Annotated in this window: 56 protein-coding genes (2 of these 56 cut by a window edge); 8 read left to right on the plus strand and 48 right to left on the minus strand. The window is 54.8% G+C overall.

The genetic code is table 11. The annotated features are described in order from the left end of the window. The 7 genes in view from VQ067_RS30980 to VQ067_RS31010 are tightly spaced (at most 45 nt apart) and all read right to left on the minus strand, a layout consistent with a single transcriptional unit that may run on beyond the window. A protein-coding gene (locus VQ067_RS30980; RefSeq protein ID WP_019439017.1) for a type II secretion system protein crosses the window boundary here: on the minus strand, positions 1 to 446 show its 5' portion. 16 nt of this gene lie to the left of the window's left edge; the window shows 446 of its 462 coding nt (coding positions 1-446); the start codon lies at positions 444 to 446; its stop codon lies beyond the left edge, outside the window. 45 nt (positions 447 to 491) lie between these two features. Next, entirely contained in the window at positions 492 to 2,249 is a 1,758-nt protein-coding gene (locus VQ067_RS30985; RefSeq protein ID WP_010792564.1) for a GspE/PulE family protein, read from the minus strand. A 2-nt stretch (positions 2,250 to 2,251) separates the two neighbouring features. After that, positions 2,252 to 2,911 (minus strand): hypothetical protein, encoded by a 660-nt coding sequence (locus VQ067_RS30990; RefSeq protein ID WP_019439018.1) that lies wholly within the window; start codon positions 2,909 to 2,911, stop codon positions 2,252 to 2,254. Positions 2,912 to 2,913: 2 nt separating this feature from the next. After that, positions 2,914 to 3,390 (minus strand): hypothetical protein, encoded by a 477-nt coding sequence (locus tag VQ067_RS30995; RefSeq protein ID WP_010792566.1) that lies wholly within the window; start codon positions 3,388 to 3,390, stop codon positions 2,914 to 2,916. Beyond that, positions 3,387 to 4,322 (minus strand): hypothetical protein, encoded by a 936-nt coding sequence (locus tag VQ067_RS31000; RefSeq protein ID WP_010792567.1) that lies wholly within the window; start codon positions 4,320 to 4,322, stop codon positions 3,387 to 3,389. The genes VQ067_RS30995 and VQ067_RS31000 overlap by 4 nt, the downstream gene beginning before the upstream one ends. After that, positions 4,322 to 5,977, minus strand: a complete 1,656-nt coding sequence (locus VQ067_RS31005) for a type II secretion system protein GspD (RefSeq protein WP_010792568.1) — start codon at positions 5,975 to 5,977, stop codon at positions 4,322 to 4,324. The genes VQ067_RS31000 and VQ067_RS31005 overlap by 1 nt, the downstream gene beginning before the upstream one ends. A gap of 13 nt (positions 5,978 to 5,990) precedes the next feature. Next, positions 5,991 to 6,878: a hypothetical protein gene (locus VQ067_RS31010; RefSeq protein WP_021018427.1), complete on the minus strand. Its 888-nt coding sequence runs from the start codon at positions 6,876 to 6,878 to the stop codon at positions 5,991 to 5,993. Positions 6,879 to 7,005: 127 nt separating this feature from the next. Between VQ067_RS31010 and VQ067_RS31015 the strand changes: the two genes are divergently transcribed. Further along, on the plus strand, positions 7,006 to 8,499 hold the full coding sequence (locus tag VQ067_RS31015; protein WP_019439020.1) for an HD domain-containing protein: 1,494 nt from the start codon (positions 7,006 to 7,008) through the stop codon (positions 8,497 to 8,499). A 42-nt stretch (positions 8,500 to 8,541) separates the two neighbouring features. Here VQ067_RS31015 and VQ067_RS31020 read toward each other — a convergent pair whose 3' ends face one another. From VQ067_RS31020 to VQ067_RS31155, 28 genes are all read right to left on the minus strand, one after another. Continuing rightward, complete coding sequence (locus VQ067_RS31020; RefSeq protein ID WP_010792571.1) at positions 8,542 to 9,015, minus strand: hypothetical protein; 474 nt, start codon at positions 9,013 to 9,015, stop codon at positions 8,542 to 8,544. Between the two features lie 5 nt (positions 9,016 to 9,020). Beyond that, the gene (locus tag VQ067_RS31025) at positions 9,021 to 10,418 is read right to left on the minus strand and encodes a helicase HerA domain-containing protein (RefSeq protein ID WP_010792572.1); all 1,398 of its coding nucleotides are present in this window, start codon (positions 10,416 to 10,418) and stop codon (positions 9,021 to 9,023) included. Continuing rightward, complete coding sequence (locus VQ067_RS31030) at positions 10,382 to 11,071, minus strand: hypothetical protein (protein ID WP_010792573.1); 690 nt, start codon at positions 11,069 to 11,071, stop codon at positions 10,382 to 10,384. The genes VQ067_RS31025 and VQ067_RS31030 overlap by 37 nt, the downstream gene beginning before the upstream one ends. A gap of 47 nt (positions 11,072 to 11,118) precedes the next feature. Next, positions 11,119 to 12,024 (minus strand): hypothetical protein, encoded by a 906-nt coding sequence (locus VQ067_RS31035; protein WP_010792574.1) that lies wholly within the window; start codon positions 12,022 to 12,024, stop codon positions 11,119 to 11,121. Then, the gene (locus VQ067_RS31040; protein WP_010792575.1) at positions 12,018 to 12,818 is read right to left on the minus strand and encodes a hypothetical protein; all 801 of its coding nucleotides are present in this window, start codon (positions 12,816 to 12,818) and stop codon (positions 12,018 to 12,020) included. Before VQ067_RS31040 ends, VQ067_RS31035 begins: the two co-directional genes overlap by 7 nt. 155 nt (positions 12,819 to 12,973) lie before the next feature. Further along, positions 12,974 to 13,354 carry a hypothetical protein gene (locus tag VQ067_RS31045; RefSeq protein ID WP_010792576.1) on the minus strand — a complete coding sequence of 127 codons (381 nt, stop codon included), beginning with the start codon at positions 13,352 to 13,354 and terminating at the stop codon, positions 12,974 to 12,976. Positions 13,355 to 13,467: 113 nt separating this feature from the next. Further along, complete coding sequence (locus tag VQ067_RS31050) at positions 13,468 to 14,061, minus strand: hypothetical protein (protein ID WP_010792577.1); 594 nt, start codon at positions 14,059 to 14,061, stop codon at positions 13,468 to 13,470. Between the two features lie 98 nt (positions 14,062 to 14,159). After that, positions 14,160 to 14,930 carry a hypothetical protein gene (locus VQ067_RS31055; protein ID WP_010792578.1) on the minus strand — a complete coding sequence of 257 codons (771 nt, stop codon included), beginning with the start codon at positions 14,928 to 14,930 and terminating at the stop codon, positions 14,160 to 14,162. A 73-nt stretch (positions 14,931 to 15,003) separates the two neighbouring features. Then, entirely contained in the window at positions 15,004 to 16,269 is a 1,266-nt protein-coding gene (locus tag VQ067_RS31060) for a DUF3150 domain-containing protein (protein ID WP_010792579.1), read from the minus strand. 158 nt (positions 16,270 to 16,427) lie between these two features. After that, the gene (locus tag VQ067_RS31065; protein WP_010792580.1) at positions 16,428 to 16,706 is read right to left on the minus strand and encodes a hypothetical protein; all 279 of its coding nucleotides are present in this window, start codon (positions 16,704 to 16,706) and stop codon (positions 16,428 to 16,430) included. A gap of 116 nt (positions 16,707 to 16,822) precedes the next feature. Beyond that, a complete protein-coding gene (locus VQ067_RS31070) occupies positions 16,823 to 18,877 on the minus strand; it encodes a hypothetical protein (RefSeq protein WP_010792581.1) in 2,055 nt (684 codons plus the stop codon). A 2-nt stretch (positions 18,878 to 18,879) separates the two neighbouring features. After that, positions 18,880 to 19,095 carry a hypothetical protein gene (locus VQ067_RS31075; protein ID WP_010792582.1) on the minus strand — a complete coding sequence of 72 codons (216 nt, stop codon included), beginning with the start codon at positions 19,093 to 19,095 and terminating at the stop codon, positions 18,880 to 18,882. A gap of 167 nt (positions 19,096 to 19,262) precedes the next feature. Beyond that, positions 19,263 to 19,520, minus strand: coding sequence for a hypothetical protein (locus VQ067_RS31080; RefSeq protein ID WP_010792583.1), 258 nt, complete (start codon positions 19,518 to 19,520; stop codon positions 19,263 to 19,265). 131 nt (positions 19,521 to 19,651) lie between these two features. After that, positions 19,652 to 20,473, minus strand: a complete 822-nt coding sequence (locus tag VQ067_RS31085; RefSeq protein ID WP_010792584.1) for a hypothetical protein — start codon at positions 20,471 to 20,473, stop codon at positions 19,652 to 19,654. Between the two features lie 11 nt (positions 20,474 to 20,484). Beyond that, a complete protein-coding gene (locus VQ067_RS31090) occupies positions 20,485 to 21,606 on the minus strand; it encodes an AAA family ATPase (protein ID WP_010792585.1) in 1,122 nt (373 codons plus the stop codon). A 158-nt stretch (positions 21,607 to 21,764) separates the two neighbouring features. Then, the gene (locus VQ067_RS31095; RefSeq protein WP_010792586.1) at positions 21,765 to 22,202 is read right to left on the minus strand and encodes a hypothetical protein; all 438 of its coding nucleotides are present in this window, start codon (positions 22,200 to 22,202) and stop codon (positions 21,765 to 21,767) included. Positions 22,203 to 22,282: 80 nt separating this feature from the next. Further along, positions 22,283 to 22,456 carry a ribosome modulation factor gene (locus VQ067_RS31100; protein ID WP_010792587.1) on the minus strand — a complete coding sequence of 58 codons (174 nt, stop codon included), beginning with the start codon at positions 22,454 to 22,456 and terminating at the stop codon, positions 22,283 to 22,285. A 46-nt stretch (positions 22,457 to 22,502) separates the two neighbouring features. Then, positions 22,503 to 22,799: a hypothetical protein gene (locus VQ067_RS31105; RefSeq protein ID WP_010792588.1), complete on the minus strand. Its 297-nt coding sequence runs from the start codon at positions 22,797 to 22,799 to the stop codon at positions 22,503 to 22,505. Between the two features lie 619 nt (positions 22,800 to 23,418). Then, the gene (locus VQ067_RS31110) at positions 23,419 to 23,916 is read right to left on the minus strand and encodes a hypothetical protein (protein WP_010792590.1); all 498 of its coding nucleotides are present in this window, start codon (positions 23,914 to 23,916) and stop codon (positions 23,419 to 23,421) included. Positions 23,917 to 23,978: 62 nt separating this feature from the next. Continuing rightward, entirely contained in the window at positions 23,979 to 24,929 is a 951-nt protein-coding gene (locus VQ067_RS31115) for a PD-(D/E)XK nuclease family protein (RefSeq protein ID WP_010792591.1), read from the minus strand. A 71-nt stretch (positions 24,930 to 25,000) separates the two neighbouring features. Beyond that, on the minus strand, positions 25,001 to 25,141 hold the full coding sequence (locus VQ067_RS31120) for a hypothetical protein (RefSeq protein ID WP_019439024.1): 141 nt from the start codon (positions 25,139 to 25,141) through the stop codon (positions 25,001 to 25,003). A gap of 469 nt (positions 25,142 to 25,610) precedes the next feature. Further along, positions 25,611 to 26,849, minus strand: a complete 1,239-nt coding sequence (locus VQ067_RS31125) for a DUF7146 domain-containing protein (RefSeq protein WP_010792592.1) — start codon at positions 26,847 to 26,849, stop codon at positions 25,611 to 25,613. A gap of 342 nt (positions 26,850 to 27,191) precedes the next feature. Continuing rightward, on the minus strand, positions 27,192 to 27,329 hold the full coding sequence (locus VQ067_RS31130; RefSeq protein WP_153274579.1) for a hypothetical protein: 138 nt from the start codon (positions 27,327 to 27,329) through the stop codon (positions 27,192 to 27,194). A 611-nt stretch (positions 27,330 to 27,940) separates the two neighbouring features. Continuing rightward, a complete protein-coding gene (locus VQ067_RS31135) occupies positions 27,941 to 29,092 on the minus strand; it encodes a ParB/RepB/Spo0J family partition protein (protein WP_223198331.1) in 1,152 nt (383 codons plus the stop codon). A gap of 47 nt (positions 29,093 to 29,139) precedes the next feature. Continuing rightward, complete coding sequence (locus tag VQ067_RS31140; protein WP_010792594.1) at positions 29,140 to 30,039, minus strand: ParA family protein; 900 nt, start codon at positions 30,037 to 30,039, stop codon at positions 29,140 to 29,142. A gap of 174 nt (positions 30,040 to 30,213) precedes the next feature. Then, positions 30,214 to 31,635 (minus strand): hypothetical protein, encoded by a 1,422-nt coding sequence (locus VQ067_RS31145; protein ID WP_223198330.1) that lies wholly within the window; start codon positions 31,633 to 31,635, stop codon positions 30,214 to 30,216. A gap of 140 nt (positions 31,636 to 31,775) precedes the next feature. Then, complete coding sequence (locus tag VQ067_RS31150; protein WP_010792597.1) at positions 31,776 to 32,636, minus strand: ParB/RepB/Spo0J family partition protein; 861 nt, start codon at positions 32,634 to 32,636, stop codon at positions 31,776 to 31,778. Between the two features lie 61 nt (positions 32,637 to 32,697). After that, positions 32,698 to 33,339: a hypothetical protein gene (locus VQ067_RS31155; protein ID WP_019439026.1), complete on the minus strand. Its 642-nt coding sequence runs from the start codon at positions 33,337 to 33,339 to the stop codon at positions 32,698 to 32,700. A gap of 141 nt (positions 33,340 to 33,480) precedes the next feature. Here VQ067_RS31155 and VQ067_RS31160 point away from each other — a divergent pair, with 141 nt between their 5' ends. The 6 genes from VQ067_RS31160 to VQ067_RS31185 all read left to right on the plus strand — a co-directional run bounded on the left by VQ067_RS31160 (position 33,481) and on the right by VQ067_RS31185 (position 43,851). Beyond that, positions 33,481 to 33,867: a response regulator gene (locus VQ067_RS31160; protein WP_010792598.1), complete on the plus strand. Its 387-nt coding sequence runs from the start codon at positions 33,481 to 33,483 to the stop codon at positions 33,865 to 33,867. After that, complete coding sequence (locus VQ067_RS31165; RefSeq protein WP_019439027.1) at positions 33,857 to 34,345, plus strand: chemotaxis protein CheW; 489 nt, start codon at positions 33,857 to 33,859, stop codon at positions 34,343 to 34,345. Before VQ067_RS31160 ends, VQ067_RS31165 begins: the two co-directional genes overlap by 11 nt. An 11-nt stretch (positions 34,346 to 34,356) precedes the next feature. After that, a complete protein-coding gene (locus VQ067_RS31170) occupies positions 34,357 to 36,366 on the plus strand; it encodes a methyl-accepting chemotaxis protein (protein WP_340080968.1) in 2,010 nt (669 codons plus the stop codon). Next, a complete protein-coding gene (locus VQ067_RS31175) occupies positions 36,363 to 37,154 on the plus strand; it encodes a CheR family methyltransferase (RefSeq protein WP_019439029.1) in 792 nt (263 codons plus the stop codon). Before VQ067_RS31170 ends, VQ067_RS31175 begins: the two co-directional genes overlap by 4 nt. A gap of 2 nt (positions 37,155 to 37,156) precedes the next feature. Next, positions 37,157 to 42,922 (plus strand): response regulator, encoded by a 5,766-nt coding sequence (locus tag VQ067_RS31180; protein WP_010792601.1) that lies wholly within the window; start codon positions 37,157 to 37,159, stop codon positions 42,920 to 42,922. A gap of 89 nt (positions 42,923 to 43,011) precedes the next feature. Next, entirely contained in the window at positions 43,012 to 43,851 is an 840-nt protein-coding gene (locus VQ067_RS31185; protein WP_223198329.1) for a chemotaxis protein CheB, read from the plus strand. Positions 43,852 to 43,896: 45 nt separating this feature from the next. On the opposite strand, the gene recA is transcribed toward VQ067_RS31185, so the two are convergent. The 4 genes from recA to VQ067_RS31205 all read right to left on the minus strand — a co-directional run bounded on the left by recA (position 43,897) and on the right by VQ067_RS31205 (position 46,928). Further along, entirely contained in the window at positions 43,897 to 44,934 is a 1,038-nt protein-coding gene (recA, locus tag VQ067_RS31190) for a recombinase RecA (protein WP_096246657.1), read from the minus strand. 37 nt (positions 44,935 to 44,971) lie between these two features. Beyond that, positions 44,972 to 45,274: a hypothetical protein gene (locus tag VQ067_RS31195; RefSeq protein ID WP_021018432.1), complete on the minus strand. Its 303-nt coding sequence runs from the start codon at positions 45,272 to 45,274 to the stop codon at positions 44,972 to 44,974. Between the two features lie 62 nt (positions 45,275 to 45,336). Further along, positions 45,337 to 46,299: a TraU family protein gene (locus VQ067_RS31200; protein WP_079278433.1), complete on the minus strand. Its 963-nt coding sequence runs from the start codon at positions 46,297 to 46,299 to the stop codon at positions 45,337 to 45,339. Between the two features lie 83 nt (positions 46,300 to 46,382). Beyond that, a complete protein-coding gene (locus tag VQ067_RS31205) occupies positions 46,383 to 46,928 on the minus strand; it encodes a hypothetical protein (RefSeq protein ID WP_010792605.1) in 546 nt (181 codons plus the stop codon). Positions 46,929 to 47,046: 118 nt separating this feature from the next. Here VQ067_RS31205 and VQ067_RS31210 point away from each other — a divergent pair, with 118 nt between their 5' ends. Then, positions 47,047 to 47,508: a hypothetical protein gene (locus VQ067_RS31210; protein WP_021018435.1), complete on the plus strand. Its 462-nt coding sequence runs from the start codon at positions 47,047 to 47,049 to the stop codon at positions 47,506 to 47,508. Here the strand turns inward: VQ067_RS31210 and VQ067_RS31215 are convergent. The 9 genes from VQ067_RS31215 to VQ067_RS31255 all read right to left on the minus strand — a co-directional run. Then, positions 47,475 to 47,828 carry a hypothetical protein gene (locus tag VQ067_RS31215; protein ID WP_019437341.1) on the minus strand — a complete coding sequence of 118 codons (354 nt, stop codon included), beginning with the start codon at positions 47,826 to 47,828 and terminating at the stop codon, positions 47,475 to 47,477. The genes VQ067_RS31210 and VQ067_RS31215 overlap by 34 nt on opposite strands. Next, positions 47,825 to 49,393 carry a sigma factor-like helix-turn-helix DNA-binding protein gene (locus VQ067_RS31220; RefSeq protein WP_010792606.1) on the minus strand — a complete coding sequence of 523 codons (1,569 nt, stop codon included), beginning with the start codon at positions 49,391 to 49,393 and terminating at the stop codon, positions 47,825 to 47,827. The genes VQ067_RS31215 and VQ067_RS31220 overlap by 4 nt, the downstream gene beginning before the upstream one ends. A 24-nt stretch (positions 49,394 to 49,417) precedes the next feature. Further along, positions 49,418 to 50,524, minus strand: coding sequence for a DNA polymerase III subunit beta (dnaN, locus tag VQ067_RS31225; protein ID WP_043312592.1), 1,107 nt, complete (start codon positions 50,522 to 50,524; stop codon positions 49,418 to 49,420). Positions 50,525 to 50,694: 170 nt separating this feature from the next. Further along, on the minus strand, positions 50,695 to 51,495 hold the full coding sequence (locus tag VQ067_RS31230; RefSeq protein ID WP_038405152.1) for a hypothetical protein: 801 nt from the start codon (positions 51,493 to 51,495) through the stop codon (positions 50,695 to 50,697). 185 nt (positions 51,496 to 51,680) lie between these two features. Then, complete coding sequence (locus VQ067_RS31235; protein ID WP_010792609.1) at positions 51,681 to 52,433, minus strand: hypothetical protein; 753 nt, start codon at positions 52,431 to 52,433, stop codon at positions 51,681 to 51,683. After that, a complete protein-coding gene (locus tag VQ067_RS31240) occupies positions 52,420 to 53,832 on the minus strand; it encodes a hypothetical protein (RefSeq protein WP_010792610.1) in 1,413 nt (470 codons plus the stop codon). Before VQ067_RS31240 ends, VQ067_RS31235 begins: the two co-directional genes overlap by 14 nt. A gap of 468 nt (positions 53,833 to 54,300) precedes the next feature. Continuing rightward, the gene (locus VQ067_RS31245; RefSeq protein WP_010792611.1) at positions 54,301 to 55,122 is read right to left on the minus strand and encodes a PRTRC system ThiF family protein; all 822 of its coding nucleotides are present in this window, start codon (positions 55,120 to 55,122) and stop codon (positions 54,301 to 54,303) included. Between the two features lie 3 nt (positions 55,123 to 55,125). After that, the gene (locus VQ067_RS31250; RefSeq protein ID WP_010792612.1) at positions 55,126 to 55,818 is read right to left on the minus strand and encodes a PRTRC system protein B; all 693 of its coding nucleotides are present in this window, start codon (positions 55,816 to 55,818) and stop codon (positions 55,126 to 55,128) included. 9 nt (positions 55,819 to 55,827) lie between these two features. Beyond that, positions 55,828 to 56,808, minus strand: the 3' portion of a protein-coding gene (locus VQ067_RS31255; protein WP_010792613.1) for a hypothetical protein. It continues 396 nt past the right edge of the window; the window shows 981 of its 1,377 coding nt (coding positions 397-1,377); the start codon falls outside the window, past its right edge — the gene reads right to left on this strand; the stop codon is at positions 55,828 to 55,830.

The raw sequence follows: 56,808 nt of genomic DNA on the forward strand, positions 1-56,808 counted from the left end.
GCCACTGTCACCTTGGTGTTGCCCGTCGCTGTTGCGGAGTTCTTCACGATGTTGTTGCTTTGGTTCAATGCTGTTGCGAGGTCCGCAGCAGCATTGGTGTCAGTGCTGTCGATGGTGTAGCTGATGGTCACCTGGTTGCTGGTGACAGCATCAACGGTCCAGGCTGTGTTCCAGACAGTCAGATCGGGCAGACCGCGTTCCTTCAGCTTGGCTGCAGTGATGGTGGTCGTGCTGCAGGTGTTGGTGCGGCTCACCTGCCGGGCGATTGCACCGGGGAAGTCTTTCTGCAACTGAGTGATCGCAGTGCTCAGCTTGGAGTCTTCACGCGCCTTGAGCATGCCCGGCAGGAAGAAAGCAGTCAGGATCGCGATGACCCCCAGCACGATGGCCAGCTCGATCAGGGTGAAGCCCTTCTGGCGCACACGCTTGGTATTACGTTCGATCATTGATCTATTCCTTTCTCTGTGTTTTTCCTGGGATGGACCTGGCGGTTACAGCTGTGGCACCAACGATGAAGTGCTCGCTTCGCGGATGGGGCGAATACCCGCTTTCTCATGTCGATTCTTCGGTGCGCCAACTCGATCCGAGAGGTAGGGCCGTAGCTCTTTTTCGAGCTGCTCGAACCCGATCACACCTTCGAACACTAGGCGCAAACCATCGTCCCAGAGGTCCTTGAAGGTCCCTTCTGCGATTTGGGAGCGTCTCAGCAAACTGGGGGAGATTCCATTCAAAATGGCCTCCTGAATTTCCGGCGTAAGCTCGAGTACCTCGATGACACCGCGCCGCCCTTTCAATCCGCCAGATTGGTGCGATCCGTTGTTACACACCTGACAGCCTTTGGGGTTTGCTCGATAGAGCTTGAGATCGCCGTTGCTGCCAAACACCGGGTTCGAGCCATACAAGGCGAATCGCTTCTCATCAGACCGGAAGAGGTATTCGACTTTGCAGCTTTTGCAGAGGCTGCGGACCAAACGCTGGGCCATGATGGCTTGCGTGTTGGTTGCGATAATGTCTGTCGGAATATCCATCCTGCCGAGGCGATCCAGCGACTCGTGGGCATTGTTTGTGTGCAAGGTGGTCAAGACCAGGTGACCAGTTTGGCCGGCTTTGAAAGCGTACTCGGCGGTTTCGTTGTCGCGGATCTCGCCAAGTAAGATCACGTCGGGGTCTTGTCGTAGCAACGCTCGGAGAGCGGTAGCAAACGACAAGTGCTTACCGCATTCGGTATGCGACATGCCCTCATGCTGGATCTCCACCGGCTCTTCGATGGTGTGGTAGTTCCGGTTCGGGTCCTGGCCATAGATGTCCAGAAGCATCGCATTGAGAGTTGTGGTCTTACCTGAGCCAGTAGGGCCTGTAACGATGATCAAGCCATTGGGGGCCTCACCCAACCGACGGAGCAGCGCCTTGTTTTCGGCTGACATGCCCAGTCTGTCCAGGTTGGCCAAACTCGTGTCGTTGCCCAATAGACGAACCACGACCTTGGGGGTACTCTCCGAGCCCTTGGTGACAGGAAGCGTGCTAACCCGCAGGTTGATTTTCTTATGGGTCGAGACCGCGAAATCAAACTTCCCATCCTGGGCTGCGTTCAGTTCCAGGGTAAGGCCGCAGTTGTTCTCGATGATCACTCGGCAAATGGCCTCGTGAATTTTGGACGTGTAGAGCTTGCGAGTCAGAAGTTCGCCGTCGATTCGCAACCGGACTTGAACCTGATCACCTTGTGTAGGCTGAAGGTGGATATCCGAGGCATTGAGTTTTGCCGCCTCGCGCACCAGGTCTTCAACTCGCTGTGTCGCGCGGGCCTTTAGCTGCTCGCTGTCATGGACCGCGCTATCGTCATCTTCAGTTTCGATCGCCTTGATCGCTTCCAAGCGGGTCAGGCTCACCACACCAACCTTCGGCTGGTGGATGTTGTTGGTCCTGGCGAACCCTGTGGCACGCTCGTGCATCCGTTTGTGGAACGGATTGGCCATGAAGATGGTGTTACCGTAAATGAACCATGGCTCCCCTTCAGGGCCCTGAGTAATCGAGAGCCCTTCCTCCAGCTCGAAGAACACTTCACGGCCGAGCGCCTTGCCGATCGCATGGGCAACTGCTTCGTCGTCCTTGCAGACGCGGAGGATGTCGGGAACAACCTGCTCGATGACTTCGGATACTGGCTGCGTATCTGCTTGCTGTTGCGTGATTTTCCCCGCCTCAACCAGATTCCGCAGGATCTTTCGTTGAATCCCCTGGATGTTATTGCTCATGGTCAGTCGTCCGCATAGCGTTTGGATTTGGTCCAATCGATTACCAGTTCCCGAGTGCCGTCAGGACCTTTGAAAACTGCCTTGTCGAGCCCAAATCGCTGCAGTGTGTAGTCGTTGACCTTTTCGCCATTGCGTACGATTCGGCGCCCTTGGCTGGTCATTACTACGATCGAGTCAGCCCGAACCTCGAGGAGCGCCAGAAAGTGTTTGGCCTTGTCTTCATCGTCGTCGGGGACGTTTTTCTGAGAGGAGCCAGGCTGGACTGGACCGCCTGGAGCAGCCTGTCCATTTGGTCCGCTCATCCCTAACGTAGGCTGGTCGAGCATGAACGGTGCGGCATTGGGGATGACTGGGTTTTGACCGAACGGGAGGTCAGCTTTATCGGGTTTAGTGCCTGCCTTGCGCACCTCTTTACCCAGAGTTGCGATATCTGTTACACCCAGTGGAGAGCCACTTTCGTCCACAATGAAGCCGGCATCCGACATTTTCTTGTAGGAGTCAGCCATTTCAGCCTGAAGTTTCAGCTGATCGCGCTTGTACTCCATGTCTCCAATCTTCCGACTGCGGTCACGATGAGTGTCTGCATCGTCCGCATCTGCAAGAGCATAGATAGGGAGCACAAATTGAGCTGCCATAAGAGTGCCGATGACAAGATTTTTCATAATCAGGTACCCACGACTACAAAGTTAAGTTTCATCACTCCGTTCGCAATGGAGTAATCGTAGAGATATAGGGGAATTTCCTTTTGAAGCGACCGCACACTTGATATCACTACCTGCGGATCGCCTATTACTTGGCCCGGCCAGCCTTTTAGCGGGCCTGAATAAGTATTCCCCATCTCCGAAGAATTGTTCGCGTCGAAGGTTTCGAACTTGAGCCCATCGAGTTCAAATGATGCAGTAGCCTTTTTCCAAGAGGTCACGAGTTTCGGAAGCTTTTCTAGCTCCGTATACCGCTGAACGTCTTGTCTTGAAGTTTCAATTACTGCATCGATCTGATCGAAGTCTCTTGGGAGAGTGCGGCTCTCCCCCATGGTCATGCTGAATCGAACGGCGCCAACTGCCACGGCTGCAATGACAATCAACATCAGATTCGAAAAGCCAAAGGTTGAAATAGACAGTTTTGAGCGCTTGATAATCATTGGTTGTCGCTCCCGCCAATTTCCGAAGGGTCAATTCGAATGACGTAATTCAGGTGGGGAGTGAATTCCGAAACTATGCCTCGGACTTTCTCAGCCGGATCGAATGGCAAGTATTTGCTCGTTACAAATTGGTGCAGCGTCGTGAACCCGACATGAGTTTCACCATCAGGTGAAGTTTCAAGGTTGTTATCGTAAGCAACCAGCTCACTGATCTTGCCGAGCTCAGCAGAGTTGTCCGGCCACTTATCCAGTCGTTCACGCAGTAGCTCGCCAATCTTGGTGTCTAACTCGTCTCTTTGAATTTGCTTGGTTTTATAGACCGCCATATCAGCGTTATACAGCGTGTACATGCCGTAGTTATATACAAGTGTGGCGATCAGCATCAGGCCGCAGATGCTTGCGACCATATACCAGCGTTTGGTTTGATCGTGCCTTTGCTTTTCGAATAGTTCTTGTCGGGTATATGCCGGACTGGTGGGTAACACCAGATCAAGATTATCAAGACTAATGCGAGAAGCATTTGAGAGGTCGTAGTCCATCCACTCAGGGATGAAATTATCTACAAACTCAGAAGAGCTCAGGATGCTCGAAGGCTTATGGACATCCGTACTAGAGTCCAACCGCAGATAAAGCCCGCGGTCAGGACCCATGGGGAAAATAATAACCTCGTTCCCCAGAGGAACGAGGTTGTTGGCGAACAGGAGCTGCCAGAGTCCATACACGTTAATGCCCGGGTACGACTCTCGCATCGACTTTAGTTCATCTTCGTCGATGTAGATCGCTGGCCGGCCGTCTTCGCGTGGCCCCTCAATGATGGTATACACCTCCGACTCGCGGGAGCTGCTGAGCGCCTGCGAGCCGATGGAGTCACGGCAGATGATGACCTCTTCGCCACCAATCTGGATTGGTACGCCAAGAAGCAACTGATTCATTAGAGAGCACCCTCCACCAATGTGGGGGTGACAACCAGGACCAGCTCACGTCTGTCGAGTTGATTGTTGATGTCCTGGGTAAGAGGGTTCAGCACTGCTTTGGTGACCAGATTCTGCCAAGGCAAATGGCGGAGAGCCTGGTTCATCTTTTTGGTGATGAGACCGCCAAGGTGTACTGCGCGACCAGAACTTGTGATCAGTTGTGTGCTGAACTCCTTGAGATTCACACGAGGAGTTTCGAACTGGAAATCACCGATGGCGATCGTGTCGTTGCCACTCAGGTTCGATATCACCGGCCAGATATCAACCAGGAGCTGGTCGTTATCGAGCACCCGCACAGTCACGCTAAGGGTCACGCCGACTTTCAAACGGCCCAATTTCGGGGTAACGGTTACGTTGCCCGACTCATCTTGGGATTGCTCGACGTCAACAATGTAGGTGAGTTCTTCGCCCGCATAGATTTGGGCCGGGACACCATTCCGGACCGTAATGTTGGGCTGGTCGGTGAGCTCAACTCGACCGAAGGTTTCCAGGAATCGGATCAGAACATCGGCTTTGACATGCTCAGATTCGTAGGTTCCTTGGACATTCCAGAAAGGGTCGGTGGTTTCAGTCTTCGTGTTGAAGAAATGAAGTCCCAGCGGGTTACCGTTTACTGTGCTCTTAACAAGCAGATCCCAGTCGATCCCTTTCTGCTTGTCGTTGTTGAGGATGACGTCGTAGGCCTCAACTTGCACGTTCACAATTTTGGTGGCTTCGCCGATCGCTCGCTTGAGGAAGCGGTCGAGGATTTTCATTTTCGAGGGCTTGCCGCCGGCGGTGATAATGCCAACGGAGCGAATCCCCTCGATGTAGGGCTCAATTTCTTCGCTCGAGGTCAGGAGACCGAAATCTGCTGGCGAGGGCGCATCGAAGTTCAAACCGCTCGTCATGCCATTATTGTTGCTGCTGCCGTTGCTGTTTCCACCGACAGCCGCACTCGATGCACCTGCAGAACCCTGCGTGCGACCACGGCTACCTTTATCAGACTCTTTCTCGGCACCGATAATCGTCCGAGCGCCTTCCATCACTTTCAGCCACTCATCTTCAGAGAGTTGCAGACCGATGGTTGTGCCAGTCGAGACGTTGGAGTCTTGTTGGTTGTTGGAATCGTCGTCGCCTGCTTTAGCACCCCGAGTCTGAGTGGATGCGATGACGTTGTTGACGTTCCGAGTCGACGCAAAAGTGGCAAGGTTCCACTCGCGGGTTTCGAAGTCGCTAACGATTACACGCTTTCCTACGATCTCGATGTTCAGGTCTCGGGTCCCTTCGATGTATTCGATGAAATCTGCAAGGGTCATCCCAGCAGCAGCTACATCGATTGGATCGTTAAGGTTGACTTTGCCCTTCGGAATGATCGCGTACCCAGGCAGCGTGTCTTGCAGCACGCTTCGAAGCGGCTTGCTCTGTGCCGTTAGGAAAATCGGCCGGGCTTTCGCAATATCTTCAGTCCTGATCTCGCGTACGAAAGTGTTACCCCGGGCAGCCTGAAGAGCATCTTTCGCTTCGGGTCGCAGGGGGGCATTTTTCGCTTCTTCGGAAATGTCGAAGCTGCTGGTACATCCCAACAGGCCGGTGGCAACCAGCAGAGCCAGGGCAATGGATTTCATCTTCATGGGTGTGGCTGCCTTAGTTCGGGCGGTCGGTGATCAGGATCATGGGAGACGGATTTCCCTGTTCGTCAGTCAGGTCCCAGAAATACTGGTAGCGAACACGGGCGTCCCGGACGGAAGCCGTGAGCTTGCGCAGGGCGATGTCACGGGCGTCAGTGGAAATGAACTCGTAGCGGCGGGTCTCAAGCTCAGGCTTGTTGTAGAAGGCTGTTTTCACACGCCATCCGACCGGCATGATCCCTTCCACAATCTCCTTCAGAGTTGCCCCTTGGTATTCGGCCTCAACCGGTTCGTTGATCACCACGGTCGGGTCTACCCGCTCCAGGGTCACTCGTTTGCGAGCAGCCGTTTCGATCATCTCCGCGTTGTTCTCGGCCAGCATGAGAAGCTGTTTGCTTTCTGTGCGGATCTGTTCGATGTCCGTGAGCTGTGCGACCTGTACCTGATCAGCCTTCGACTGCGCCGCTCGGTTCAGTTCCAGGGCTTTACGAATCTCGGCCTCTTGCGCCAGCAGATCCTGCTTACGCTTTGCAGCAGCCTCGATCGCCGTCTTCTGCGCAGCGATGAGATTGCGTTCTGCTTCGCTACGTGCGGCAGTCAGGGCCTGGCGGTTTCGTTCCAGGTCTTCGAGAGTTTTCCTGTATTGCCGTTCGGTCTCTGTTTCTTCTACCGAGGCAACGGGGTTATCGATCGACAGGTCGATCATTGCCGCAGGTGCTGAAGGCGTTTGCGTAGACCGCTTGTAGTCGATGGGCTGCATCACCTGCTGCGCCCTGCCGGCTTCATAAGTGCGATCGAACGGTGAGAGAGTTTCGCTCCGCGCGAGGTGAGAATCATCAAAGGCGGAAGCGTAGGCGCCCTGGCTCAGGAGGCTGACGCCCAGGATGAGGATCGATTTTTTCACTGCGGAGTCCCATAGAGGCTTCTGTTACCTCAATAGTGGGAAGGCAGTGCTCCAAATCCGGGGTTTGGTTGGAAAATCTTTTTTAAAACCTGCATCGTGATCTTGTGTTCACCACGTTGAGATAGTCATGTCCGCTTCTACACCAAAGGTCAAAGCCTCATCTGGGGTTGTTGCCCTGATCGTCATGATTGCAGTTGTCATCCTGGGCTATGCGGCCTACTTAGAATCCACGCATAAGGCATTGGACTTCCAGGCTGAAGCCCTGTCGCCCCACTTCTACATGTTCAAGCCTCATGCAGTGGTTCAGCTCATCGCATCTGGTGGTTACGTAGGGACGCTGGTTGCAGTCCTGGTAGAAGTGCTGCACTGCATTTTCGCGGCCGCTATGGTCTACACCATTGCCAGGGTTGCAGCTTCCAGGTATTTCCGACCGCGGAACACTTCGACTGAAGCCACTGCGGTGAGCGACGATCCCTTCGAGTACGAATGCTCTATTCCAGGATCGACCATGATGATCCTGCTCAGGAACAACAAGGACCCTCGAACCGGAGAGGAAATTGGAGGGGTAACAGACCTCAACCCCTACAACCAACGCTTCTTCCGATGCAACCGAAAACAGGTAGCTCTGAGCCGGGAGCCGTCGACGCCCATTGAACACCTCGAACTGGCCGTGCATGAGTTACTAGCTGCTCATCCCACAGTCCCAGCCAGTGTCGGCGCTCACCATGCCGATGCCACGTTACGCGAGCATTCCCTCGCCATCGCCAAGGAGGTCTTGTCCTATCTGAAGCGCCAGAATGTGCAGGAACCTCTCGCTTATCTCGCTGGGCTGTCTCATGACTTGGATAAGTTATTGGCATATGCCGAGAAGGCGCCTGGCCAGTGGGTTAAGAACAAGGACGCAACACACCACAACACTTACAGCGCTTACATCGTGCGTCAGATGCCGGAGTTCGCGAAGCTCCAGCCGGAGGATCAGAACGTACTCACCCTTGCGCTGCGCTACTACCACCATCCTGCAATGCTTCCGGTTTCTTCTGGCCCGCGCGTTGAGAAGTTGGTCCAAGCGCTGAGACACGCTGACGGTTTCGTGATCCGTGCAGAGAAGCAAGATGGTATTCGCGCAGCCAAGGAAAGCTCCCAGACTGAGGAACTGATCAGGGAGGCCATCCTGAAATTTGTCGGCGAAGCCAACATCAACAAGTTCCGGGCGACTGGAGAAGCAGAGGGTTGGACGAAGGACGCCATGGAGTTCGTCATCATTCCGATGTCACGAATCCTTGAGTCGATCGGCTCACATTTGCCGCTGGAGTTGAGCCGTCAGCTTCAGATGGGAGTTGATACCCGTACCTTCACCCACCCTGCTATTCCGGTGATGCTGGAGACCCTCGAGGGTATGGGGCTTTTGCTCCATAGCTACAATCATCATGACAGCCCATCGGGCCTGTTTGATGTGAAGATTGGGGTGATCAACTTCAATGCTTGCGTATTGCTAGACAAGGAAACCCTGCAAGAGCTCCTACCCGGGGTTGTCGACCGTTGGGGTATGGCGAACTACAAAATTCAAGTTCGTCGCCCCACTCGAGATGGTGGCGCAGAAGAGGAATCGGGCGGTGATTGACCGCCCGATTTAGCATGCGAAACTCAAATCACTTGATGCTGCTCATTCGGTCCCGAGAATGCGAAGGGCAGCCTCAGTGCGAATAGTCCTCTCCGCTCTGTCTTCATGGCCGAGGTTGTTCCAGCAGGCATACGCCTCCGGATAATGCGCCTGCCGTTCCGAGAGTCGGCACATAGTGACCTTGTACTCGTCTCCCGAAAGGTATTCTTTTGCGAACTGAGCCAGCGTCTGGTCCCTCCCGGTTTCCCAGAGGAGAGAAATCACAGTGTCGATTGCGATTTTCCTGCTCTCTCCGTTGAGCCCCCAGAACTGGATTTTCAGATCGCCCTTGTCCGTTCTATAGACGTACTTGGAGAGGAGCTGCTCTGCCTCTTGGTACTGCCCTCGTTGAACAGCCTGCTGAGCCCCGAGTATAAGGCTGCGGTCCTGAATGTCCGCCGCGGTGACCGGGAGTATGGTTTTGCCACCAGTGCACCCAGTCAGGGTTAGGCAAAGAAGCAGAGCATATTTCTTCATCCCTACTACTCCTTAAAGTGGGTTACTAGAGTGAAGGCGTCCCCTGCGCTGAAGAGTACGTTCTGCCGGTTCTGCAGTTGCTTCAGAAGCGAAGGCTTGACCCCGAACATCCGACTTACTTCACCGTAAGTCGTCTCGGGGGTCTTGAGAAGGAAGTAGGTTGAGACGTTTTTCAGGAGGTCCGGAGTGACCTGGTCTGGCTGCTGAACCCCAGCCCAAACACCCACACCGTAACCGCGTCCCTCGGTCGCAATTCGGTTCACTGGACTCAGAGGCGAGGACGAAATTTGTTTGACGTGCTTCCCTTCGTCCGCGATCAGGATGTGGCTTGGGTACTCGGGATTGAAGAGACCAGATCTTCGAGTATCCATCACTCCCATTGCAAAGACACGACTTGCCACAATACGCATGATGATCTGCTGGTGTTCAGACGAGATATCGGTCAGGACGTATCGGTTGATTTTGCCCGCCTGTGATTTTGAAGGGTTACCAGTGAATAGACGGGATTTCACCATGCCCTGGATGATGCTGCGCAAGCCAAAAAGGGAATCCTTGGACCAGAACTCCCAGAACGTTCCGTTGCCAGTGGACTTGTTCTGCAGCGCCTGGAAATCCAGATGCTTTTTGGCGTAGCCATGCAGGACTCCTTCCAAGTCATCAAGGATCTCGTTGACCTTGTCCTCGATCTCTAATGGATCTTTGCCATCCGCCTTCATTTTGACGATGGCCTTCTCTGCCTTCGACTTGGCCTGGCCATAGGCTTTCATGATGTCGGATACCGACCCCGAATCCATGCTGGCCGAGATGGAGTTGAACACGAGATCGATCTCATCAAGGACCTGATCTAAGGTCGGGGAAGGTCTGATCCAGGACTCAATGTCGTCCTGGGAAATTCCGGCTTTGCGGTAAACCTCGTTCAGAATCTCTTCGAGGTAGTCCAATTGCCGCTTGCCGGTATTCGGTGCAAAAACCTTCACCAACTGCTTCATACCTTCGACTGTCATCAGTACCCCACCCCCCTCTTTCGTCCTCGGGACTTGGAGTGGGTTGAGGGAGCTGCCGCCCTCGAAGTAGTTGAACGTGATGTCGTTGAAGTCTTCCGGCCGAACCAGGTGGCTGAGACCAGCCTTTTCGAAACTCTCGTAGGAGAAGTCGCCTTTGATGTCCAGGACGTGGAATGTCATGCCACGGCTGTAGACACGCGCAAGTAGATTTTGAATCGTATGGGATTTGCCTGCGCCGCTTGCCCCTTCGAAGAGGACGTTAAAGTTGCTGGACTTTGCCAGCACCCAGTCCACGGTTTGGCCGCGGCTGTCGCTCCCGATCCTGATGGGATCATAGTGAGTGAGTCCGGCAATGGCCTGACTCAGCGCTGTAGGTTGGGATGGTGCAGCTTGATACATTTGATTCCCTCGAGGAATTTCAGGTCCGAGGCGATGCCCTCAGGCAGGGCAGAGTCTTGGGAAAGCCGGTGATATGGAAACTTGCATGAGGAGCACTCGAGCTCTTCTTCCTGAAGCTTCACGGAATTGCCAGTGGTGTCGGCGATAACAGCGATGGCCTCATCTCCACCACACTCGCACTCGACGGCAAGCCCTCCTTTACTGAGCTTTACGGGACGATCGTCGAACGTACCCTTTACCTTTGCGGCAGGCGTAGCGTTCGGTGCCAGAGTGAATAGCCACTCCTGCCAGTCTTCGTCATGCAACTTCCCGATCTCTTCGCCCTTCTGCTTGACGTCTATTGCGTGCAGGATGTGTGCGAGCTCGTGAGGGATTGCTTCGTCCACCATCGTCTGCATGTCCTGCTGCAGATACAGGGGCTGAATCCGGAGTACAGCTATGCCGTGCGCCTCCCCACTGATCATCATCACATCCAGAGCGGATGAAGTTGGGTCAGTCATTGAGGGGTCGAAACGAAGGTCCAGCCAGATCCTTTCAGCTGGGAAGTCGACGTTGGTCAGCAGCCGGTTAATTTCCTTCGCAGCGAAGAGCTCGCGTGGGTATTCGGCGTTGTGCTGTTTGATGCGGGCGAAAATGGGGATTTGGGCATTCATACCCCAATAGTGGGAGTTGAGTGCCCTATTCCGCCTCTAGGTCCGAGTTAGGAGTTTTTGAACATGTCAGCGATGCGGTTCCACTCCGTAAATTCCCCGGCGTTCCCGTCCTTGATTAACCGGTCCATCTGAGCGATAGGAGCAGAGTCCTGGATGAATTCGATGACATCTCTCGAGCCTTTCCAGCGTTGCATCCCAACGGCGTAGATTGCCTTTCTGCAACGCTCCAGCCTCACTGGATCTGGTTCATCCTCAGCCACACCACGATCATCGTCTTGCGTTCGCTGGGGGGCGGCTACGTTGTCCGATTTCGCATGCGAAACTGGGAAGGGAATGCTTGTCAGGTCGGTAGAGCTTGTATGCGCTTTCAGCAGCTCGAGGATCGCCACATCAGTGAATGTTGGATAGATCAGCTTGGCGTAACCAAGGCAGTAAAATTGCAGATGGATCACATCGTCATCCGATAGCCCAACCTGGATGGTCAGCGTACCTACTGCTTCCGAGTCGAACTCTGTTGCAGTAAGCATCCGGGCGAACTGGCCGTCCTGAAGAGTGAAGCCCTGGAGTCGTTTTGGAGATGCGCTCGCACGAACTATTTCGTATTCCAACCGCGGCTGCTGGTCAGAGAGCCAACGGTATAACTCACGTACCGCGCCGAGCCCAAGGTTGAGACTGAGCTTGTCCGGGTCGTCATTTAGTAGGTACCTGCCCTTCGCTTTATGGGAGAACGTGAGACGGAGTGCTGTGTGCACACTAATCGCCTCGCCGGCGGCATTCACGTCGTTTCGGATGTAGATCGCAGCGTTGAGAGCGTTATTGCTAAACACCTGGTGAGCAGCCAGGTACTTCCCCTTGGCCGGCATCTTCGGGTTGGCGGGTGTATACACCCAGCCAGAATCTGACGGCCGCCCTTTAAGATACTGTGTGTGCTCGGCCTTGAAGTCGATCAGCATGAAGCCCCCCTTTTCATGAAACGCCGGCGGTGGAACGCGATGAGGAACAGCGCACCAGCAATCCAGACCGAATGGGCGACTCCGCAAAGCATGTAGAACAGTTCTCGAACCAAATGATGGACCCGGGTGGCGCCCGCGCTATCAATCACGATTCGTGCCTCTCCCTTGTCCAGGTAATAGAGCACAGCTGCGACGCCATCATCCGAGAGGTCGTTGAACACACCGAAACCATGTCCTTGCGGGAATGGCTTGGGGTGAGCCCTGAAAAAGGAATCAACCCCCTTCAATTGCTCCCTAAGTTCGGGTTTGAAGGCCCCATCCTCGAATGCGGTGCCCCGCCAGCAGGTCACTTTTGCTTGCTCACATTTGGGGGCGAAAGACTCTGCAGAGGCTTCAACCAGGTTGTAGTTCGTCCAAGCGAGATCCTTTGCCCAGAGAGGAAGAACACGGTTCACGAGGACGAGGTGGAAAACGGCAGTGGTGAGACAAACACTGATCAGAGCTACCAAGATCAGGGTACGGTCCATTGTTCTCCACCGAGAGCGGGAAACCCTGATCGCCAGGCCGAAGATACCCAATGCCGCGACTCCTGCGGTGATGAACTGAGGATTTGTACCTTCATTCAGCAGTAGGTCGGCCAGGTCGAAAGTCAATTCCAGTTTTACGAATGTCCAGGCGAGCAAAAGCGCTCCGCAAGTGCCGGCGGCACGCAGAGTTGGTCGGATGGATAGGAAGGCTGCGAGGAATGAAACGAAGTAGATTAGGGTGTGATCGAGGTCAGCAAGATCGAGCATGGTAGGGCTTCCAAATGGGATGCCCTAGAGGTTACCGGCAAGGACTTGGCCTTCCAGTGAAAACGGGGGGCTGAGCGCCAGGGGGCTGATTCTCAGCCCCCTTCAGCGTGACCAGGTCCACGCGCGCCCTTGGCCGCTCCGATCTGCCGCGGAAATTACCGCAACAGCCGAACGCAGGCATCGAAGTCCCACAGCGAAGTGAGTACGTCGACTTTCTGGACGCCGCCCATAAAAGCTTTGAAGAAGGAATCATCGGCAAAGAGAACCAGCACGTGGTTCCCCGGATTCGCCATCTCGTCCGCAGGACTGAAAGCGTAATAACCCATGCCAGGAAACAGCCCCTGCAGCTTCCGGTTCCAGCGCTCGATGTGATCGCGAACGAGTTCAAGCGGCATTGAGTCTGGAAACATCAACTTGGGCGCTGTGTGGCGGGCTATGTTGCCTTCCACCCCTTTGGGGAAATGGCTCTCGAGTGTGAGCCCAGAATTCCCGAAGGATTTCAGCAGGTCGTAGGCTCTGTTCGATACACCGTTCATGATTCACCTCTCGATTTCGGTAAAGGGCGGACGCCACCTCCAAACGCCCTCGTCGAGGATGCTTGGAGGTGACGTCCGCCCTCCCCTAAGGGAGAGGCGGTGTCACTTCAGGCTTAGAACATCCGCAGCACTGCGGTAACCAATCCTTCGACGGTTACTCCCACGGACCAGCCGATACCAGCCATGAACAGATACCAGCCGAGAGCGCGAGCGCTACGACTGGATGCGTCATGGTCGGTGTACATATGGAAGAATTCGCGGTCACCGAGGTTGGCTTCGCCAACAATCAGTTCCGCTTCCTCTTCCTTCTTGGAGATCCCCAGGGCCAACTTAGCGTCGTAATCGATCGCCATGGCATCCCGGGGCAAAGGACGACCTTCGTTTGCTCCCATTGCCCACAGAACCACAAAGTGGCCGTTTGCAGGGTTGAAGATCTTCACCAGCTTTTTACGGCTGACGATCCCTGTTTTCTTGTTCTCCGATTTGATGTGCTGCCAGCCCAACCGAACAATCGACTGGCCTGCATCCTCCCGAGGGAGGCTGAAGACTTTGCCGAATGTCACGCCGTTTACAGGTGGTCGCGCGGCGAAGTGCTCCTGGACCGGCCTCGGGTCAAAGACCTTCACCAGTTTCCAGACAGCACCAGCCAGTTTCAGAACAACCACATCGGCAACAGCAGTCAGCTTTGCTTTCAGAACATGAGTCATGATGTTTCTCCTCTGGGAGCCGGAGCCCAGTTCGCACACTCGAGGGTGGCTGAATGAATTTTCAGGCCCCGCCGGCGCAGGGGTCTGTTCGCAGTGAGTTACTCGTCGCAATCAAAGTCGTCGTTTTCCATCTCTCGCATGAGCGAGTCGGAAACCGGTTTCTCTTCTTTTGCTTTCCGTGCCGCTGCACGCTTCTCCCGCATCTGGTCCCGTTTGGTCAACCTGCGGATCGTTTCCCCCGTTCGGGAGTTATCGATGAAGTCGTGCTGCGTCATGACCTGCAGGAAGGCCTGCAGGCATGCATACGGATCTTCATCCTCCTCCATCATGCGCAGCCGGATGGCGAGCACATGGACGGAGTTGATGATGAGCCAGCAGCAGGGGTCAGTGAACACCGGTTCAAGAGCATCCCTCGCGGAGGTCAGCACGAACTGGCGATTGAGTTCCCAGATCATCGAGCCTCGTTTTCCGAAAACTCGACTCCCCTTGAACGGCTTGCCTACTCGGCGGTACTGGTATCCGAGCTCGTCGGTTTGCCACTTGCCATCTTTGATGACCGGTGCCATTCCGAGAGCCTTCTCCAGGCGCTCGATCGTGGAATTGTCTGAACGGGTATCCGACGTCGAGAGTGCATCCGACAAATCATCATCCTCATCCAACTCTTTCACGCCAGGCAAATAACCGGAGGAGGACCAGAGGGCCTTCCTGTCGATTACCAGCCTAGTTGGGGCCTTTCGAACTGCTTTGGGTTTCTCAACTGCGGTTGATTGATTGATGGCTACTCCAAACAAATCCACCGGTGCATCCGCCTCCGAGGAGGGTTGAATGGGGTTGGATAGGATGGGTTCACCAAAGAGATCGACTTGCATAGTGCGCTCCATAGGGCGCACCACTCCCCTGACGGGGTGTGGTGGCCCGTCAGGGGTGGGAGGGAGGTATTGCTTAGAGGAACAGCGCGAAGTTCTGCGACAGAGCCGGTTTCGGCTCCTCATGCACAACAGGCGTGGACTCAACCGCGTCCGGGACCGTGGTTTCGTCCTCTTCGTCAGTAGCTTGTGCCACAACAACCGGAGTTGCGGTGGTTTGAGCTACAGCTGCTGCAGGTGCAGCAGCGCCAGCCTGTACAGTGCTCGCAACCGAAGTTGCAGGCATGGACGCCGCGGCCGCCGAAGCGGTCGAAGCAGGCTGGTTCAAAGTTGCTTGCTGGGCTTGCCCAAGATTGGCTTGAGCAGTCGCAGGAGCTTGCTGAGTGATGTTGCTCACAGCAGCAGTGGTTGCTACCTGGATCAGGGGTTGGCCATTCTTCAAGCGGTCCCAAACGATGGTCTGGTCACGCAGAGACTTCAGGCATTCCCGCAGATTTTGGAATTCACCACCAGTAAGGAAACCGTTAGCCGGCACCTTGTCCATTTCGCTTTTCAGGGCGTCATGGAGGGGACGGATAAGCGGGTGAATGAAAGCCAGGGAATTCAGCTTCACACACATCGCTTGAGCACGACGGACAGTTCGGGGGTTAACCTTCACTTCGCCCGATTGGCTCCCGGTTGTCTTCTTGTCGAGGGTTTCCAGGATCTCCATGGACTCTTTGCAGACGTGTTGAATGACTGCTCCGAGGACACCCTCCCGCAAAGCAACAACGCTGTCGCGTTGTGCTTCATACAGGTCCGCATCGAACTCGCCATCCTCCATTGTTACCGGAGTGACGACAAACTCGAATTTGAACCGTGCGGCTACCTCTTCCCAAGTTGGTTGGCGCTTACGAAGGTGTTCGGCCAGCAGCATTACCTGGGCAGAGTCGGCACCTTTCGCAATTGCCTTCTGGCTCATCTCCAGCAGGTGCTTGTCGCACATTGCCTGATAGCCAGGTTCATCTTTAGCGAGTTGCTGAGCCCACTCCTCCTTGATCTTGTTCAGCTCGCGGATCTTGATGACCGCTTCGCTGCGGCTCATCACCGCCCCAATGGAGCACATGATGGAGCCGTCTTGCTTCAGGAGGGTTTCGCCGTTTTCACGAAGCCGGGCGTAGTTACGGAGAAAGTCTTTCGGGAAGATCTTCTCAGTCACCAGCTTCCGGATCTCATCGTGCAACTCTTCAACCTTGATATTCAGCACGTCGAGGTCGATCTGACGATCGGCCGCCATCGCGGAAACCAGCAGGTTGATTACTACTACTTTGTTGTCATTTGCAGCGCTGATTACTTGAGTCATCGGTATTTCCTCGCACCCGCCGCGCACGGGGCATTGAGATGAACACCCGGGCGCGGAGCCGGGTGGTTTGAGATCAATGACCTCGAACAAACACCCGGCAGTGAGCCGGATGTTTGGTCCAGCTCACTGAGCAAGGAAGGCCCCCGTGGGGGCCACTGTTACAGCAGACGTAGAATCGTGCCCTCTCCCAGCGGAGTGCGTTGGGAATAGCCGTACTCTGTTTTGTCCAGCACATAGCTGTAGGTTGCACGCATCCAGCTGAAGCTCAAGACGAGGGTGTTGCCCTCATCCCGGACCCGAAGATCGCGCGCGAATGTTCCTACCTCCTCGATGTAGCCCTGGAGTTCGGCTTGGGTAAGACGAACTCCTGTGGACTCGCGACGAAAGTGCAAAACGCTGTCTACTGACCGTCCGTAGACTTGAGTTTGAGTTGCCATTGAATTGCCCTCCCCCGTCGCGCACGGGGTGATCATTGAGAACACCCGGGCGCGAGCCGGATGGTTTTCCAGCTCGTTGGAGAGAGGGAGGCCGCCCCGAAGGGCGGCATCAGTGGTTACATCAGCAGCTGCTTGGCTTGCTCCAGAAGAGCTGGACCAACGTCATCTGCGGTTGCAGCAACGGCGTACGGGATACCCGCCTCTTCCAGCCAGTCCTTTCGGACCTCATTGCCGATGAGGAGGTACACCACCTTGATTCCAGCGTCGACCGCTAACGCAGTCTGTTCTGTAGCCAGGGTCGCACACGACGGAGCACCATCCGTGAGGACAAACATCAGCTTCCTCTGTGCCGGATGGCTTGCCAGGCGTTGGGCTGCTTGGAAAACCGCCTCACCAATCGGGGTGTGATTCCCGCCGGTGATGCTGTCCAGACCGCCAATGCGGTCAACCGCGTTTTGATGGGAGTCCCCGAAGGTCCTCACCACCGTGTTGAGATGGCCAGTTTTTGGAGCAAAGCCCAAGAACTCGCGTGGAGTGTCGATCCTGTGGAACACCTTCTCCATGATCAGCAGGCTCTGCTGGATGGATTTGGCAACTGTCTGCACCTCGTACTCTTTTTCATTGATAGCTTCCCCAGCAGCAATGGCCTTGGCTTTCGCCTTCGCCAACGTCGCGAGAACGCTAGGATCAACCCAGCTTGTCGAGCTGGAAAGATCTGCAAGAACAGAGACCGCTGCGGTAGGGAGTACCGTTTCCTCTTTACGTTCGAAGATACGGCTGTCTCCCATACCTGCACGGTAGAGGTGAGATTGTCCGAGCGAACCGCGGCGCGTCGAGTAGACGTCCGCTTCTTCTCGGTTTAACAGGTAGGCCTGCAGTTTCGTGGCCAGTACATTGACCTTGCGGTCTAGCGCATCAGCCAGTTCACGTGCATGTTCCTTGTCAGCAGGGCAAACAAGCATCCCTTCGACCAGGTCCTTGACCGTTCCAGCCCCCAGTGAGGGTTGGTTCTCCACATCGCTCGGTTCAACTTCGAAAGCTGGAACCGGAGCAGCATCCTGATAGTCCGGGTTGGTACCGTTCTGGATGCTAGTCGCGAGTTGCTGAATCACTTTGTCCATATCCAGGACTTCGGAATCGTCACCACCATTGCTGCTGAGCATTTGCTCGATCAACTCGGCGAGGTCGACCCCGTTTTGCCCTTGGCTGTCGCCTTGGGCATTCTCGGATTGGTTATTGGCATCAGCGTCATCCTCGCCCGGCGCACCTTGGCCATCAGCCTTGGAGTCGGACTCGTCTTCAGCTTTACCGTCATCGCTACCCTGACCACCGGTGTCACCGTTGGTAGGTTCTTGATCATCTTTCTGGCCCTGGCCTTGGCCGTTGTCAGAGGTCTGATCGTCTTCCTGATTACTCTCATCATCCCCTTGCGAGGATTGCTGATCGTCCTGGTCATCCCCTTCGTCACCTTCCGAATTGTCGTCTTCAGGCTCCTCTTGGGGCTGCTCATCCTGCTGGTCACGCTGCTGCTTCAGCATTTCGATCAGCCGAAGGGTGAGATCGCCGGCGTCTTGAGTGGAACGAACGCTCGGGTACTCAGCCAGAAGGATGGTTTCCAGGTTTTCGCGCACCTGGTCGGCATGCTCACCGAAGTGGGCATCGAAGTTTTTCCGAACAGCCGCTAGAGGCTGCTGGTACTCACTCCACCGACGGCTGCGAAGGAAGCACAAGGTGTAGCTTGCAAATGCTTCTTGGGGGCTTTGGCTTCCGTCCCGGAACATGCCGCGATCGAACATGATCGCTGCTCCCTGACGGAAGAAACGCTCAGAACGTCGAGAAGACCGAGTTTGAGCGTATTCCATATACACGTCGTCGACAGCGTTCAGCAGCAGGCCCGCGAAGGCACCATGCTCCATGCTGAACTCCTGAAAAAACGGCACATCGCTGTGCATGATGTGGCCGACTTCGTGGTAACCCCAACGCTTGAACAGGATCAAGTCTTCCTCTGTCAAATTCGCCGGCAGAGACGGCAGGTACGCGACCTTACCGTCGGTGCACGGTCTGACATTCGGACGAATCACGAACTTGATCTTGGAGTTTCTTGCCAGAACACGAAGGAAGGAAATCCAACCGTCCTGGAACTGTTTCGCGGTACGTTGCAGCTTACTCATGATCAGACTCCCTTCCGGATTGCGTAGGCTTTCTGGGCGTGCTCATTGGCCTTCTCTCGCAGCACACGAAGTGCTTGAGTGGGGACCTTAAAGCGGGTGTAGATCACTTGGTCTGCAACGTACGTGGCCCGTTTCAGGTACATCCGAGCGGCAACCCGGTGGTACTTGAGCAGGACTTTGTCTTTTGCTGCTTTGATTGCTTTCTGAATCAGGTTCATGGGTATTTCCTCGCACCCGCCGCGCACGGGGCATCGAGATGAACACCCGGGCGCGGAGCCGGGTGGTTTGAGATCAATGACCTCGAACAACAACCCGGCTGTGAGCCGGATTGTTGGTCCAGCTCACTGAGCGGAGTGACTGCCCCCGAAGGGGCAGTCCGCATGGATCAGCAGGTTTCCCCGCGGATCAATTTTGCTTCCAAGTCATGACGCAGGACTTGGTGGCGATGGCTTAAAAACTGATCTTTGGCCCGCACTTGGTAGGCGGGGTTTTGGATCTCGTTTGCACGGCCTTGAACCTTTTGGGCGAGGCGCGCCGCCTTACGGCGGTAATGCGCACTCATCAAACGGTGGTAGGCATGCAGCACAACGCCAATCCAGAACTTATCCAGAGCAGCATCCAGTTTCGCGATTGCGATTTTCATGGTCTTACCTCTCACCCGCCGCGCACGGGCAATGTAGAAAAAAGCCCGGGCGCGGTGCCGGGCTCGTTAGAACAAACCCGGCATGAGCCGGATTTGTCCAGCTCACAAGGAGGGAGGCCCATGGGGCCTAGTTATAGGAACAGGGACATACCGATGTTGGTGGGCACCGAAACCTTGGTCCTGGAGCCACCTAGTAGACTGGCATCTTCAAGCACCTTCAGAAGGCCAGGGAACGTCTTGTACCAGTCCATTTCTTGAACGGACTGGCGTTGGAACGGTCGCTGGAAATCGAGGGTGTAGTCAGAGTCACTCGTTACCGAGAACTCGGCTCCGGCTTTGTTGAGCTCGGCAAGAAAAGCCCGTGCACAGACATCCAAAACCGACTCTTGGGTTCTAAATCGCCATAACCCCTTCCCGCTTGGCAGCAGGTTGGTGCTGTCGATAAAGCCCCTTTCCTCGAAAATTTCTCGCCCCTTCGGGGACATGGTTTCCCAGTCCCGTACCGAGGCGATGCCTTTACGAATCGAAGCCCCGTTCAAAGCGACTTCAAACTCATTGCCTACCATCCTGAAAGCTAGGGGATGACCCGCATCGATGAGCACCCGAACTACATTCTCTAAGTGGGCAAGCCCCTCATTGAACTGCTCTGCAGTGCAGCTTTTGACACGGACATAGATTCCCCGGCTTAGGAGGTCAAACTCAGCGACTATCGACTGGGCTGCATCGAGTTCCACGGGGGAATGATCGATTGGCTGCGACGAATAGCCGTTGCTTCGAGCGTCGGCAACCTGGGCACAAACATGCTCCCAGGCTTCCTCCGCTGTTCCGCAGAGCAACTCCTTCTTACCGGAAACACCTCGCATGACTGAACCTTCCCACACTGTCACGAGGAACGTATTCACGTCCCCACGTACAGCGATGAAACGTCCCGAATCGTTCGTCAGGTAGAACATCACCTACCTCCTTACGCTATCTGAGCCGCATTGCTAACCGCAGCTTTCGTCAGCGCATCCAGCTGGTCCGCCACCGAGGTGGTGTACTCTTCCGGAAGTACGAGGTCGCGATCGAAGGTTTCATCGAAGAGTTCGCGGGCCAGAGCCTGGTCCGCTTCTTCGAGGTTGCCGTAGATAGCGTCGACGAAGGATTCATCCAGATCATCATACAGAGCCATTTTGGTAACCCAGCGTTTGAGCTCACGGAAGGAGATGTTGTCGAACGCCTCCTCCTGCGAAAACGCAACACGGAACCGGAACGCGAACTCAACCATCAGTTGGATGTTGAGATCATCCACTCCAGTGTTCAGACCATGCAGAGCAGCCATCTCTTTCTCAGCCGACATGAAGTTGGCCTTGAAGGAGGTGAAGCGGCTACGTACTGCAGCGTTCTGTCCCTTCGTGCCGGCATACCGGGGATCACGCGAGGACTTACCACCAGTGTTATCGGTTGCGAACAGCCGGAACGACGGGTGACGAACGATGTTCATCCCACCTTCGAGGCCGAGGAGTTCCCTCGGGTCCAGTTCAGGGTCAATCCCGTGGTGTTTCAGCGTCACGACCTCATCACCTTGGAGGATGTCGTTCAGACTGAGAAGCACGCCGGGATTCAGGCTGCAGATTTCGTCGATGGTGCAGCTCAGCCCATGGCGATAGGCATAACTCAGCACACCATCAACACTTTTCACACCGTCCTTCCCAAGGGTACGGAACCCTACCAGGTAACCTTCATCAACACCGGGGCCGGCATTGATTGCGATTGACGGACGGTTAAGACGGCCATTGATCTGGTTGATGAGGGAGGACTTACCGGTCCCCTTCTCGCCTACCAGCATGATGGAGTCTTTCGTCGCCATGCTCAGGAGAACCCGGCGAACCAGGCTCTCATTGAACACGTAATTGCTGTCGACACTCGGCGAAAGCGGATGACGCTCTGCCGGTACCGGGATCGGTTTCTCAAAACCCTTCAGAGGGGTAGAGAAGCCGAACAGCTCGTGGACCATTACCGGCTCGAACTTCTGGCTGGTGACAGCTTGGATGTGAGCGGCTTTGATCTCTTCGACGGTGATGTTCTTCTTGGCTACGTTGTTCATTTGTATTTCCTCGCACCCGCCGCGCACGGGGCATTGAGATGTACACCCGGGCGCGGAGCCGGGTGTTGTGAGATCGGTGACCTCGAGCAAACACCCAGCACTGAGCTGGATGTTTGGTCCAGCTCACAGAGCAAGGAGAGCCCCTAAGGGGCCCGTTATTAGACGGCTACGCGGTCGTACATGGGGATCGCATCCGAGTCGTAAAACCCGAACATGATCATCCCAGCGCACAGTCGCTCTTCTGCGAGTCCGATTCTCCGAGCCAGCTCGGGAACCGAGAGATGCAGATCGATTTGCAGGTTGTTCAGCACGGCCCAGAAGGAGCGTGCTGGCAATACCTGGACCTCAATGACCGGCAGGATGCCAACCATCACGATCTCTTCGATTTGCTCTGACTGAGGAACGTCGTAGACGGCTCCATGAACGAACCCCTTCTTCCACTCGTCGTAGGAGATGGTGTCGGGAGTTTCAGGGTTGTCAGATAAGGTCCGGCCTCGTAGCGCAGCCTGACGGCCTTGCTCCCAGCTGGTTGCCCCGAAATAGACTTCCTGGATGATCCCGAACAGTTCGTTGTCGCTGTATTGGCGTTGTTGCATTGCTAAAAGCTCCTACCCGCTGCAGACGGGAGAATTGAAGAGTTCACTCCCGCCTGCAGGTCGGGAGGGTCCGACCTGGCTTAGCCTGGTTGGTCGTCGTAGAGGCGTGCGATGTCGTCCCAGTTGCCTGGTTCTTTCGCTACCAACCAGCCCATTGCCCATGCCCTGCCCTCTTGGGACATGGATGGGTACGGATTGGATTGGTTGGAGTTGCCCGAACGATATGCTTCTTTGCCTTGTTGAAACGCCTTCATTGAATGCTCCTTCCCGAAATCCGGGTGATGGCCACCCGAAACCCGATCACCGGGCCGGTTTTCCGATGTGCTTCATTTCCGCATGACAGGCCGCGAGGGCCAGATCCAGGGCAAACCTCGTAGCGAGGAAAGCCATCCCCAGTGGGGTGTGGAGAAGAATCGGTTTGAGCAATTTTCGAATTATGTTCGTTGTCCGCAGCACGTAATCGGCAATGATCACCGACCAATACATCATCGGAACAATTGCTTTTGGTGCTGGTATATCTCCCCCGCAGCCAACATACAGGGCGAACCCGACTGATAGCTTTAGGTTAGAAACGAACTTGGATTTTTTGGTTTTCATGGTATTCACCTTCTAGTTTAGTTAGTTCATGGTTTTTCTCCTGTCCTAACCCCAGAGGTGATCATCCCTAAGGGGAATTTCACCCCCAGGGTATGTCCATGGAATTTATGGCGTGCTGCTTCGTGTACCAGCTACGTCGCCACCGGCACGCCGGCGCTCAACGTAGTCACAACCCCAGTAAATTGCGAATGCAAGAAACAGGATTCCGAGAGTCACACTGAAAGACATGGTCGCATCCTCGCGATGAGTAATAAGAGATTCTTTCGATCCTCTACTCACCTAGGGGCTACGTGCACGCTTCTTTGCCCGACGCGATTTACGTTTTACCGTGCGCGTCGGCTTCATTTTAGGACGCTTCTTCCGTCCCTGAGCCGTTGAGTTCAACGTAATGAGTGCAGTCATCAATATGGAAACCACAAAGACTATGCGAAGTTCATTAGTAGACCATCCTACGAACAGGGAGGAGGCAGAAGCACCCATGATGGACGCGATGATCACGACCATCAGGTTTTTTATGTAGCTCATGTTGCCTCCAAAGTTACGCCGTCGCGTGTTATGTGAAACACGACCAGGGCGTCCCGCCGGAAGTGTTGAACTTCCGGCCCGAAAGGGCTGGAAATTAGCCCTCCGGTTGGAGGAATAGCGGTGGCATATCGTCAGTATCCAGAGAGAAGTCGAGCATGCCCTGCTTACGCAGTTCAACTCGGTCCTTAACTCTGGCTTCTAACTTGGCTTTGATTTCATCTCGAAGCTCATTGTGTTTCCACTTGGGCATCGAGCGGGACCACGAACCGAGGTAATGCGCACCGTGGAAGTCGCTCCGAATCCTCGGAGACAGCAACCTGTGCGTTAGTACCTGCTTATTCGAGCCCCATACCACATTGATGCCTTCCTCCCCGTCGGAGCTCATGATGAGTTCAGAGGAGTTGGCAATAAGCTGTAAACGCTCGTGGTACGACACCCTCCCAAACTCTTCAGCTAGTAAGGCGCCTTCGGCCAAGTAATTCCGCATCAGGAAATCACCAATCTTACGACTGGCGAGATCCTCAGCTTCCTTGTCACGGCGAATTCGTACAGCACGTTGAGCGTAGCGCTCCATTCGATAAGACTCACGCATGTAGCCTCCTCGAGGGCGCACCAGCCCCGTAGGGCTGTTTTGCCCCACAGGGTTGTTTAAATTCAGATTAGGTCTGCAAGTGTCAGACCTGCTTTAACGCTGTATCCCGACAAGCAACCTTCGAGGCATAGCCCCGCCATGTCACACCGTTTGGAGTGACTATCGCAGGGTGAGTCGTAGGCCATATGAGGGGCACGGAAAAACTCACCTGCGCGAAGCCGTTTGGCAACTACGCGGGCATATTCCACTGCTTCCTCAATGTCGGCCGCCGTCCGTTTTACCCAGTGGACTGGATGCCAGATGGCGTTCACAACTGATTTGGAGTCCGGTTTCGTGATGTTGGGCTTCTGCCCTGAGGCATAACCACAAAGCTTTGGCTCTCTGATTCCCAACTGCTGGCATGCTAATTTCACTGCCAGCCAGTAGTAGGTCAGCTGATACCCGTATCGGGAAAACAACTCACCCTCAGGCTGTGCAGCGGTTTTCCAGTCCAAGATCACGACGTCGCCAACATCAGCCAACATCTCCCCTTTCGGGTTGAATATTGGTTTTGTGCATTCACCGACAAAGTCGATTACTAGCGTGATGAAGGTACGCTCAGCGATTTTCAACTTGAACTGTCCTTCAATAATCAGTGGCTTGAGGCCAAGATTACGGAAGTAAGACGGAAAGCCTGCAGCTAATTGTTTACCAAGAACCTCTGCTGTTTCCCGAGACTTAGACTTGGCCATGCTTATCAACTTTCCGTCGGATAAACCTTCGAACTTGTTAATAAACTGAGTGGCCATTTCCTCCTCTGGAATGTATCCCTTGACGAACCCTTCGATCACCCAATGCAAGGCTGAGCCGAACAGTAGGTTGAGCGGGGTTGCCTCGGGTTTTACACGAGCTCGGTAGTACCCCAGCAGCCGAGTGCAAACCATGGATTTCATGATCTGCGTTGGAGACAGCGTTATGTCTACTTCATCCGGGAGTGGATTGAAGATGTAATGCGGATTCACGAACGAAGTCATGCGATCACCTTTTCTAGGCGCACACGACTACCCGAGGGCAATCTTGTCGCCCTCGTGGGTTCTTGAATGGTTTAGAAGTCTACGACTTCAGATTCTTTTTCAGGTTGGTCATCCTCTCCACGGAAAAAACGCCCTTGCGCAATTTCCAATTGCTCACCTTCCGGCTGTTGCCACAAGGATGGAGCTTCGAGAAGTTCAACTTGGCCTGTCATGGTGTTTCCTCCTATATCCCCGCTGCACCGGGAATAAGCTCGCGAAGAGATCCCGTGCAGGGGTAAGCATTGAAGCTGGAGGGTGCCTTTGACTGGTTAGCGTGCGAACACACATACCGAAATGGCGGGGAGATACACGTTCCTGGAACACGTCTACCTTGCAGGAGCAAAGGACATGCCTGGTATCTCGAGATTGTGGACTGATCAGACGATCGTCCAGTCTGTTCCAACAATGTCTGTGCTCATCTAACTCGAATTCGAGTATCGAGTCGCACCCCAGAAAACCTCGGTGAATTCACCAACGTAGTCTGGGTTTGCTCTTTCGGAGAAAGGCAAATGGGACAGACACTTTTTAGCCGAGCACATCCTAGTAGTCAAGATGTCCAAGGTCGAAACAAAGCTACTCTGGGTTTAGCATGCGAAAAAAAACCCCAGACCAGCAAAAGCTGGACCGGGGTTTCTTGAGCGCTCACGCACAGGCACTGAGCAAGCCATCTGCGTTGACTGGCTTGAAGCCCATGAAGATCCCACCTTCGCATGCTTTCGCACGCAGGAGGTGGAAGCGTTGCGGCAATGGCTGTCCAACGACCTTCTCAACCACGATGATATCTTCCCAATCCTGGCCCTTGGCTCCAGGAGTGTGAATCACATCGGGCAGCATGAAGGCCACCTCGAACCCTTTACGCATCAGCTCAATAAAGAGCTTCCACGCAAAGGTTTGTCCATCGCCATATTTCCCACGTGCTTCGTTGTATGGGTCGTTATCAGACCAGATAACTACCCTATCGAATTCAGCACGATCGACAAACAACGTCGCCAGAGTGGTGCAGGCATGCGCTACTCGAACAGACTCGCCTGTTGCCAGGTGGATTGCCCATCCTTTCTCTACGCCTTCGGTCACATGCAGCGTCCTGCAACCTTCAACGTTTGCTACTCGGATTGACGCTCCTTTGAAGCCAGACAACGGGGAATCAATTTTCTTCACCTTCGAGACACCTTCCAGCTTATGACCATCCGGAGTCAGGTAGATCTTGTGGAAATTCACCACTCGACCAGTCCTGCTCCGAAACGCCGACACGATGGCCGGGAACCGACCGATGAGCTCCTTCACAACCTGACCATCTTTCTTACGGGTTTCGTAATACTCGAGGGCCGGGTGGAATTTCACGTCACCAAGGTTGCTGTTAAGCGGGATACCGCGGTGTTGAAAGTACAAACGGCCAGGAAGAGCATCCGGGTGGGTTAGCGAGATCAAACCTTCTGCAGTCTTGATGTGCTTCGCCTTCCGCTTCTGCTCATCCTCCGGACTTATGCCAGCCCGTGAATTGACCACTACAGGAGTGACCTTACGGGTATAGCTTTTGCCGTTTGTTAGTGCATCTCTGACTTTGAACATTACGTCGGTGAAGTTGCGACCGACGCCGTCCAGGATCAGAAGCTCTACTGGGTCCCGGCCACCGTCCTGCAAGCAGGAGCAGATAGCGCGGTCTTCGTAGCCCGGCTTGTTTGAGAATCTGAAATCACTCTTCCCTCCCCCATTCCGGTGACGGTGTGGGAAAGGGCAGTCGACCAGATGTCCATGGTTCTTGAGTGCAGCATCGAACGAGCTAGTCAAACGTGGGATCACGTTAAGCCAACCGCCGTTGCTCTTCACCAGCTCCAGGACTTCCTCAGACAGTTTCGGACGATTGTCGTCTTGACGATCCATAGCTACCTCCAATTGCAAGGCAGCCACGTCCCCTTAGGGATGGCTTGCCCTAAGGGTGGGAATTGCGCGAGCGCGAGTTTTTAAAGAACCCAGCTCCAGAATTCTGGGACTGGAATCTTCTCCAGACATCCGTGCGGAATTTCGCATGCGAAAGCTGGGGGAAAGATCACCTCCAACGCTAAGGAGGCCCCCAGCTGAAATCAAGGACATGAAGTCTACAAATGCAGAAAGGCCCGGTGCATCGCTGCGCCGGGCCTTTCGTCTCATCTGTCTAGGGCACCTCTAATACAGCCTGCAAAGGTTGTATTAGGGGTGCCCTTGACTAAGTCATAGGGCACGAGATCAGCATTCAACTCCAGCAGCTTCAAAGGAAGCACATCTGTCGTGTTGGACCTTCGTCATTGTGTTTCGCGCATCATCTCCCTGAAAAAGGAAGAGAGCAGCAGAAAGCGCAAAGGCAAAGGTGAGTGCATATTTCATGTCGTGGTCCTCAATGTGAATTGAGACGACCACTACCCTCCCGAAGGCGATGTGGATCGCCCTAGGGGTCGAGTGAGATTTGCTTAGAAAACACTCTGCGACGGAATAGCGAATGATGAGGCCAAGGGGGCACACACCAAACACCAAACCGAGCGAATGTCACCACAACGCAGCAACCAGCTCAGCAAAATTGGCGAATGGGCGTGTTCACACCAAAACGCAAAATCGCAGAGTGAAGTCCTTTACGAACTCACGCGACACTGACTTGTTAAAGAACGTGAAGCAGGTAGATCACGATGATCAAGATGCAATGCACCTGGAACATCGCAAAACGATGAACCAAGTGAAAAGCACCAGGTTCACCTTGAAGCGAGATGATCAGAACGGCGACTGAATACAGTCACTGAACCAATCTCCCACCACAACCCTTGAATTCAAAGGCGGGGGCGGGTTGTGATCAGCTATCAGTGAGTTCACCAACAGCGGGAGATCACGAGAAAACGCCTTCACGATAGGTCGCCCTACCCCGCCATTCAAGTACGCCGTGTCCCAAAATGAAAAAGGGCGCCTCAATTGCTTGAAGCGCCCTATTCCCCTACTGAAGATTTAGTTCAGCCATCGGTCTCCATCGCTGCGACGCTGACGATATCGATCTGATCCACCTTTATCTGCTTGGGCTGTTGTGATCCGCCGATCATCAGCATGCACCATGCCTTGGAAGGATCTTCGCTGACGCGATCATTCATCAAATACCCGGACGCTACCGCACTGTCCAGTGCAACCTTGATACCGATTACCTGACGCTCCGCAGTAATCGGTATGTATCCCTTACCATTCTTCTTCGAAGAACTATTCGGCGCAGCGGCCGGCCCCTGTTCCTGCGAAGGGGTGGTTACAACTGCTGGCGTATTTGTCTCGCCCTGGCCCTGGGCTTTTGACTGCCCCTCGGGTTTAGCATGCGAAACTGGGGACTGGTCGGTCTGACCAGGAGGGTTCGCCTGAGAAGAATTACCACCCTTCCCTACCCCATCTTGAGCTGGATGCCCGACTTTTCCAGCTTGGTGTTCAGTTTGCGGTTCTTGTGCCGGAGGAGCTTTCGTGGGCACTGTCTTGCCTTTTGCTGCTCTGACCGCATCACGTACTTGCTGCCTGCTGATGGAGCCTTCCGCTTTTGCCCTTTCAATGAATGCAGTGAACGTCTCGGGCTGAAGGTTCTTCAGTTGCTTCATTTCCCGTAAGACTTCGCTGTCGCTCGTAATGCCTCCTTTGATCAGGTCAACCAGTTCCTCGGGAAGGTCTGCGAGTCCCAAATGAATGGAGATGTAGGTCTCGCTTTTCCCCATGTAGGTAGCCAAGTCCTGGTTGGACAGGGGCTCCCCAGCAGCCTTAGCTTCAGCTTTGGCTTCAGCCAAGGCTTGACCAACCTCATAGGGGTTGAGATTTTGCCGCTGCTCGTTTTCGATCAGCTGCGAGAGGATCTCCTTGGCCGGCGTGCGTTTCTTGCCGTCAACGATAGCTTTCAGCTTAAAGCCTGGGCGAAGTACCGCAGCGGCATAGCGACGACCGCCTTTCTTCAAGGGGTACTTCTGAGTTTCAGGATTCATCGGACCAACGATGATGGGGGTTTGCTGCCCTTCGTCATCGTAGCTAGCTGCCAGTTCCTCGATCTCCTTGAAGTCTTTCCTCACCTGAGGTTTGACTTCGATCTGATCTACGCTGAGGAGAATAATCTGATTCTCCTGTGCGGCCCGGCCAAGGTCCATCAGGTCATTCAGTCGAGTCAAACTCCCTAGGTCTAATGTCTTAGCCATTAGATTGCCCCCACTTTCTTAGCGCGCGATTGGCTCTTTTTCTTTACCGGCTTTTTCTTCCGAGGCACCTTCGGTGCGATCACCACAGGCGTGATTTCTACGCCTGCTCGGTGCGCCATTTCCTCCATCAGCCTGATCATTTCTACGCCGGTCTCACGCTCAGCACCATTGGTTCGCATGCTCCAAACGGGCTTGCATTGGCGCAGCGCGGTATCAATTGCCCCTCGGATCGAGAGACTGTTTTGAAGAATTTTGGGACCAACTACTTTTCGCAGGTCCTCCAACGACTCGCGGTGAGCGTTCACGCGAGTGTTGTATTTGTTGCAGATGATCCCAGTAGGAGTGATCTGAGTGCCGAACAACGGCCCGACCATATCGAACGTCTCGATTAGAGAAATCACGCCATCTACAGCGAACGCCGCCAGCTCCACAGGTACAAAGATGTGATCCGATACCACAGATGCCGCAATCATCCGCACCCCATTGGTAGGTGGGGTGTCGATTACGATGTAATCGTAATCCTCTGCCAACTTTTGGATGTGCTTGGCAAAGGGACCTACCGCCGACAAGCCAATCTGCTCTACTGAACTCAACTCATCGTCTTTGTTCAGGGCATAAATCAAGTCGGCGCCGAGTGCCGTCTGGAGGGGCTTGAGATCAGGCAGTTCTTCTTTGAAGAGATGCGCGCTGCGGAGCCCTCCATTGCGGGAATCAGGCGCGAGTCGACTGGAGAAGTTGCCTTGGCTGTCCAGGTCGATACCCAGCACGCGGTATCCCTGCTCTACCAAGTAAACCAGCCAATGGAAATCGATCGTCGTTTTGCCTACGCCGCCCTTCTGGTTAGTAACAGCATGGACGTCGGCGAGCAGTTTTCTCTTCTTGAACGGGATTGCGGCCATGTGAGGCTCCTTGTCTGCAATGGAGTCCACTCTAACCGCATTGCAGTCCATTTCAAGTCAAAACACCTGCTTTGCAGCTTTTTTTCATGGCGGCGACCGCATTGCGAAATCTAAAAACAAAAAGGGGCGAATCCCCTCGCCCCTTCTCACTGAGTTTCGCATGCTAAACCGGCGTTACATCGGCACCTCTTGCGGGTGCACGGTCGCATGATTGGTATTGGTCGTGCGGTTTAAATACTCGACGCGCTTCGCTGCAGCGAGCTTGTCGTAAAAGCGCCCCATGTAAAGGTAGTACGTGCTCCCTTTGTGTACCGGTTCGAAATCCTTGATCCCGTAAGCTTCCAGGTAGCGCTGGAACTTCTGCCAGCTACCTTCATCCTTATAAACGTAGAGGACGTCGTAGATCACACGTGACTTTGGGGATACTACGATCGGTGCTGGGGACTGTACTGAAGATGTCACAGGGCCGCCGGCAAGCACCGCGCTACCAGCATCTGAGCCCCTCTGAATCACAACCGGAGATATCTTAGGCTCGAACTTGGCCACAGTTACTACTGGTGCCTGCTTGGATGCGATAGCCAGAGGCTTCGCATCTTGTTTGACCGGCTTGTCGTCAACCTTGGCGTAGGTGGTTGGCTTTTCACCATAGGAGCCTGCGTAGACCGCTCGACCAGTGACGACCGGGGCCACGACTGTAGCCTTTTTGATTTCAGCGCCGGCCGTCAAGGCCGCTACCTCTGTCCGGGCTTTGGCGGTGATTTCAGTTTTCTCACGCGCGAGTCGTGCTTTGATTTCGGCGATTCGGCTCTCTGTTAAGCTCCCGATCTCAGGCGAAGGCTGATCCGTAATTGCTGCTGTTACCGCCACAGGTGTCTGCAGCTGACGGGAGAGATCAGCCAATCGTTCATGCTCTTTCTGAGCCGCTGCCAATTTCGTCTCAAGCTGGGAGAGTTGCCCTTTCAGCTCACTAATCTGGTTATTGATTTCAACAACCGCATTTGCTGCTCGCCGTTCAGCGTCCGCGTTAGCTACCGCCATTGCAAAGCGTTGCTTCTCAAGAGTGCGGGAGCTTTCCGCCTTTTGTTCCGCAAGCTGAGCTTTCAGTTTCGCCAGATCGGCCTGCTTGGCTGCATCAGCAGCTTTCAACTGCTCAATCTCAGCCATTGCTCGATTCTCAGCCTCGAGTAATGCGCGGTCACGGTCATTCTCAATGATGGACTGGCGTATGGCCGCCTTTGAATTCTCTTCAGCAACCCGGGCCTGTGAGGCCTGGGTTGCCGCTTGGAACTCTTCAATCCGGCTCGACTCAGTTGAGGGAGCTTTACCCGAGCCTAGATCCTGTTCGTAGGCTGTTGTAGAAAGCGACGCCTCCAAGGCCTGCTTTTGCTTTTCGAGCGAATCAATCTGATCCTTGAACTCGTTCAGGCGGCGCATGTAGAGAATCTGCGATTCGGTGTACTTCTGGCTACCGAGACCATCCTGGATACGTTGATCGTACTGGGATTGAGGCTCGATGGAAGCTAGCTCCACCGGCTCATGGGTGGAGGTACAACCGGCTAACACTGCCGTCAGAGCGATAGCCAGCAGAGTTGGCACCGGGAATGGTCGGTTTAGCATGCGAAATTATACCTTCGGCCTCTGGCTACCCGCAGGATGGTCGGCAAGGTTCGGCAGGGCCATAACAATGGCTTCTGTCGTAATAATGGAAACGGAGTGCCCAAATTCGAGGGTAGGGGCTAACACTCGTCGACTTTGATGCCTAGCCGCTCCAGAAGCCCTGCGAATTGATCGTCACCTGTCATGAGAAAGCCCATCTGCCAATTGCCACTCGGTGTCTTCTGAATCACACAGGGATACCCCGTGTGATCGGATACCAGCCGGGTCAGACGTGCGATGTCGGCGTCTTGCTTGGGCAAGTTGACCTTTGGCTTAGGCTTGTTGAGGTGCTTGGCAACCTCATCTTCGATCTTCTTAACGCTCCACCCCAGCCTTACGGCTTTCGTCGCGACTTCACGTTGGATGCCTTTCGAGTCGAGTGAGCACAGCGGGCGAGCCTGAGTCGCCGTGAGTTTGCCGTGGATCAGGAAGTCCTTGGCAGTGATGTCCAAGGTGAGCAACCGCAGGTAGTTGGAGACGTGCGACCTGCTTTTACCCAGCTCCTTGCCTATTTGCTCGTGGGAGAGACCGGTTTCTTGTATGTCTGCATAGGCTTGAGCTTCTTCGATCGGGTTGAGTTGCACCCGGAGAACGTTCTCTACAGCAGAAATGAAACGGGCCTGGTTATCCGTGTAGTGCCCGATCCGACAATGCAGGCGGGGGATCATCTTGAGTTGCGCCGCGCGCCAACGTCGTTCGCCGGAAATGATGAAGTAGCCGCCCTGAGCCCGGGGACATAGCACCACCGGGGTTACATTCCCCCCGGCCTTGACCATGCTGTCACCTAGCTCTTCCAGCTCTGCAAGAGTGAAGTTCCGACGGGTTTGCCAGATGCCAGGCTGCATGAGATCAACATCGACGTCTCGGTGCTCAACAGGTACTAGGTTGATACCCAGGCAATGGGACTCTGTGGGGTTGATTCCGGTCTCTGATTGATACACGTGAAACCCTCGTGCGTTCGTGAAACATGATACACGAGGGATAACGGATTGGCCGCAAAAATCAACGCCCTAATGAGCTGGCCACCTGAATCGTTGCATCTTCGATTAGTCCCCAAGGCCGCCCTGCAGGACGTAAGCAGATCACCAGGCCAGGAGACTCGCCTCTGGAAGTGTAGGGTAGGGGGTGAGCAATGTGGGATGGATCATCGTCCGGCAAGAACCCATTCGAAACAAGTGCATCAATAACCGGTTTGCAGGCCGCGGTAACACTTTCTGGGTCGAGCAAGCTGCTCTCACCTGTGATGTATACCTCCTCGACCAACAGAGGATAGGTCGCAATGGCTATCCATTCCTCGAGAACAGCCTTGTAGGTGTATCGAAGGGCCTCCACTCGTTTCAGCCATGTGTTCTTCAGGCGGGTGGCCTTGGCGTCGTGGACGCGGAGCATGGTGTTGAGAGAGACCAGCTTCGCCCCGGGGAAGCAAATGGTCAGTACCCTGGATGTAGATTCCAGGCTAATCCTGTCTTTCCTCCCATCCATATTGGCGGTTTGGACTTTTTCGAGGCGCTGGACGGCCTTGCTCGGCTTTTTATCAGCAGGGGAGGGCGGGGTAGATGTTGGCTCGCTTTGGAGCTGCCTTGCAATCCGCTCCAGAAATTTGGGATCACTGGCGAATGCAGCCCGGTGGTTTGACTTACGCATAGGTCCTCCAGAAACAAGGGAGGACCATAACCGTGCATTGAGATATGACCAGTTTTTACCTGCTTGAGGTCGGTAAGGGCAGGTACGTCCAGAAGAGGGCACCTCCTGAACATTATTAGGGCATGAATCAGGAGTTGTTCCATGTCCAATATTCGATCTGTCTGCATCGTCGACGACTCCCCCGGAATGCGGAAGATGGGGGCCGGCTTTCTGCAGAAAGCTGATATCGAGGTTCACCTCGCAAAGGATGGGTACGAGGCCCTGCGTGTTATTCGCGAGGCTAGGCCTGATGCGTGCTTCATCGACATCGAAATGCCTAACCTGGACGGATTGAAGCTTGCCTCAATCCTACGAGCTTCGACTCAATTCAAGCACCTACCCATCGCCATGCTTTCCAGTGCGAGTTCACCTTTCGACATACAGAAAGGGCTCTTGGCAGGCGCAGATCTCTACCTGACCAAGCCGTTCACAGGCGACAAGATCGCGAAAGCACTCATTGATATGGAAGCGATTATCGATGAGCAGTGATATCTCCAGCGGTCGTTACAAGTGCATTGGGTATCGGATCGGCGATACCTACTGCTTGAGCCCTTCATTGGCGGTAAACGCCATCACTCAGGTTCCTGTTAGTCCCACGCAAGTGCCCGGAACGAAGCCCTGGTTGCTCGGGGCAACCAAGCTGGATGGAGACATCATTCCTTTCGTGAACATAGCTCGGTTCCTCTCGATCCCTCAGACCATGTCCAGGGCAGAACACAGTAACCCAGTGGCTTTGATCGTCCGGGGCGGAGCTGATGTGGGTGACGTAGGCGTCATCGTAGATCAAGTGGTTGGGTTCATCCCTTCGGGCAACCTCACTGACGCCCCAAATGCCAATTTGAAGATCCCACCCGGGTTAGGTGCTTGCCTAGTCGGAGTCGTAACAGGCGACGCCCGGACGTGGGCTGTCATCGACATTCAGGCGCTAATTGCCGATCCCAAAATGCAAACGATTGACCTCACATGAGACAGGACCGCATGAGCAACAATTTTTCCTTCGTTCCCCTTACCGCGGTCCTGCTGATCGCAACTGGCAGCGCGGCTGCATGGACTGGATACAGCTTCCTTAAAGACACTCGGGCTGATTCCTTCTATGTGGCTGAAACCTACGAACTGAAGTCCGCCGCTATGCAAACCATCTACTTGGCAGACAAAGCAGCGGCTGATGGTGCATATGCAAGCCAGCTCGTCGAGGCGGAAAGTCAGGTAGAGCGCGCCCTGATGCATCTTCGGAATGGAGACCCAATCAAGGGTATTCCCGGCGCACCGGAATCGGTACTGCGTAGCCTGGAGTCCCTGAGTGCTTCCTGGGATGGCATTGCCCCCTCGATCGCCAAACTGATCAGTGGACAGTCTGGGACCGAAGCCTTCAGCCTATCCGCCAAGGAGGCGAAGACGGCCGTTGTGAAAGTGATTGAGAGTGGCCGCTCGGCTGAAGCGCTGCTATCTAAGCTGAATGCTACTTCCCAGCAGAAGAGCCAGCTGGCTCAGGCCCTCACTGAGCTGGAAGCTGACGTAGCGGGAGTCACTGCTACTACAGTGGTCGATGCCACCGGGCTGCAAGGCGCAGAGGCAGGGGTTAGCAAGTATTTAGGCGCGCTCACCGCATTCGGGAATTCGTTGCCTCGTGACAAGGCAATGATGGATGAGTTGATCAAAAGCTACCGAAGCGCTCAATCCGCTCAGAGCCTGATCAGCCAGGCAAGCGGCCTTTCCGCCAACTCGGCCCAGAATCTTCCGCATGCTAAAGAAATCTGGCAGGCACGGGACAAGATCGCGTCTTCGACAGATACCTTGATCGCTTCGGTGAAGGCTTTGCCGGATGCACGGGCCATCAACCCAACTCTCGTGGCAGTCCTGGGTGCTCTAACTATCGGTCTCGCGATCCTGAGTGTCCTCTTGGTGGCTCGTGTATCTGCTTCTCGGGCTCAGGCGGTTGAAACCCGCGGCAGCACGATTGAGGGTAGTCAGCGTGAACGGTCCAAGGAGCTGAGTCTCCTTTTGACTGAAATTGAGCGAGTAGGGCGGGGAGAGTTGGACCTTACCCTGACAGATGATCGCGATTCCACCAAAGAGATCGCGAAACTGCTCAACCAGGTATTCGCGCGGTTCCATGAGATTTTCACCGAAACCAGCCAGACCGTAATGGGGCTTGCTGCGGCGACGGAACAAACCATCACCACAGCTCGCAATGTTGACCGCAATCGTGACGAGCAATTCCGGGCGATCGAGCACATCAGCTCTCTGATCGCAGACATGAATACCTTCATCAATCTGATCCAGCAGCTCATGGGTGATACCCAGCGCGTTGCCAACAGCGTGGCTAACAAAGTCCACGCCGGCAGTGAGTCTGTGAATGGTGTGCACGAAGGTATTTTGGTCCAGACCCAGCACCTGAACTCTATCCAGCATCGAAACAAGCATCTGATCGAACGGTTCCAGATGCTGGAAAGGATCAGTGAGTTCGTAAAAGAGGTTGCGACAAAGTCCGAGCTGGTTGCTTACAACGCCTACCTGGTATCGGACCAAGTCGAGGGCAATACCGAGCTGTCCCGTGCGATGGCTAAGAGCGGTGAAGCGGTCCAGGACCTCAGCACCCAGTCGAAAGCTGTGGTGAGCGAGATTGGGCAACTGCTCAAGGACATGAATGAAGCTGCTCGCGATACCCAGACCGCTGTTGACATATCACTGAGCGAAATGCAGGGCCTGCTGACCCGCTCCAATGCGGCGCTCGCTTCCCTGAAAGACATTCAGAGCATTACTGAGAGCCTCACCACGAGTGTTGACGACGTCAATCAGCGGACCAATAGCCTCATTTCTCAGTCGTCCGAGGTATCCGAGACGATGAGCTCTATTCGTCACTACGCTTCCGAAAACTCGGCTGCGAGCGAGCAGACTGCATCTGCAATGAACAACCTGAATCGCCAAGCTCAGAACCTGCACAGTGGCATTCAAGACTTCTACAGCAAGCAACGCGAACGCGCATGAATACAGTCGATGATCTGATTCTCGATGAGGGGATGGCCAACTCTTGGATGAAGATCATCGAGGAGCGCTTTGCCATCGAAATTGACGAGCACCGGCGTGTTGCCTTTGCGAGGGCCCTTACCAGTTTCGCATGCGAAACTGGTGAGACCCTCGAAAGCCTGTTCAAGCTGTTCGTGTCTGGGCGTTTGGAGGAAGCGCAGAGATTCCAGATTCTGCACCTGGCGACCAATCACGAAACTCGGTTTTTCCGATATCCCCCATCGTTATCTGCTATCCGTGACGCCTGTGCTGATATTCGTAGACCTCCCAGAGTCTTGTCAGTCGGTTGCTCAACAGGTGAAGAGCCCTACAGCATCGCATGCACATTGCTTCGCGCTGGACATGCAGCATTTCATGTGCATGGCACCGATGTGTCCCAGCCATGTATCGATAAAGCGCGGCAGGGGATCTACCGCGGGCACCCCGAGATACGACTCGATGTCGCTGCACCACAAGGCCAGCATGAGGTCCGGTTTCACGCCTGGATACGAGACATGGTCACCTTTGAGCAGCACAACATTCTTGCTGAGCGTCCGGTGAACTTCACCGCTCCTGACGTGATCATCACCCAGAACATGCTGATCTATTACCGCGTCGAAACGCGGCACCTAATACTGCAGAAGCTGGCGGCCATGTTGCCGATTGGGGGGTACTTACTGACCGGCCCCGCAGAGGACGGTAACTGGAATCCGCTGGGGTTGAAGCGACTCCCTAACCACCTTCTCAATCTCTTTGTAAGGGTTGCTTAGCAATGCCCAAGAATGTCCACGCGGCACATCTTTCCTGGATTCGGCCCCCGATCATCAAGAGCGTCGAGATCGCCAAGGCGTCTATCGACACCTACTTCAAAAAACATGCTGATCTACAGAATCCTCCTCAAGGGGCACAGGCTGAATGGTTTGCCAACCAGAAGAAGGCGATGGCCGATGCATTCCGCAACGTCAGTGAACACGTAGAGTTGATTCACTCTGCGCTGACTGTCTGCGATAGCCCCGGAGGCTCGGCTTTATCGGTTGAAATGCGGGTAGTCTGCACCAGTGTCCAAGAAAAACTCCTCGAAGAGGAGAAGGTGGCCCCCGCAATTCTCGCCATGATGTCCGGCATGATCATGCTGCCAAACTATCTCAAGATGGTCATTGATGGAGCCCCTGATGCTCCTGGCATCCTCTCCAGGCAGATCAATGAAATCCGTGAGGTCAGGGGCGTTCCCTTGCTTGTCGAGGACAGCCTCCCCCCTAGCATGCTCTCATTCGAGTTTGTTGATCCTCCCCGCAAGATTCATAACGTTGACGATGCCCGGCAGCAGGAGGTCTTCTCGACCTCATCTCGTCGCTTCCAGACAGCCTTCAGTTCCTACATTGGGACCCAGAACAAAGGGGCGCTGGCGGACATGCGCCAGGTCCTCCGAGAACTCCAGGAAGTTTCTCATAAGCCGGAAGTGGGCGATTTCTGGTGGGTTGGTGAGTGTCTACTCGAGGCACTTGCCATCGGGGGCCTTCGTAGTGGCGGTAACACCGTCTCCCAGGTCCGCATGCTCTCTGTCGCGGTTCAGAAAATCGGTCTAGGTGGTGAAGAAGCCGCCCTGGAAGTCCTGGGTATCGATCGCTTCAAGTCGTTGCTCTACGTACTGAGCCTAAGTTCAAAAAGCACGCCTAGCATCGAAGCCGCGTTGAGGGTGTTCAATGTCGGGAAGTCAGTCGACACCGACTCGTTGGCAAAGCTTCAGAGCAAGCTCGAATCTACTGAGGCTACAACCATTGCTGACGTCGTCCTGGAGCTGAAGCCTCTTCTGGATGCAGCCATGGTCTCTCTGGGGCGGGCCCTGGGGGCACGCTCTGACGACATCTTCAGTGTCCAGCTGTCTGCATATAGCGCGGCGATGCGTTCAGTAGCGAACGTGTTCTATATGGTGGGCGAGGATGAGCTTGCAGGGGTTGCCAATAAGTCCATCGCACTCGTGGCTGGCAAGGAAGGTATTTCTGCCATCGCTGCCGAGGTGGTAGACGATCTGAAGTCTTACATCCTCTACCTCGACGAGCGCATCAATCTCATCAATGAAAATGACGCGACAAAGGCACTGAACATTGAGGGTGTCGGTGCCGACGTTCTGGACACACTCGTCTCGGAATGTTTGATCGAAGTGGTGAAGACTCGTCGTTCCGTTTCGGTTCACGTAGAAAGTGGCATTGGCCAGGATGAACTGAAGGACGGACTTGCATCTCTCGTCAATACTGCTGCGGCCTTGAAGTTTTCGGGAGCAGAACAGGTTGGTGATTTGCTCGGTGCAGTCTGCTCTGGGATGGTAGGTCTCCTAGATAATGCGGAACTCACGTACAGCCCGGAGCTGGATCTGCTGGCGAAAGCCTTGGTGGCGATTGAGATGTACCTCGAAGCCATCAAATCCAAACTTGAACCTGATCCCGAAAACCTGACGAAGGCAGCTGAAGCTCTCCGCGAACTCGGGATAGATTTCACGGAGGTGGCTCCGGTAACCACCAACGAACTTTTGATTAAATTTGAGGCAGCCCAGGAAGAGGTACGCGAAGACGATGATCCGTTCCTCACCGAGCTTTTCGAGCTGAGGAGCGTCTTCGAAGATAGCTTCACGAGCCTCGACCTGCGTAGTCGTTCGTCCATTGAGCAACTCTACAAGGCTGCAGACCGCCTCTCCATGGCCGCCCGTATGCACGGTCATGAGTCGTTCGGAAAGATCGCCAGTGGTGTTGCTGCCTTCAGCAAAGGCGTAACAAACCGAGCCCTCAAAGAGGATTTCGACCATGCGGAGGAGCATGACTTGCTGCGCTCCGGCGTGGAGATGTGCCTCCGCTGCATGGATGAATACTCTCTCAGGAACAAGGTCTCCTTGTTTGTGAAAGATGTGGCCGATGCACTCATGGCTAAAGCTGATCCGGAAATGCAGTTGGCATACACGTCTCATCCAGAGATACCGGCATCGTCTACTAACGCAACTCATCAGCCTGCAGTCCAGAACAAGCTCGAGCAAGTCGTTGCCGAGCCGGATGCAGTGATACTGGCCCATGAGCAAGAACGGGAAATGCCCGAGGGCGTCGATCCGGTCCTGATCGATATCTTCCGTCAGGAGTTCACCGAGCAATACGCAGCAATGAGTGCGTATCTCAAAAGCGGGCGAAAAGACGTCAACGAAGCGTTTTGCCGTGTCGCTCATACCCTTCATGGAATTTCGTCCAGTGCTGATTGCCTCCCGCTTGCAAGTGCATTTGCAGCCCTAGAGACTCGCCTGTTCCAGTTGAGAAGTGATGAGGCCGAACTGCTCCAGGGTGATGTAGAAGCCCTCCTGGATTTCCTGGCAGATGCTGAACGTTTCCAGCAAGCTTTCCCTTGGAAGACTGAAACTCCCGCACTTCACTCCTGGCTAGAGGTTGTCCAGGCATTGGGGTGCGGAGCGGAAGAGGCTGAGTACGTTGAGGTCGCTCAGGTCACTCCAGTTTCGCATGCTAAACCGGAACCGGATGCTCCGCAGGAAAGTCATCAGCCGGAAAATTTGAACCCAGTTTCGCATGCTAAACCGGGAAACTCTGAAAGCGATGATGTACAAGAGTCCACCACCAAGCATGCGCAGCAGCCTTCTGCCCCGCCGGCGATTGAATACAACCCGGAGATGGCTGAGTTCTATATTGAAGAAGCCGAGGAAGTTCTCCCTCAGCTTCAGCTGAACGTAGACCGCTGGATGGGCCAGATGGATGACCATGACCTGGTTACCACCATCAAGCGGCAGATGCATACTCTGAAGGGCGCTGCAGCGATGGCAGAGGCAGCTTCGATCAGAGAGATTACCCATTACATGGAAAGCCTCTTCGAGAGTCTTTCCCTGTCCATCATTCCTGCATCAGATGACTGCGCCAGGCTGGTCGAGTATGTGTTGGTCGCATTGGATCAAATGACTAGCGCGATGCGTCGCGCTGTCGGGTACGAAGTTCCCTCGGCCCTGATCCGTTGCGTTGAAGCTGCAGTCCAGCATAATCGAGTGGATCTTGGCCTTCTTGCTCAAGAGCCCTGCACAGCCGGCGAGGTCCTCCTTCAAGATATCCAGCTAGAGAAGGTGGCCACCCAAGATGCCAGGGCCGAAACCCTAGAAGCTTGTGAAGCACAATCTATCGCAGAGCTTGAAGAAGAAACGCCTAAGACTGAAGAGTTCGAGCAAGGCATCGTCCATCCTCAGGGTGAGGAAAACTCTTTGGCGGAGGAAGAGTCAGGACACAAAAAGACTCGTCGCAGGTCTCGAGGAAAAGGTGGTGCAAAACGACACGCGGCCCGTATGGCAGCTCACGCTCAACCCGCTCAGGAAGACAGTCTGGTGGTGTCCTCGGAGCCGGAAGACTCAGTCGAGGTCGAGAGTCCAGCTTTGCCCGCCGTCCCGGAAGCTACCCCCGAAGAGTCTGGCAAGTCAGTGCCGGCACCTGTAGCAATTCCCGAACTCGTTGAAGTCCCACCGTCAATTTCTGCCGTTACTGCACAAGAGCAGGAAGTACACCATGAGCCAGAGCGGCAAAGCAGAACTCTTCGCGACTCGGTCGAAGGCATAACCTCTAAATCTGCCCCAACCAAGCCTGTCAGCAGCTCGGTGATTCGCGAGATTCTGGCGAAAGCCCATGACTCCATCCACGGTGTCGGCAGCAAACGTCGAAGCGGTGGTTCGGAAAAAATCAAAGTGGATCAGCGACTACTGGACACTGCAGTCGAGCAGTCCAGCGAGCTGACCGCAGCCCGATATCGCCAACAGGCGCTGCATGCCGAGTTGATGATGATCGTAACCATCATTCGGGAGAAGCTCGAGGCGCAACAGTTGAACCACATGAAGTTCACCAGCGCCCTGCGTCTTCACACAAACCAACCCGTTCCAACCGCCTTGGCCCATCAATCGGCAGGTGATTTTCAGCTTGAGCGATTCAATGATCTTTCAGCTCTCAATGTGACCATGGGGGCTCAACTGGCCCAGACCATCCAAGACGTCGAGGAAATGTTCGCACAGGGCAAGCTGATCAAAGACTCCTACCGTCAACAGGCGGGGCTCATCAGTAGCCTGCAACGAGATCTTCTCGATAGCCGCCTGGTACCGTTCCAAAACATTCGTCCAGCCCTGACCAATCTCATCGAGCGTGAGTCTTCAAAACTAGGGAAGAAAGTAGACACCGTCTTCACCGGTGGCGACGTAATCGTGGACAAAGTCATGCTCGATGCTGTGCGTGATCCACTGGTCCACCTACTCAACAATGCTCTCGACCATGGTATCGAGCCTGAAGCACAGCGGATTGCTCAAGGGAAATCCGCGCATGGCAGCTTGGAGGTAAACGTCTGCCGACGAGCTAAGAACATCGTCATCACTGTCAAGGACGATGGCAAAGGCATCGATACCGCGATGATCAAGGCTAAGGCACTGGAGAAAGGCATCATCAGGCAGGATGATCAACTGACCGAATCGGATCTCCTGAGACTCATCACTCACAATGGGTTCTCTACTGCAGCAAAAGTCTCTCAGCTGTCCGGCCGCGGTGTTGGTATGGACATTGTCGCTACGACGGTAGAAAGCATGGGCGGCCGGCTGGTAATTGAGAGCAAGGTAGGCTGGGGTACGACCTTCACTTTGGAAATGCCATTCACTATCGGCTCGAACCGAGCTCTCATCTGCCGTACGGGCAGTCAATGGTTTGCGATTCCCAGCTACACCATGTACCAGATCATCCAGTGCTCCCGAGCCGATCTGGAAAAACAGCGGTTGGAGAAGGGGAAAGCGGTACTTCATCACGAAGGAAAGTCCTTCGAGGTTGTGCATCTGGCCGACCTTCTTGCGATGCCTGAGATGCGTTCCACTCACGATTTGGACCAGGAGGTCCTGGTCATTCTGTGTCAACAAGGCGAAATGGCTATTGGTATTGAGGTCGACAGCACTGATTCAATGCCCGAGATCCACATCAGGAAGCTGGACGGCATCCTTTCCAAAGTGCGCGGGATCATTGGCGAGACAGAGATGCAAGACGGTTCGCCGGTCTTCGTCATCGATGTCATGGAGCTGGTGAGGCTCAACCTCAAGCGGACAGACACCGGCTTCAAGGTTCGGCAAAACCGTGTCAAGTCTGTGAAACGAGATCTAAAACCGGTCTGCCTCGTCGTTGACGACGCTACGAGTTATCGCAAGCTGTTGCAGAAGCACTTCGAGGCTCGTGGGTATACGGTCATTACTGCCCGCGACGGTCAGGACGCAATGGACATGCTCCCTCTCGAGAGACTCCCCGAAATCGTCATGGTGGACATGGAAATGCCTCGAATGACTGGCTTGGAACTCACAAAGGCACTGCGAGCCCGGGCTGAATTCAATGAGGTACCAATCATCATGCTCACCACTCGCACAAATCTCGAGGACGAGGCCCTGCGAGCTGGCGTAAACGTTTATCTGAACAAGCCGTGCGACAGCATCGCGCTCGATAACGCGATTGCAGAAGTTCGCCCAGAACAAGCATTGCAAGGGTCCGCTGCATGAGAGTCGGTATCATTTCAACTAGCAACGTCCAAGTGGCTCTCATCCAAGAGGTTCTCTCGCCAGTTGTCGGAGAACTCACGGTCTATGACATGAGCCACGTGGAGAATGGAGACCTGTCAGCGACTGGCGTTCACGCACTGATCGTCGACTTCAGCGACGAGGCGATTCTCAACTCAGAAGATGTCCTCGAAATGTTGGGACGAGATGAGCCTGTCTGTGTGCTCAACGAACGTGAGTTGTATTCGATGAGCGCTGCAGAACGTCAGGCCTGGTGCAACAAGCTTGTCGATGAGCTTAAGCGAAGCATCCCCGACCTCGCAGAAAGCCTAGATGCGAGGAAAGCCGAGATTGAATCCCGAAACGCGAACGACACCTGGGTGATCGGCTGTAGCTCTGGCGGGCCTCAAGCTATCCGTGATTTTCTTGGCGAGTTACCCACGTTGCCAGTCAGTATTTTCCTGGTCCAGCACCTCACCGAAGCTGCATTCAACACCTATGTCCAGCGGGTACGCGAATGTACCTCGCGGTGGGAGGTGGTCGCGGCCGAGCATGGCGCCAAGCTTAAGGCCGGTACCATCTTCGTTGTCCCCCGTGACACCACAGTTGAAGTACGAAGCGGGGTGATCCAACTCCGGCCGGTCAAGCCAAACACCTACAGCCCGTCGATTAACAGCGTGATTCGGTCTGTGTTCAGTTCGATTGCAGGGAAGCTTGGAGTGATCATCCTCACCGGGATGGGGGATGACGGTGCCTCGGGAATTCGTGATCTGAAAGGAAAGGCGAAGATCGTTATGGCCCAGGATGCGGAGTCCAGCCAGGCCCGTTCGATGCCTGATGCTGCTAGGGAAACTGGGGCTGTATCCTTCTCGGGTAAACCGGCCGAGCTTGCCCGACATATGTACCGGATGTACGGCATCGGGAATCACTGATCACAAAACAGAAGGCCGCCCAAATTGGCGGCCTTTTCAGTTGGTTTATGCAACCTCTTGATCGTCATCACCAGGAGAGTCGGTGATCACCGCAACACCGGTGATTTTCTGGCTGCGGAGCTTCGCCTCGATCTCATCGCTGACCGCGGGATTCTCCTGCAGATACTGGCAGGCATTCGCCTTGCCTTGGCCGATCTTCTGACCTGCGTAGCTGTACCAAGCCCCCGACTTCTCGATCAAGCCACCAGCTACCCCAAGATCAACAATCTCACCGAGCTTGTTGATACCCTTCCCATAGAGGATTTGGAATTCAGCCTGGCGGAATGGTGGAGAAACTTTGTTCTTCACCACCTTCACCCGGGTTTCGTTCCCGATCTGCTCATCGCCATCTTTCACCGATCCGGTACGACGAATGTCCAGGCGCACAGAGGCGTAGAACTTCAGGGCGTTACCCCCGGTGGTGGTTTCCGGGCTGCCAAACATCACGCCGATCTTCATGCGGATCTGGTTGATGAAGATGACCAGGCAGTTGGCGTTCTTGATGTTGCCGGTGATCTTGCGCAGCGCCTGGGACATCAGGCGGGCCTGCAGGCCGACGTGGGCATCGCCCATCTCGCCTTCGATCTCGGCCTTGGGCACCAGCGCCGCCACGGAGTCGACGATGATCACGTCCACCGCGTTGGAGCGCACCAGCATGTCTGTGATTTCCAGAGCCTGCTCGCCAGTGTCCGGCTGCGAGACCAGCAGGTCGTCAACGTTGACGCCCAGCTTGCCGGCGTAATCCGGGTCTAGCGCGTGCTCGGCGTCGACGAAGGCGCAGGTGGCGCCCTGCCGCTGGGCTTCGGCGATGACCGACAGGGTCAGGGTGGTCTTGCCCGAGGATTCTGGGCCGTAGATTTCTACGATCCGACCTTTCGGCAGGCCCCCGATGCCCAAGGCGATATCCAACCCCATGGAGCCGGTTGGGATTGCCGGAATGGTCTGGCGCTCGTGGTCGCCCATGCGCATTACAGCGCCCTTGCCGAATTGTTTTTCGATCTGGCCCAGTGCCGCCTGAAGGGCCTTGTTCTGTTGCTCATTCATGGAATTTCTCCGTTCTGTGGACGCGGGATGCGTGAGATCAATTTCGGCCGGTTTCAGATGTGCCAGAACCCAAGACTTGTCGAATTGCCTTGGCTTGATCACCAAGGCATTTGCCGAGTGATTGATTGAGCAACTCAAGAGCTCCAGGGTTTGCCCGGTTGATCAGATCGCGCAAAAAGTCCTCCTGCAGATCTTCATCTGCTGGGAAGGACACTGGATCGAAATCAGCGCGAATAATCGTTGCCACGCCCAGCTTGGTCGTTACCTGGATGGTCCGTGGGTCGAGGCGTGTTGCGAACTGGCGAAGAAGGGGAGAGGTGGTGATTTGGAAGCTGTCCATAGATTGGTCCTCATGTGGCACTTGAGACCAATCTATGGATATCTGGATGTGGCAGAAGCGGCTCAACCGCAGATTGTTGGGGAGCAAACCCCCATGATCTCTTCGTACTCCTTGCAGCAGACCACAGGAGTCCACCAAACGAAGGCATACAGCTCCTCAAGGGAGACGGGGTATAGCCTCATGGCTGTGTCCAGGAGAGCGCTACCGGCCTTGAAACCGACGGTTGGCCAGGGTTGAGTTTGCTGCAGCTTCCCAACAGAGAGGGCCGCGCTGAAGGGAAAGGTGCCGATTGTGAAGCCGCTGAGGTGGATTGCTCGGTATGCGGCAATTCCGGCAGCGATCGCCGCGTTGTCGTTATGGGAAGCCATTTGCCGGGGATATAGACCACCCCATTGTCCAATGCAGATCTCCATTCCAGGGATGGAGAATGAGCCAGTGAGCGGATTGCAAATCACTCCCGCAATGGCTTCTGCTGCTGCTATGTCCCGACATCCGGTGTTCCAAGTCGGGTCGAACTCGGTGCTGTAGAGCAGCTTCGGGAAGCAGTTCGGCAGGGCTGAATTGAACGCACTGACGCCCTTTGACACGATAGGGTTGGCCACTGCACCGCACATGTCGAATTTAGAGGTCAGGGAAAAGTTAGTAGTGCGAGCAGCATCAACACCACAAAGCTTGCACGACTGATAGCCCATTGCGATGTCGATCGCCCAGTCCGGCAATTGCCAGATACGGACTGCCATCGATGTGTAATCGTTGTTGTCCGTGCCCACACTGAGTGGGCCACCAATGGGTTGGCCGAGTACCGTATCTCCACCCCCTTTGATCACTTCCACCAACGCTACTGGCTGGTAATGAGAGACGATCAGATGGTCTGGGCAGAAATGGCAGCATGGCCCGAAAATTTTGTACTCGAGGGTGATGGGGTCGATAAAAAGAAGAGTGGCGATGCTGGCACTCATCGCGGCTGCTTCCTGAGTTTTCACCCCAAACCCAATGGCGGCTGCAGCGCTGGCTGCAGCCGACATCTTCACGAAGCGTCGACGGGAGACTTCCAATTCACTCACCTACAGAACAAGGGTTTGGTCTAATAGTGGGTTGGGAGTGCCCCTCAGTTGAGGTTCCAGCACATACCCGGGAAGCCCACACTGACCATCGGCATGCTACCGTCAGCGTCAAACTGGTCATCGCCGTCTGGCGACATCACGTTCACCGTCGGTTCTCCGTCCTGGATGTCGACCATCACCATTACATGCTCTAGGTCGGTACCAGGTTTACGACCCGTGATGTAGACCGCTTCCCGGGATACGTAGGCTGTGAGTCGAGCTCGGAGCCTGTCAGCCCCGAATTGTCCTGCCGCAGGTGCTAGAGCAACCATGGCCCCAGAGACGTTCAAGGCCATGTCATGGCGAACCTCAAATTCAAGGCTCCCTACCCGGGCCTGGCCTTTGGTGCTCCATGCCTCTCCGCGGAATTCATAGGAGCAGTAGCCAGACTCACCAAAAGTCACGGGCTGGTTGAGTCGAGCTTTGAACTGCTCCAGCGCCAGCTTTTCCACTTCTTCTGGGTGGCAGTGACTGGGCACACGCACCTTCACCGTTCCGTTGAGGTTTACCGGTACCTCGATTGTCTGAAACGCATCGTCGTTGTCACGCATAGAACTACTCCTGTGGCTGATGATGCGCATTTTGGAGATGTTCAGGTGTGCCACCAGCGTGACCGAAAAAGAGGCACCCTCGAGACACTATTAGGACAAGGAAAATGAGGATAGAAACGTGGAATCTCAGATTTTGGGCGTCATCGGATCAGTGCTTCTTCTCGGTGCCATAGCCGCCCTATGGATCGGACGACTGAATAGTGCCGCGGGGAAGGCTTCAGCTGGCGAAGAAGCGCATAGCAGTAACCACCATCTGGAGGAAACACTTCCAGCAAAGCCGAAAATCAACATGGTTCCCCATGTATCTGCTACGCCGATTCAGACTTCACCTACAGAGCCTGAACGGGTGATCGAACTGGCGAAAGCGGAAGTACGTGTGGAAGAGCCCGTACTCGTCACCAGGCCCGAGGTGGATTGTGATGATGCAGCTATGAACCTCCAGCTAGCAGACCAGCTACTGGTTGTCGGTGACTTCGAAGGTGTGGCCGAGTACGCCAAGCTCGTCCTTGAGATGGATACCGCATCGGTAAGGCAACGCGATCGAGCTCAGATCCTATTGAGACGAGAGATGGCTCGTTGAAATTTCATCACCGTTACTGCCGCTCGTACATGCCGATCAACTCGAAACGCAATGAATCCTTCATCATCCGTCACATCAAAGCCTGGTGAGCTGCGCCATACGCAGTTCGTCTTCGACACCTGGATCAGACTTGCTCCCACGACTAGGCAGAACTGATCTTCGGCCACCGCGTAACTGTGGGCCAATCGCACATTTGATTCCGGCATTTTCAGAGTGAAGTGGACATCGCCATCATCCATCAAGTCGGCGCCGATGAAGGTGCCAAGAACTCCAAAAGCCTCGATCTCAGCACCGTACAGAGGCAGGCTCAAATTACTCATTCCAAAATCTCCAGCAGGCATTCTGCGTGCTCACTTTCTCTCAGCTTTTTCAGCGCCTCACATTCGATCTGACGTACCCGCTCCTTCGAAACACCCATGATCTCGGAGAGGGTCGCAAGAGTCTGGGCTTCCGCTCCTCCAATACCATAGCGTGCAACCACTACCTGCAGTTCCCGCTGGTTGAGAACGTCCCCGAGCACCTCAGTTATGTAGCCGGCGGCATCCTCCTCCATCACCTCCTCAACAAAGCTGTTGTTCGAGTCCGCGAGCAGATCGTGCATCCCCTCCGCCTCTGAACTGCCACTCTCCTGGAAGGTGGAGTCAATAGACATGGGCTTTCCTACACCCACGAAGTAGAGGAGATTCTCGACGTCATCCATCGAGAGTCCACAAACCTTGCTCAGGTGCTTTTTGGATGCATTCGGTTGCTCCTTCAGAGCAGCTGTAAGCTTGCTCAAGGCTCCATGTGATCCTTCGGGCAAACGGATCAGCTCCTGTTGGGTGAGGTCACGCAGGATCGTTTGACGAATCCAAGTCATGCCCAGTGTCGAAAATTTGAAGCCCATCTCCGGTGCGTACCGGTAGATGCTTCTCACGAGGCCAAGTTGAGCTGCCGAACGGACTTGCTCGAGGTCTGTGGCAAAGCGATACCCAGAGACGATCTGGTCAACCAGGCGCATATTCGCATTGGCAAAGAACCCTACGGTCTCGTGAACAACCCGCTCGGCAGAGTTGAATCCCTCCAAGGCGGCCAGCAGCTGCTCGGCCGGCATATCTGCAGTCGACGCCGCAGAAAGGATGTCCCGCTGCTTTTCAACGATCTCTTGGCGCAGCCGGCGCAACTCTTTCTGAGGATATAGTTTCAACTCGTAGCCCCCAGAGAGCATCAGACCAGGCATCAGCTTGGGTGACGTCCATTTCCCATTGATGATTCTTGCGACCTTGGAACGAGGAAGGCGAACCTCCTCTGAGATGTACTTCACCAGGCCTTTGCAGAGGCTGGACAGCTCCTTGCACTTGGTTCGGAATTCTCCGGCCGCGCGGTTGAGGATGAGGTCGTAGGGCAGGATCTCCAGAACCTTCTTCTGGATTTCGTCTCGGACAGCTGCCACGAACAGATTGTCCTCGAAGCCGGGAAGAGCGAACGCTTTCAGTTCCGCAATCAGGGTCTGGATGGTGTTCAGTTTCTTGCGAAGAATGGATGCAAACTCACTGTCAGGAATTGAGCCCGCGCGAACCCATGCTCCGTCCTGGAAGATCAGTGCGGCGGCCTTATCGACGCTATCGTTCTCGCCAATGGAGTTCCAAATGTCGGTCACCAGCCCTTGGAGAATGCTGGTGTCGCTCGAAATTGCTTTCAGCAGGCTGAGTTGGCCAAGAATGATGCGGTAGCCCAGGGACTGTTCCTGGTTCAGAGAAAGCAAAGCCTTTGGGCCTTCCAAAGAAGGCAGGGCCGGGAGTGAGTTAGGCAACAGGAAGCCCTTACGGGCCTCCTGGTTGACTATGCGGCAATCGAGCTTAGTGTTGGTGCCTTCAGTCAGGTTAGAGCGGTCGGTGTGGCTCATTTCTTGCCCCTTCAGAGGTCCGCCTTACAGGCGAACCGGCATGAGTACGAATTTCTGATGGGGGCAGTCTTTGGCCTTAATGAGCGTGCCAGAAGCAGGGCCGGAATAAAAAAGTTGCAGGTCGGTGCTGGATACAGCTTTGAAAGCTTCCTGTGCGTAGCGACTGTTGAACCCAACATCGAAAGGGGCCGCATCGAAGTCACACGGCAGCAGGTCTTCGGCTTCTGAAAGGGCATCATTCGACACAGAGACGACCTCGACCGTTTGTTGGCAAAACTTGAGGCGGACTGCCTGGGACTTACCATCCGAGAGGAGACTGACACGAGCAACAGCGCTCGTAATCGCATCACGGTTCAAGTTGATCTGTTGACCAGTCTCTGCACGCTCAATGAGAGCGCAGTAGTTAGGGAAGGCCCCGTCGACAAGGCGGGAGGTCATGGTCCCATTGACTGCGGTAAAACTGACCAGATTGCCAGAGTGGGTGATGGTGACGTAGCCGTGGCTGGCAAAACTGGCAACGTCCTCAAGGCATGCAACAGGCAGAATGAACTTCATGGATGAGCTTTTCTCGATCTGGAGTTCTACCATGCCCATTCTGTGTCCGTCGGTGCCCACGAGCGTCAGCTTCCCTTCCGAGGCCTCGAACAGCATCCCGTTCAGGTACTGACGCACATCGTTCCGGGCAACGCAAAATGCGATACCACGGATGCCGTCCCTCAAGGCATGCGACTCGATAGTCAGTGCCGTTTGGACCTGGCCATCGGAATGCAAAGCCTTGGGGAAAGAAGACGCAGGTAGGGTGGCGATGCTGAATCGTGAGCGTCCACAGGTGACAGTGGCTTTCTCCTCGCCCACGGATACAGTCACATCACGATCTACGGGAAGAGAGGAAACGATTTGTTCGAATTTGGATGCCGAGATGCAGACGGAGCCAGCTTCACGAACGATCAGGGTTGGGTCCTGCAGGTGAAGGCTCATCTGCTGGTGGCCATTGTTCGCCGTTACATTGAGGTGGCCATCCTGAACATCGATCAGGAAATTGCCGTTGATATCCCCGGCCTTCTTAGATGCGACACGACCGCACTGTTTGAGAATGGCAGCTAAAGGTGCAGCCTGGACAGTGAACTTCATGGGAGTCTCCTTCTGAAAGATGCTCCCATTTACGTCGATGCGCGGCTGTGCCAGAACCAGTACAGCATGTCCTTTCTGGCTGAAAAACGCCCATACGTGTAGAGGCCAGCTACGGACTGGAATACAGAGAGTTATCCGCCGAGTTATGCACAATTCCTGGGGAAAAAGGTCTAGTGCGAATCGCGGAGGAAGTCAGCTAACCGGCTTGCGACCTCGGTGCGATTGGCTTTGAAACTTGCCTTTTGGGTGAAGCGAGATGCGTCGGCCAGCATAGAAGTGACCATTGCCCGATTCCCGGTGTTTCGGTAGTACCGCGCCACCACCAGATAAGCCCGCAAACGTGCCGAATCAGAGCTGAACTGGTAGAAGTCATCGGGTATGGGGCGGTACCCATCGATGACCTGGCCGACAAGATTGAACAGCTTCAGGTTGTCCGCAGACCTCACCCCTGGAATCCCATCAGCGGCCCTGACCAGGAAATCCCGAGCATCGAGCTTTAACCCCTGCGACAGATAGGTGATTGCCATTTCTGTAGCTGGTTCAACCCCTGTCTCTGGGTCTTTGGCGAAAAAAGCAAGAAGGTGGTTCTGGAGAGCCGAGGATCGCTCCAGATCTCCCTGAGCGAGTAACACCTGCAGCCGAAGAAGCAAGGCATCCATGTAAGCTCGCTCATCGTCTTTGCTTAATACATCCAGGGCTTTACCAAGGGCTTTGTCATCCTTGGCCTCGGAAGAGATCTGCACGATCAGCGAAAGGGCATAGGTACGGGCGTCCTTCCCATCGATCTGTTGGGCGGCGGATAGTGCATTCCGAAATCGTCCCTGCTGAGCTTCTTGGACTGCTGCGGAGGCTTCGTCCCAGTAGAACCTTTTGGCAGTGCAGGAAAACGCCTCTACTGAGGACTGAAGCGATTTCAGAGTCTCTGGGAACTGAGCTCCTGCAATTCGAACCGCAGCGGCGGCTCTCCACATAGCGTCATCACGAATCGTACCGCCAGGAGCTTTCTGTAGGTGGGCCGAAATCAGGTCCGCAAGACATACCTTGTCAGCAGTTTTGTAACAGTACGCAGCGGGCCTATCCGTTACCCAGCGAGGTTGTTCAACCGCGCACCCTCCCATGAGTATGGGGAACAGTATGACTCCCAGATTCCAGGCCTTCACGCTGGCAGCTCGACCTGGTGGGCAACAAGACCGGTTTCGCATGCTAAATCGTATGCTGCTTGAGCAAAGGAAGCTTGGCCATTGGTGCCCAAAAGAAAGACATGGGTGGCCTGGCTGATCGCGTTCTTCGCAAACTCTCCTGCGCTTTGAACCCGAGGAAGAAACCGCAGCGGAATGTAGCGTCGTGCCGCATAAGCAGCAGATCGCATGGATACCCCGCCATCAGCCGAGACGATTACTTCGTCAGGCTGCCGGACGTTGAAGATGTGATCGAGGACCTCATCAAAAGACGAACTCCTCAAGGCATTAGGCGAATCGTCCCCGGCGAGCAAGACTTTTCGCAATGGATCGCCAGAATGAAGCCGCTCGTATATCTCTTGAATCGCCTCATTGACCAGACCCACAGGGCACTCACATCCTGGATGTGTTATGAGCGGCACCATTGCATCTTTGTGCTGTACCAGTTGCATCCAGAGCCCTGCGCGGACCATTGGTGCTTTGATCTCATCCCAGTCCGGTCGGCGGACACCCTGGGTGATTCCTGCTGTTTCGAGGATGAAGTCATCGCGGTCCTCGATACTCAGAATGTACCGACGGTAGCCCTCGTCCAAACCGCGGAATTTCTCAGCCTCAATGAAGTGCATGAGAGAGAGATAGGTCTCCACTTGCCGGCCTTCGCTGCACATATAACCTTGAAACGGTCTGTGCTCGTATGGGTCGAAGATTGGCGGTGTTTCAAAATCCATCATTGACCATCCCCTTCAAACGATGAAGTCGTTCCCGAAAGCCCTGGACACCTGCTGCCGTCGGGTACTGCTGACACATATCCTCCGCTCGTTCCATGAGCTGTTCCAGCCGAAACGAACCGCTGAAATCTCCCCGGACTCTCTGATCCACATGCCGCAGCCATACTCCTCGGTCGCTAGGCGATAGGGCATCAGGCTGGTACCTACCAAGCATCCGGTTACCGAGATCCCGAAGTCGGCGGTCAGTGCCAGTTAAGAGGAGGTCCTGCCAGGAATTGAACCCCGAAGAATGCAGCTGGCGCATTAGGTCGAGGTCAGTTGAAGGGAAATCACCCGCCCACATTCGGTGGTCAACGTCTGCGGGCTGTGCGTTTAGCTGCAGCACTGGTTCATCCCGCAATCTGGCCACCAGGTGTTTCGCTGATGTCAGGCGCTGGATGTTCGCCTTCACTGCGGAGACATTGATGCCCAGGCGCTTAGCATCATCCGGTCGAATTGCGCTCAGCGGGGCCACGAAGGGAATTCGGGACATACTGATGTGGAAAAGCGGCGCGGAGCGGTCCCCTTTGTTTGCCCTAGACAAATGCTGGAGTGACTCCGTGGAGTCTGAGCATAAGCTTGAAAGGTCAGCCTCTAAGTCCACCATGCAGATCAGGTCGGGATAACTCACGTCAGCTGCCACTGGCATAGCGAGGATTGCGCCACGATTGTCGGGGAGCGAGGGGTGGACCATCACCACAGGCTTCACACTCCGCAGGTCCCAGACTTCACCCCCATCAAGGCCCAAGAGTGCCTTGATCTGGGAAGGAGAGCTGACTGTGACGGCATGGTGGAGAAGCTTCGGGCTCGCTTCCGAGATTTTGGAAAGAACCTCTTTGACCCGAAGTGCCCGGTTCTCAGTGCCGAGTCCCGCGTCCCACATGAGGAACTGGTAGAGGCCGGCTGCTCCACCAGTAAGCGTCTCAACATCCCAAGGGCATTCTCCTGGACGGATCAGGAGAATTGCTCGAAGTAGTACATCCAGATCGAGGAAGTGGGCAGTGTCAGGTACGCCCAGGCAGGGGTACGGGAGCAGATTCCGGTAAAAGGATGCTCGAATGAATGGATCGTGCCTTGTCGTTGATCCAAAGGCTATATGGAGAGTGTTTGGTCGGGTGAAATCCGCGAAGACCCTCCTGGCCCACTCTACTTCGCTGCAACCCTGGTCGAACGCCAGTAGGGCCAAGTCACTATTCATCACAACATCAGGATCGAGGTATACGTCGTCTCGGAGCTTGATGTTGGTAGTTGAGAGGTCTACCGATCCTCGGGCTGGATAGACCGCCGAGTCAAAGCGAATAACCTGGCCCTCGGTTGGAGAGCGCCCGGCAGTGACTGTGTCGTAGAAGTGTATGGTTGGCATGAGTTCTTCACCTGGTTCGCCCTAATAGTGGGGACCAGGTGCCCCTGAACTGGCTGCCATGGTTCATCATCGAGTAGAAGCTCCGACCAAGGCCTTCGCTGGAATGCTGGAATCTGCTCGATATACTCGGGAGGAGTTAGTTAAAGAGGTGGCACGAGTTGAATGGTGGCGGTTCCATTGCCCTGGTTTGCCTGGATGGCCGAGTGCATATTGCCTCGGTGCAGGCGGATGTGCTTGCGGCGAATTCAGTTGCAATCTGCGGGGATGAACTGGAGGGTTCCCCTGAGATTGCCTATGTGGACACTGGCGACCTACCCCACCTTCACACGTTCACAATCTGCCCTCGCTGTACTACGGCGTATTTGCGCTCAGGATATCGGGAGCGGGTACTTGCCGCGCTCCCGGATCAGCCTGCCGACGTATCACCACAGGCTGCGCTGGAGGCCATGTATGTCTCCCACAACCAGCTCACACTTTTCTGAGTTTCGATACCTTCCCTTTCTTGCCTGTTGCCTTCGTCTGTTTTGGCGCAGGAGGAGGGAAGGGGTAACTCATCTGCTCTCCTGTGCCCAAGTTCAGCACAAGCCAATGCTTGGACGTTTCACCAGTACGCAGTAACTCCCACACGATGCCCATCCCTGCCGTGGTCACCGCACGGTTCACAAGGCAGTCCTGAGTACGAATGGACTCGGCTGCTGAGCAAGATTTGGTGTGGTCATCTTCCAACGATGGAATTTCCGGGTAGGCGTCGAGGACATTCGGGAATCGGTCGCGCATGACTTTGTTGATACCACCGAAAACCACCTGACCATGACGGTGTCCATTCCCGAGGTCGAGCCACATGCAGTTATGTTTGACCGCTTCGCAGGCGCCGATGGCCACACGGGCCGAGGGTAGGTCTACTGCTGAAATGATGAGATCAGCATTGCCGATAGCGTCATCAGTTGCGCGAGAGGGGAAGCGATAGGGGAGTCCCTCCCATTTCATCCCCAGCATCAGGTTGTATCGATTGGCCAGACTGATTGCTTTGTACTGGCCGAGGTCGCAAGGCCAGAAACGCTGACGTACAAGATTCGGTTCGCGTACAACGGAGTCGTCGATGATGGTGACATGCAGGCCATGCTTGTGCCCGAGCGAAATCATGGCGTGATGGAACTGGGCGAGGCAATCCACTACTTCGCTGCCGTTCCCACCAGCCCCGATGACGACAATTCGTGGCGCGCTCGACAGCCATGAGTCTGGAGTCTTGAAGCTGATGGTTTCCGGGATCAAATTCTGAACGGCCCCCATGACTCAACCCTCCCCATTGATTGCTGCTTTTAGGGTCAGAGGCTTACCTTTGACTTCCGAGAGCTTGAGGCAACGGTCAGGGAACTTCTTCGCTTGCTTGGCTGAAAGGTCGCGGTAGAACTGCACCAACTCTTTGAAGTCCTTGATACCCTTTAGGGGGATAACCCCTCCGCCGTGGGTATTCGTGCTCTCCAAGACAAAACGCTGCCAGATGGGGATGTTCTCGATCAGGATTTCTCGCGGCAGATTGACGTTACCTGAGCAGAATGTACCGTTGTTATAGGTGTTGCCCAGCGGAGCGAAGTGCAGTTCAGTTTCCGGCGTCGGACGGCTCTTGCCTTTGTAGGCATAGCAGCGCAGCACGCCGCCAGCCAAGTAAATGAGGCCGGGGATTGGTGCTTTGATAATCTCGCCACGGAACGGGATTTCCAGCACCTGGGGAGCGGTGTACCACACCAATTTGTTGCGGCCCCGCACCAGCAGGTTCTCAGGCAGGAACTCGATGCTGGGTTCTTCTTCACGAAGGAGGTCGATCAGCACCTCCTTGTCCAGGCTCGAAAAGGCTCGGCCAGCACCAAGGGTGAAGGTTTTCCCCCCCTCCAGTGGCAGGACCTCATGGCTGGTGATATCCAGTCGATGGGTCTCGACGTGGCGATGGATGAGCATGGCGCGGCATTCGACTTTTTCACTGAGCATGTTCGTTCCTTAGAGAGCTTGGGTGAGGCGGCTAAGCAGCGATACGCACTGCTTGGTTTTGTCCAGTATCGTCACGGTCTGCTGTGCCAGAAGCTCTCCATCCAGTGGAAGCGCCAAATGCAGATCGCCCACACCGCTCACCCGGTCATCGAATCCGTTGCAGGCTTCATCTTCGAGCGAGCTGTACTCACCATGAATCGTCACAACCAGCGTCTCGAACACACCTACCCCTTCCTCCGCTGAACCCTGAAGGTCGTGCTCACTGATTGCTCGACTGCCCTCTACTGCGTACCGATGGCAAAGCTCAAATGCTTCCTTGATCACTTCCAGAACAGGCTTGAACGGGCTGCCTGCGTTGATCGAATCCTGAACCTGTTCAATCAACTCTTGAATTTCGACTGGGTGGTTGGAGTCCTGCTCATGCGTCAAGGTGAAATGGGTGCGTCGAGTCAGGTTGTCCAATTCTTTCAACTGATACGCGACCCCCTCGATGTAGTCTTCATCGCGGTCGTCACCTTCGATCCCCATGGGCCATGCTTCAAAGGGGAATTGATCCTCTGGTGTCTCCAGCAGGTAAGCGGTCAATTCTTCAGGGGAGGAGTTCTGAATGCGTTCTTTGATCGCACCATATGCGTCCGCCAACCCATGATTGTCGTAGCTGTAAACGCCCATGAAGCTGGATGGCGTGTGGAAATGAACAAGGTACGTGGACATGGCGTCCAGTGCTTTGAAAAGGAAGACTGCTACCTCACGGAATTCCTCGCAGTCCTCTGCTGGCAAGGTCAACTCGTACCGGTTGAAATACTTGGCACTGATGATGAACTTCGCCCCCTGAACGCCGAGGTAGAGCCAATCCTTTACATCCGGGCAATCGGCAGTAGCCAGATCAACAAGGCTTTGCTCGACCTTCTGTATGAGGTGGTAGGCACAGTTGGGGCCGAGGGCGACCAAGTCCTCTACCGACTCAGCAGTGAAGAGTCCTGCTTCGAT

This window comes from Pseudomonas sp. KBN12P06040 (assembly GCF_037574965.1).
GTDB classification, from domain to species: Bacteria; Pseudomonadota; Gammaproteobacteria; order Pseudomonadales; family Pseudomonadaceae; genus Pseudomonas; species Pseudomonas aeruginosa.

Bases quoted from the DNA above. Each gene is read 5' to 3' on its own strand.
- VQ067_RS31015 (WP_019439020.1), top strand. From the start codon at position 7,006: ATGTCCGCTTCTACACCAAAGGTCAAAGCCTCATCTGGGGTTGTTGCC.
- VQ067_RS31200 (WP_079278433.1), bottom strand. From the start codon at position 46,299: ATGTCGGCTGCAGCCAGCGCTGCAGCCGCCATTGGGTTTGGGGTGAAA.
- VQ067_RS31005 (WP_010792568.1), bottom strand. From the start codon at position 5,977: ATGAAGATGAAATCCATTGCCCTGGCTCTGCTGGTTGCCACCGGCCTG.
- VQ067_RS31135 (WP_223198331.1), bottom strand. From the start codon at position 29,092: ATGGACCTTGGCCGGGCCGCACAGGAGAATCAGATTATTCTCCTCAGC.
- VQ067_RS31160 (WP_010792598.1), top strand. From the start codon at position 33,481: ATGTCCAATATTCGATCTGTCTGCATCGTCGACGACTCCCCCGGAATG.
- VQ067_RS31030 (WP_010792573.1), bottom strand. From the start codon at position 11,071: ATGAATGCCCAAATCCCCATTTTCGCCCGCATCAAACAGCACAACGCC.
- VQ067_RS31110 (WP_010792590.1), bottom strand. From the start codon at position 23,916: ATGCGTGAGTCTTATCGAATGGAGCGCTACGCTCAACGTGCTGTACGA.
- VQ067_RS31095 (WP_010792586.1), bottom strand. From the start codon at position 22,202: ATGCAACAACGCCAATACAGCGACAACGAACTGTTCGGGATCATCCAG.
- VQ067_RS30995 (WP_010792566.1), bottom strand. From the start codon at position 3,390: ATGATTATCAAGCGCTCAAAACTGTCTATTTCAACCTTTGGCTTTTCG.
- VQ067_RS31065 (WP_010792580.1), bottom strand. From the start codon at position 16,706: ATGGCAACTCAAACTCAAGTCTACGGACGGTCAGTAGACAGCGTTTTG.
- VQ067_RS31025 (WP_010792572.1), bottom strand. From the start codon at position 10,418: ATGTATCAAGCTGCACCATCCCAACCTACAGCGCTGAGTCAGGCCATT.
- recA (WP_096246657.1), bottom strand. From the start codon at position 44,934: ATGAATGAGCAACAGAACAAGGCCCTTCAGGCGGCACTGGGCCAGATC.
- VQ067_RS31080 (WP_010792583.1), bottom strand. From the start codon at position 19,520: ATGAAAATCGCAATCGCGAAACTGGATGCTGCTCTGGATAAGTTCTGG.
- VQ067_RS31250 (WP_010792612.1), bottom strand. From the start codon at position 55,818: ATGCTCAGTGAAAAAGTCGAATGCCGCGCCATGCTCATCCATCGCCAC.
- VQ067_RS31060 (WP_010792579.1), bottom strand. From the start codon at position 16,269: ATGACTCAAGTAATCAGCGCTGCAAATGACAACAAAGTAGTAGTAATC.
- VQ067_RS31020 (WP_010792571.1), bottom strand. From the start codon at position 9,015: ATGAAGAAATATGCTCTGCTTCTTTGCCTAACCCTGACTGGGTGCACT.
- VQ067_RS31045 (WP_010792576.1), bottom strand. From the start codon at position 13,354: ATGAACGGTGTATCGAACAGAGCCTACGACCTGCTGAAATCCTTCGGG.
- VQ067_RS31050 (WP_010792577.1), bottom strand. From the start codon at position 14,061: ATGACTCATGTTCTGAAAGCAAAGCTGACTGCTGTTGCCGATGTGGTT.
- VQ067_RS31040 (WP_010792575.1), bottom strand. From the start codon at position 12,818: ATGCTCGATCTTGCTGACCTCGATCACACCCTAATCTACTTCGTTTCA.
- VQ067_RS31035 (WP_010792574.1), bottom strand. From the start codon at position 12,024: ATGCTGATCGACTTCAAGGCCGAGCACACACAGTATCTTAAAGGGCGG.
- VQ067_RS31120 (WP_019439024.1), bottom strand. From the start codon at position 25,141: ATGACAGGCCAAGTTGAACTTCTCGAAGCTCCATCCTTGTGGCAACAG.
- VQ067_RS31175 (WP_019439029.1), top strand. From the start codon at position 36,363: ATGAATACAGTCGATGATCTGATTCTCGATGAGGGGATGGCCAACTCT.
- VQ067_RS31085 (WP_010792584.1), bottom strand. From the start codon at position 20,473: ATGTTCTACCTGACGAACGATTCGGGACGTTTCATCGCTGTACGTGGG.
- VQ067_RS31115 (WP_010792591.1), bottom strand. From the start codon at position 24,929: ATGACTTCGTTCGTGAATCCGCATTACATCTTCAATCCACTCCCGGAT.
- VQ067_RS31230 (WP_038405152.1), bottom strand. From the start codon at position 51,495: ATGTGGAGAGCCGCCGCTGCGGTTCGAATTGCAGGAGCTCAGTTCCCA.
- VQ067_RS31180 (WP_010792601.1), top strand. From the start codon at position 37,157: ATGCCCAAGAATGTCCACGCGGCACATCTTTCCTGGATTCGGCCCCCG.
- VQ067_RS31100 (WP_010792587.1), bottom strand. From the start codon at position 22,456: ATGAAGGCGTTTCAACAAGGCAAAGAAGCATATCGTTCGGGCAACTCC.
- VQ067_RS30990 (WP_019439018.1), bottom strand. From the start codon at position 2,911: ATGAAAAATCTTGTCATCGGCACTCTTATGGCAGCTCAATTTGTGCTC.
- VQ067_RS31000 (WP_010792567.1), bottom strand. From the start codon at position 4,322: ATGAATCAGTTGCTTCTTGGCGTACCAATCCAGATTGGTGGCGAAGAG.
- VQ067_RS31165 (WP_019439027.1), top strand. From the start codon at position 33,857: ATGAGCAGTGATATCTCCAGCGGTCGTTACAAGTGCATTGGGTATCGG.
- VQ067_RS31220 (WP_010792606.1), bottom strand. From the start codon at position 49,393: ATGAGCCACACCGACCGCTCTAACCTGACTGAAGGCACCAACACTAAG.
- VQ067_RS31185 (WP_223198329.1), top strand. From the start codon at position 43,012: ATGAGCCACGTGGAGAATGGAGACCTGTCAGCGACTGGCGTTCACGCA.
- VQ067_RS31205 (WP_010792605.1), bottom strand. From the start codon at position 46,928: ATGCGTGACAACGACGATGCGTTTCAGACAATCGAGGTACCGGTAAAC.
- VQ067_RS31070 (WP_010792581.1), bottom strand. From the start codon at position 18,877: ATGAGTAAGCTGCAACGTACCGCGAAACAGTTCCAGGACGGTTGGATT.
- VQ067_RS31155 (WP_019439026.1), bottom strand. From the start codon at position 33,339: ATGCGTAAGTCAAACCACCGGGCTGCATTCGCCAGTGATCCCAAATTT.
- VQ067_RS31235 (WP_010792609.1), bottom strand. From the start codon at position 52,433: ATGATGGATTTTGAAACACCGCCAATCTTCGACCCATACGAGCACAGA.
- VQ067_RS31130 (WP_153274579.1), bottom strand. From the start codon at position 27,329: ATGAAATATGCACTCACCTTTGCCTTTGCGCTTTCTGCTGCTCTCTTC.
- VQ067_RS31195 (WP_021018432.1), bottom strand. From the start codon at position 45,274: ATGGACAGCTTCCAAATCACCACCTCTCCCCTTCTTCGCCAGTTCGCA.
- VQ067_RS31170 (WP_340080968.1), top strand. From the start codon at position 34,357: ATGAGCAACAATTTTTCCTTCGTTCCCCTTACCGCGGTCCTGCTGATC.
- VQ067_RS31215 (WP_019437341.1), bottom strand. From the start codon at position 47,828: ATGAGTAATTTGAGCCTGCCTCTGTACGGTGCTGAGATCGAGGCTTTT.
- VQ067_RS31105 (WP_010792588.1), bottom strand. From the start codon at position 22,799: ATGAAAACCAAAAAATCCAAGTTCGTTTCTAACCTAAAGCTATCAGTC.
- dnaN (WP_043312592.1), bottom strand. From the start codon at position 50,524: ATGAAGTTCACTGTCCAGGCTGCACCTTTAGCTGCCATTCTCAAACAG.
- VQ067_RS31140 (WP_010792594.1), bottom strand. From the start codon at position 30,039: ATGGCCGCAATCCCGTTCAAGAAGAGAAAACTGCTCGCCGACGTCCAT.
- VQ067_RS31055 (WP_010792578.1), bottom strand. From the start codon at position 14,930: ATGCAAGTCGATCTCTTTGGTGAACCCATCCTATCCAACCCCATTCAA.
- VQ067_RS31245 (WP_010792611.1), bottom strand. From the start codon at position 55,122: ATGGGGGCCGTTCAGAATTTGATCCCGGAAACCATCAGCTTCAAGACT.
- VQ067_RS31075 (WP_010792582.1), bottom strand. From the start codon at position 19,095: ATGAACCTGATTCAGAAAGCAATCAAAGCAGCAAAAGACAAAGTCCTG.
- VQ067_RS30985 (WP_010792564.1), bottom strand. From the start codon at position 2,249: ATGAGCAATAACATCCAGGGGATTCAACGAAAGATCCTGCGGAATCTG.
- VQ067_RS31240 (WP_010792610.1), bottom strand. From the start codon at position 53,832: ATGCCAACCATACACTTCTACGACACAGTCACTGCCGGGCGCTCTCCA.
- VQ067_RS31090 (WP_010792585.1), bottom strand. From the start codon at position 21,606: ATGAACAACGTAGCCAAGAAGAACATCACCGTCGAAGAGATCAAAGCC.
- VQ067_RS31125 (WP_010792592.1), bottom strand. From the start codon at position 26,849: ATGGATCGTCAAGACGACAATCGTCCGAAACTGTCTGAGGAAGTCCTG.